Below are 57,671 nucleotides of genomic sequence, written 5' to 3' on the forward strand. Positions count from 1 at the left end.
GAAATCTTGATTATCAAAGCATTATATGTTATAATAAATACCAAATGAATTAAAATAGCGTGATGAAAATTTTTCAAAAAAATATGAAAAATTTTTGTTCACTTACTTGACAAAAGAATACTATCGGGTGCGAGAAAATCCAGTATTCTCGCAGGTTCTAAGGAATTTTGTTCAGAAAAAATGCAGTGAAAAAATCAGGAAAAAGTAGTAGGTCCTATTATTCACTGTTCTCCTGACTTGACAAAATCATATAAAGAGTGTCGGAAAATATAGAATAAAGGAGAGCGTTTGTTATGTCAGTAAAAATAATAATAATCATTTTACTAGTTGTTGTTGCAGTATTGATTGTAGGATTAGTTGCAAATAAATTTAAACAAAAGATAAATATATCTGATGATGTTAAAATTGATACATCAATGTTTGAAGCAAAAAGTATTGATGAAATATGGGAAATAGAAGAAAAAGAAAATTTTGTTGTGGAGATGGATAAATACATAGCTGAAAAATGCGAGTACGGAGATAATATGGAAACTTTAAATGGTGAGCAAAAGGTTTTCTATATTACACAATCTCTAGAAATGGAAGTTAACAATGGTGGTTTCGCGCAGTTTTTCTTTAATTCTAGTGGTATGTTTGGAAATGAACTTGTTTCTTCTTTTGAAAAAATAGGAGCGATGAAAACGGCAGAGATTTGCAAAAAAGCTATTAGTATATACGGAGATAAAGTTCCGGCCGACAGAGATGAAAGAGAAGAAATTTTAACTACAGATGATGAAACAGAGGAAGAAAGAATCGAGGCAATACTCAATGAGTGTGATGATGCGTTCTTCGAATATGAAGATGATTTAGTTGAATTGAATTATCAGTTCATTATTAACCATAAAGAATCATTTTTAAAGTAAGATAGTTTTTTGTTCCTAACTTAATATGAGCTACCATTCAAAAACATGGCATCCAGATTATACAGTCTTTATAGTAAGAGTGTCGAAAATTGGCGAAAAAAGTTAGGATCAAAAAATCGAAAAAGAGAGTATTGGCAGATGGGAATATTAATAGAGTTATTTTTAATATTTGCTAAAATAGGTTTGTTTACTTTTGGCGGCGGATATGCAATGATTTCGCTGATTGAAAATAATTGTGTAGAAAAAAAGAAGTGGATCACTCACGATGAGATGATGAATATCACAGTAATTGCAGAATCTACTCCCGGACCGATTGCAATAAACTGTGCTGCATATGTAGGTTATAAAAAAGCCGGGATAATCGGTGCAATTATCTCAACATTGGGAATTGTACTTCCGTCATTTGCAGTGATTTATTTAATTTCTATGTTTTTGGATAATTTTTTGGAAATTACGCTTATAGCCAACGCTTTTAAAGGTGTTAAAATAGCAGTAGGTTTTCTTATTCTTGATGCTGCGATAACAATGATAAAAAAGATGCCAAAAAAAATATTGCCAAAAACTTTTATGGTATGCTCATTTGTAACAATGCTCATTATTAATATCTTTTCGCTTGATTTTTCTTCGATAGTCCTGATGCTTATTGCAGGGGTAATAAGCCTTGTAATATTTATGGTTAAAGGAACACCAAAAACAGATGGTGGTATGCAAAAATGATTTATCTTGATTTGTTTTTAGGCTTTTTAAAGGTAGGCTTATTTGCTTTCGGTGGAGCATACGGTGCTATTCCTTTAATCAGAGATGTGGTTTTGTCTTATGGTTGGTTAAGCGATGAAGCTCTTTCTTATATGATTGCGGTAAGTGAAAGCACACCCGGACCGATTATGGTAAATCTTGCAACTTATGTAGGAAGTACCGAGGCAGGGTTTCTCGGAGCGTTAGTCGCAACACTTGCCGTTGTTTTGCCATCGTTTATAATAATACTCCTGATAACTGCACTGTTAAAAAATGCGTTTAAAAATAAATATGTACAGGCAGTCTTAAGAGGTTTAAAACCCGGTGTAATCGGGATAGTTCTTGCTATGGGTGTATATATGCTAGTGAAGAATTGCCTGATGGAAGATACATTTAAAATGAATTTGAGGTCAATTGTTATTACTGCAGTTTTAGGGATTGTGGCGGTTTTATACAAATATTTTTCGAAGAAGAAAATGTCGCCTATAATAATGATTGTCATATCTTCACTGTTGGGTATGCTCGTATATGCTATATGAGATTTTTGGTTTTAACTAAATACGAACCTTGCCGAAGAACATTGGCATCTGGATTATACAGTCTTTATATAAAGATCGTCGAATTTTGCGAAAGGAGAAACATTTGAATATGTTAGGTATAATTATAGTTGCTTTGATTTTCTTTTGTGTATTACTCGTAAATACTTTTTTTGGCAGAGATAAACGTGGCTTCAACAGAAAAGGAATACATAAAAACGGGACAAGGTTCGATGATTTTGGATACGATATTACAGGATATGATAAAAATGGATATGATAGAAGCGGCTACGATAAGCAAGGGTATAATAAATTAGGGTTTAATACAGATGGATATAAAATCGATGGCAGAAATGCCAACGGAAAATATAATAGACTATATGATAAACAAAGTTATATTAAAGATATATATAACAGAGAAGGTTTTCTGAATCCGAAAATTTATCCTATTGCATTAACTAATCACGCAAGAGAAAGAATTTATGAAAGATATCCCAATGGTGGAAATGTAAATGCTGATAAATTGGTACGAGAAGCTTATGCCTATGGAAAGAGTTCTTTTCAAGTAATGAAAACTTCTTCAGTATTTCTAAAAGAAATAGAGAGTCGATATGAAAACGGAACAGCTTTGCTTTATAAGGGATATATATTTATATTTTCAGAAGAAAATGTTTTAATTACAATGTACAAAAATGAAAAAGTAATTGTATAATATTTGTCCTAACTAAATATGAACACTGGATGAAACCCATTGTCATCTAGATTATACAGTCTTTATAGTAAGATTATCGAAAAAATTTAAAACTTTTTACTTTGAGCAAATCCATAGATAAGAAAGAAATTGCAGGTGCGAATTTGAATAAAAAATTATCAGCAATATTTTTGCGGTATCATCTGCAGGTTTATATGCAATAAATATTCCGTTTGGCTTGATATAAATTTGTGTTAAAAAAGCGGTTGAAAAATCAAAACTATAAATCGATTCGAGGATATTAATATGAAAAGAAAAATCGGAATTTCAACATTTTCCTTGCAAAGCCTTTACGGGAACGAAAATGTGTTTGAAATTGCAAAGAAAGTCGGTGCTGATTGTGTGGATTTTAATTTGCACTCGGATGAGTTTGACTGCGAGAAACCGGGGTCAATATATAGTAAAACCGATGATGAAATAATTGAATATTTTTCGGGCCTTAAACGAAAAGCGGAGCAGTCGGGAATTGAAATTGCAATGACTCACGGCAGAATGACAACCTTTAAAAATATACCCGAGTGGGATAACAGGGTAATAAAAAATGCACGTATTGACTGTCTTGCGACAAGTGCTCTGGGGGCGCCTGTATGCGTTATGCACGGTGTTTCAAATTGTAATTTCCCCAAGGATACGGATCCGGAATTATTGCGTCAGCTTAATTTTGATTTGTTTGTGAATATCCTGCCTTTTGCCAGACAGTATGGGGTGAAAATTGCGACGGAAACCCTCGGAGATGCGCCAAATCACGGTTGCTGTTGCCTTTTTGGCTGTACGGATGAATTTATAAAAACATATAACAGGATTTGCGAGGAAGGCGGATTCGGGGACTGCTTTGTGACCTGTATGGATACAGGTCATACCAATAAGGCCATGCGTTTTGATGATAATCCTTCGCCGGGAGATGCAATACGTCGGATCGGAAAAAGCATAAGCGTTTTGCATTTACACGATAATAATGGCTTGACAGACCAGCATAAAATCCCCCTTACCGGTTCTATCGACTGGAAAGATGTGTTTGACGCGCTTGATGAAATCGGCTATAACGGCGTATATAATATGGAAGTGTCTCTCAACTGCTTCGGAAAAGGCATCGAAACGGAAACAGCGGAGTATGCCGTGAAGGTTATGAGGAACTTTTTAAATTCAAGATATAAATAATAACTTAGGCTTTACGGCATGACGGTCGAAGGCTGACAGGATAAAATGGAGGAAAACATGAAAGCATTGAAAAGAACGTTAAAGATAATACCCGGCTTAGCAGTATCTCTGTTAATCGCTTTGGCGGCGAAAACAATAGAAAGCATTCTGCCGATACATATTGTAGGTGCATCGGTTATTGCATTATTTATGGGAATGATAATTAATCATTTTTGGAGACCGGAATGTTTGAAGCCGGGAACAAAGTTTGCTTCAAAGAAAGTGTTGAAATTCGCCATTATCCTTCTTGGCGCTTCTCTGAGCGTCGGGGTTATTCTTTCTGTGGGAAAATTATCATTGATGGTGATGGTTTTCACCCTGTTGACCTGCTTTGGCGGAGGTTACTTTATAGGCAGGGCTTTGAAGCTGAACTGGAAGCTTTCAAATCTTATTTCGGCGGGAACGGGTATCTGCGGCGGTTCTGCCATTGCAGCCATTGCGCCCGTCATAGATGCGGAGGATTCGGATATTGCCTATGCAATGTCGGCAACCTTTTTGTTTGATATGGCAATGATTGTACTGTTCCCGATTATGGGACAAATGCTCGGGCTGAGTGATATGGCATACGGCTTGTGGGCGGGTACGGCAGTAAATGATACATCAAGCGTAGTTGCCGCGGGATATGCTTTCAGCGAAGGCGCGGGCGATTTTGCCACTATGGTTAAGCTGACAAGGACATTAGCCATAATTCCGACGGTTTTGGTGTTTTCTGTTGTAAGTCTGAAGTTAAAGAGAAAAGAAATGGCTGACGCTTCATACAAGAAAGTCAATATTTTAAGCCTCTTCCCTTGGTTTATTTTGGGATTTTTGGCTTTGGCGGCGGTAAACAGTATGGGGCTGATACCTGCAAATGTTTCATCGGCTGCCAAGGACATAAGTAAGTTTTTGATGGTTACTGCACTTGCGGCGATAGGCTTGAACACAAGCTTTAAGGATATGAAAAAAGCCGGAATAAATCCAATGATTCACGGATTTATAATATCTGTACTTGTGGTTATTGTTGCTATTTTGGTTGAGTGGTGTATGGGATTGGTTTAATTATCTGCGTGAAAACAGGTAAGGTATTGAAAAAAGGAGAATATAAATGTTAAAAAATATCAAAGGCGCAATATTTGACATGGATGGTACATTGGTCGATTCTTTGATGCTGTGGGATATTTTATGGGAGAAATTCGGAATACGGTTTTTGAACCGTAAAGGCTTTCGTCCTTTGGAAGCGGACGATAAATTTGTCAGAACAAAGACCTTGAAGGACGGTATGGAGCACATTCATTCTGTTTACAATATAGGAAACAGCGGTGAAGAATTGTTTGAAATCGCCAATCAAATGATGATTGACTTTTATTCAAATGAGGTTGAGTTAAAAAACGGCGCGTCGGAGCTTCTGGAATATTTTTACGACAAAGGGGTAAAAATGTGCATAGCGTCGGCAACAGATATATCACTTATAAATATGGCGGTTGAACATTTGAAAATCGGAAAGTATTTTAATGATATCCTTTCCTGCACACAAATCGGAAAGGGCAAAGAGCATCCGGATATATACCTGAAGGCGCTGGAGCTGCTGGGTACTCCCATGGAAGAAACGTATGTGTTTGAGGATTCACACGTTGCAGTTGATACGGCGGATAAAATCGGAATGAAAACAGTAGGCATTTTCGATAAATATAATTACGGCCAGGAAGAAATCAGGAAAATTTCAACTGTATATATTGCGCAGGGCGAGACAATGAAAAAGCTCATTGACAATATTTAATATTGAAGCAATGGGAAATATCACTGCGCACGGTTCAAAAAGGAGAATTTGAAATGAATAAATGCGAAAAAGCGGTGGAAAACCATAAAAAGGGATATAATTGCGCCCAGGCAGTGGCGTGTGTGTTTGCGGACGAATTGGGATGCGGCGAAGATGAGCTGTTCAGACTTACGGAAGCCTTTGGCGGCGGCATGGGCGGTACCCAGGGGATATGCGGTGCCGTGAGTGCCATGGTGCTTGCGGCGGGAAAAATGAAAAGCTTCGGAACGGAAAAACTGCCCGAAACCAACAAAAAAGCGAGCTACCAAGCCGCACGCGGGCTTATGGAAAGCTTTGCTCAAAAAGTAGGCTCGGCTTTGTGCAGTGAAATAAAGGGGAATCGGCTTTGCACATGCGACGGATGCATAGAGCAGGCAGTTAAGATATTGGAAGAGTTTATTGAAAAAACAAAGGCGGATGTGAAACCTTAGGGATTTGGTATTATTCCAAAAGCTGGCGGCGGTATTAAAATATGTCAGTCCGAAAAAATGATACCAAAGAAGTAATCATGCAAAAGGTGCACAGCTTGTTATGGGAACATAAATTACATTTGATACATAAAGGAGATGCAGATTATGAGAAAGGTTGAGTTCCTGGGTAAAATGCCCGACCCGTTCAAAAAAGCGGACGGCACAAGAATGACGCCTGCAGAGTGGCAGGAAAAAAGAGATGAGATCCGCAATATGGTGGTGGATTTTGAATATGGCGGTATGCCGCCAAGACCCGAATATGTGGATTTTGAGCGCATAAACAAGGGAACACCCTGCGCCACGGCTACATATTACAGAGTAAAAGCCGGAAAAAATGAAAAAGAATACGTCACATTTTATCTCGGCATAATGAGAAATAAGTCGGAGGAAGTGAAATATCCTGTTCTTCTGACGGGCGACGGATGTTATGATAATCTGGAAAGCGACACCATAAAGGAAGCTATTGGCAGAGGATATGTCGTGGCTAGATTTAACCGTCTCGAGCTTGCCAACGACACCAACGAAAGAAAGGGTCCGCTGTTTGACCTGTACAGCGAGTACCCCGAATTTACTGCTATTTCCGCCTGGGCGTGGGGATATACCGTTTGCATGGATGTGTTTGAAAAGCTTCCCTACACCGATGAGACCGAGGTTGGCATCACCGGACATTCCAGGGGCGGAAAGACGGTTATGCTTGCCGCTACGGTGGATGAGCGTATAAAATACGTGTGCCCCAACAACAGCGGATGCCACGGCGCGGTTTCCCACAGATGCTATGTGACCGACCAGGGCGAAATTAAAAGACCGTCCGAAAGAATTTCAGATATGATAAAAAATCTGCCCACCTGGATGGGACCCAAGCTGTGGGACTATGCGGATAATGAGGACAAGCTGCCTTACGATATGCACTACTTCGGCGCTCTCATTGCTCCCAGATACTACTTGCAGTGCGAGGGTATGCAGGACTACTGGATAAATCCCATCGGTGCATGGCAGAATTTCAGCGCGGTGAAGGAGTGCTATAAATATCTGGGCTGTGAGGGCAATGCGGGCGCATGGTTCCGACCCGGTCAGCATCGTCATAAGCTGCCCGATTTTACGGAATTTATGAATTTCATGGACAGAGCCAGAAAGGGTCTGCCTCTTGCGGAGCATCTCAGCATAAATCCCTATCCTGATATCGAAAAGAATTTTGAATGGTAAATGAGGCGCTGAGGCAAAAGGTCAAGGGCAATTACAATAAAAAAATGCGTTGCGGTATTCCGCAGCGCATTTTTTATGGGTATAAGGTTTATTTTTTTCGTATTACCGCAATGGAGTAAATGACGGTAAGCAAAATGTACGGAATTAATAAAATAAGTGCAATGACCGAAAAAATCGGTGGAAAAAAGATGGTTATGAGGAACAAAATGCCCATTATTACCATTGAAAATCCCATAAACCGATTGATTTTGCGCGCCTTTTGGGTATCGATATTGTAATTCTTTACGTAGTCCAGCTTAGGCATATAGTTGCCCAGTACAATAAATATGACACTGACTATGGTAACGGCGCATTTTCTTATGTCAATATCATGTCCCAGCCCGTAGCCCAGCGTGATAGTCTGCAAAAATACGAACATTACGGGAATTATCCATTTTGCTGCCGCTTCAAATTTTTTCCGACTGCCGTGTTTTTGGGCGTTAAGGTCGGTAACAATACAGCAAAAGGTCTGCATAAGCGCCATTAAAACGGGCAGTCCGAACACCACAAAGCCCTTTGAAGCAAAATTGTCGGGATTGTTGTTGATGTCAAAGTGTATTGCCATGGTGTCGGGAAGATTTTCCCACAGCGAAAGCCCCAAAAAAACGGGCAAAAGGCAGATAACGGCAGTTATAATAAGAATTTTCCATTTTACAAATTTCATTTTTCTTTACCTCCCAGCGCATAAATCCAGGTGAGCACTTCTTCAAAAACGGAAGTGTTCAGCTCATAGTATATGAAGTTTTTGTATTTTCTTTCCGTAATAAGGTCAGCTTTTTTCAGCTTTGCCAGATGATATGACACCGTGGCGGCGGTGAGATTAAAGCTTTCCGCAATTTCACCGGCGGATTTTTTACCGCTTTTCAGCATTTGCAGTATATCACGCCTTGCGGGGTCGGAAATTGCCTTGAGTGTTTCGTTTATTCCCATCGTAAAAAGCTCCTTTCCAGGTATTTAGATATTTTTCTAAATAGATTATAACATACGTAAAACAAAAAGTCAATAACTATTTAGAATTTTTTCTAAATAGTTATTGACAAAACTGAGAATTTATACAAATTACTTCTCCGACAGTTCGTTGTACAGTGTAAAGCCCAGTATCAGCGCACCGCCGACGGCCTGGGGGAGGGTGAGCGGTTCTCCCAGAAGGGTGACCGATATAATAACGGCGACAAGAGGGTCGATATAGCTTAAGATAGCGGCTTTCTGACCCGTCAGACCGCCCAGCGCCGAAAAATACATACAGTAAGTAATGCCCGTGTGGACAATGCCCACAGTCACAAGACTTGCCCAGCCGATAAATCCGTTTTGCGGCAGGTTGAATCCGCTTGTCAGGGCTACATAAGGAGCAAGAACAACTGCGGCGGCAACAAACTGCATAAAGGTTCGGTGTATTCCCGTAATGCCGGAAATGAACTTATTGATAAGAACGACCGCCGCATATAAGACCGCTGCGCCCAATCCGAAAAGTATGCCCAAAAGATGGTTGGGAGCAGGGGAATTGCCGCCGAGACCCGTTATGAGAACTATACCCAGTGTGGACATGATGAAGCATATCGCCTGGCGAAAAGTCAATTTTTCGCGGAACAGGAACGGGCTTACCACCGTGACAATAACAGGAGCGAAATAGTAGCTGAGAGTTGCAACAGAAACGGTGGTGTATTTGTATGCCTCAAAAAGCAGTATCCAGTTAAAGCCCATGGCAACACCCGAAAGCACCAGCAGAGGGATGCGCCTTGCGATATTTTGTATGGGCAGACCCTTTCCCGTGACGGCAAGGAAAGCACCGATGAGCATTATGGCGGTAACCGCACGGTACAGCGCAATTTCACCCGATGAAAGCCCCACATTACGCACAAAAGGTGCCAGTGTGCCGAAGATTGCCATGGAAAGCGTTATGAGAACACGCGGACTTTTAAAAATTTTCATACAAGCCTCTGATAAATTTAATGGATATATTATACAACTAATTCCCCGTAAAAGCAAGAGAAACGGAACAAATGTATTCGCAAACGTATAAAAAACCCCCATAATTACAATTGTATATAGCTTTTTTCAAAATAAATACCGTAAATTGACCATTTTTTTGATTTTCTATTGCAAAAACAAAAAAAGTGTGATATACTGTACACAATGGTTGGTGTTGCACCACCGATACCGACCTGTGGCAGATTATGCTTGGCGGAGCGTGATACACTTCGCCGGACAGAGGGCGTGATACACCCTTTGTCAGACTTAAACCATTTGCTTCTGATATTCTGATACGAACAAAAAGCTTCGGTGCGCCGGAGCTTTTTGTGTTTTCGGCGCGGGCGCCGAGCCAATCCGCGAAAACACCTCGCGTGACAATCATAGTTTTAAAACCTGTTGTTTGTACGCGCATTGGCGCAGGGCTTACCCTGCGGCGTAGGCGCCGAGCCGATTCGCGATTGTTCTTCGCGAGAAAAATAATGCTGAATCACTCGCGTTGTTGGTTCGTGGATTGGGCGCAGGGCTTACCCTGCGGCGTAGGCGCCGAGCCGATTCGCGATTGTTCTTCGCGAGAAAAAATAATGCTGAATCACTCGCGTTGTTGGTTCGCGGATTGGGTGCAGGGCTTACCCTGCGGCGTGGGCGCCGAGCCAATCCGCGAAAACACCTCGCGTGACAATCATAGCTTAAACACCCGCGTTGTTTGTACGCGCATTGGCACAGGGCTTACCCTGCGGAAATAATTTGTACATAATTATAGTGTATAATGTAAGACATAAATATCTGAAAGGATTTTTTGATATGAAACGTATAATTTCATGTATATTGGCGCTTGTCATGGTATTGTCGGCGGTGCTTCTTGCAGGCTGTTCATCAGGCGAAAAATATCAGCCCCTTATAACCTACGGTACACGCTCTGTCAGCACCAATATGTTCGGCTATATTCTTTCCCAGGCAAAGACCATGGCGCTCTATTCGCTGGGTCAGACGGCGGATGCTCCCGAGGTGTGGGAGACGGACGGCGGAAAAATACTTGCCGATTACATAACCGAGGATGCGGTGTCTACCGCGATGTCGCTGGTTTATTATGCTTCGGCGGCAGACGCGGCAGGCGAAAAGCTTACCGAGGAGGATGTTAAAAAGACCGAGGAAAACCTGGAGGCTCTCATGACGGGCTATAATGTAAATAAAAGCGGTCTTAACTCCATAATGGCAAACTACGGCGTGAATTATGATATTCTCAAGGAATACTATTCCCTGCAGCAGCTTGCCGCAAAGGGCAAAAGCTACGTTTTGGGTGAGGGCGGCAGCTACCCCATTACCGACCGGGACTACCTCGATTACTATAACAAGAATTACGTCACCCTGCGTCACCTGAACCTTAATAATATAAATAAGGTGGGTGCCAACGGCAAAGAGGTGCTTCTTACCGATGAGGAAAAGGCACAGGTCGAGGCTCAGGCGGCTTCCATTGAGGCAGGACTTGCGGCGGGTCAGCAGCTTTCGGAGTTTGCAGCCCTTTCTACCGACGCACTTCTGGAGGCATACCCCGACGGGCTTACACTTCCTACCGAGAACAATATTCTGTACGCCATGGCATATGCGGCGGAGCAGGAAAAAAGTGCGTTCAATGTTTTCGGTCTGTACTATTACCTGCTTAACAATGTAGAGGGCTTTGCCGAGACCGCGTTGGCGGGAGAGATGGGTAAGGTCACAAGAATGGATACCGATAAGGGCATATTCTTTGTGGAAAAAATGCCGTTAAATCAGGATATGTTCCCTCTTTATAAAGAAATAATGAAAGAGGACGGCTCACTGGAGCCCATAAAAACAAAAGAGCTTATGAAGGCCAAGGAAAGCGAGTTTGTTATCGATACGGCAACTCTCGACACCTTTACCGTCAAGGGCACTGCGGTTATAGCTGTGCAGTAAAATTTAATTCGGAGAGCTTATGAAAAGAATAATTTCACTTTTTGCGGTACTTGCAATGCTGTTTTCCTGCTTTGCGCTGTACTCCTGTGCAGACAAACCGCAAAACGACAAAACCAACCCTACCGACCTGTCAAGTGTAAATATCCCCGGTGTTACCAATCGCGAGGATTCCGTTACCAAGCCTGCAAAAACCCCCGAGGGACTTTTGGTTTACAAGGAAAATGCCATTCCCGGCGGTGTGTTTCTGTTTCTTTTGTCCCAGACCAAATCCACATATCTTTACTCCGTGACGGGCGACACCAAGGATGACAAGACACTTTGGAGCACCGAGTCGGACGACGGAAGAACCATATCTCAGGTGCTGTTTGACGAAACTCTCAACAGCGCACTTTCCATACTTTATTACGCACAGATTGCCAAGGACAGCGGTATAACTCTTTCTCAGAGCGAGGATGATGAAATAATTACCGCGCTGGATACCCTTGTGGCGGCTTACGGCACAAGAACGGCGTTCAATAACGAAATGCTCCGCTTTGGCGTAGGGTACAACACTCTCCGCGATTTTTACCGCCTTGAGGCACTGGCGCAAAAGGGCGCGGACAGCGTTCTGGGCGAGGGCGGAAGCGAGGAAATAACACGCGACGAGCTGATGGATTACTATAAAAAGAATTTTATCACTCTGCGCCATATTTATTTTAATACCGCATATGCCGACCCCGAAACGGGGGAGGAATTGACCGAGGACGACAAAAAAGAAAAATCCCGCCGTGCCGACGGAATACTTGAAATCGTCAATACCACCTCCGCAACCCTCAAAAACTTCAAGGACGAAAGCGAGGATGGTATTATAAACGAAAGCCCCGACGGTATTACCATACCGCTGGGCGACCTTTTGAATGTGTATGCTTCTTCGGGAAGCGCCAACAATGTATTTTATAACTACTACTTCCTGTTCAGCAATGTCCGCGGCTTTGCCGAGGCGGCACTGATGCACGATTCGGGAGTTGTCACCCGTGTGGATAATGAGGGTGTGGGAATTTTCCTGGTGGAAAGAACGCCTCTCATACTCAATATGTTTGACAAATATAAGGATGCCATCGCCGAGTTTGTCATCCGTCCTCAGCGTATGAACGACAAGGTTGAAAAGCTTAAAGGCGAAAATGCCTTCAAAATCAACCAAACCGCGCTTGACACATATAATATCGAATCTGCGCCCGTGTTGCAACAGAATATTGCATAATGCGCAATGAGCAATTAAAGAAAAAACCTGAAACGTAAAATACGTTTCAGGTTTTGTTTGTTTTATGGATTAAAAAACGATGTCCGGCTGAAGTGACATAAATTTCTAGAAGCTGAAGGTATTGTTGCCCGGTGTGACGGAAAAATCGGTGCTTCTGTTGCCGTCGGGTGAAATAACCCTGAGGGTCAGTGGCTTTTCTGCCGAAATGCTTACGGCTGTTGCACCCTTGGCGCTGTCGGCATGAGTACACTCTACACTGAGCTTTGCACCGTTGAATTCCATGTTGTCCAGCCCGCATTTTTTGCCGTTCAGGCGGAAGGTGACGGTGTTCTTAGGTGCATCAAAGGTGAGACCGATAATATTTTCGATAAACAGTGTTATGGGTGCAAGACCGCTCCAGCCTACAAAATCCTTACGGCACAGCGTTCCCTCCTCGCGCAATGCGGGGCGGTGCTCGGTGGGGGAATAAACCTCCCAGATGCTGGTGTAGTCGGGGTCATTTTCCACCTTTGCTACGGCATCAAGATATTTTATTGCCGATTCACGTGCCAAATCGTGTCTGCCTGCATCGCAGAGACCGCGTATTGCCGCAAAATTCGTAGGCGCCCATACACCGCCCAGCCAGTATCCGCCGTCGGGCATGTAATTCAGGTCGTCCGCCGAAAGTGAAGCAAAGGGAACGTTTGTGTAAAATTCGTCGGGGTTGGTCATGTGGCGTATCACGCTGTCGGCACGCTCGCCCGTTGCCGCGCCGCAGGTCAGCGCCCAGAAAGCGGCGGCGGTTTTTGTGTTAATCAGTTTGACCTTTGCATCTGCCGAGCCGCGGGCGAAAAAGTCATAATAAAAGCCTGTTTTTTCGCTGTAATGATACTTGTTTATAAGCCCGCATATACGCGCGTGCTCTCCGTCGTAAAAGTCAGCCTTTTGGTTGTCTTTAAGATGCCTGCATATCAATGCCAGATGACGGGCGGTGAGTGCCTGCTGGCAGGCAAGGTCTATAAAGCACACATCGCTTCCCAGAAGCTGTACGGCAGGGTATCCGCCCCTGGGAGCGTTATCCATGCCGGAAGAGCCGGGGTCCTCGAAGTAATAAAGTCCGCAGGAACGGGTACGACGGGTGTTGATGAAGCTGTATAAGCCCTCAAGCGCCGGAAGTACCTTTTCAAAACGGGAATCGTCACCCGAAATCATAAAATAGCTCCATTCCGCCCATGCCATAAGCGGGGGATTGATGCGCTCGCCGAAGGCTTCTTTTTCTGTACTTATGCGGTAAGCCATGGACATATAGCCGTCGGAGGTACGGCGCAACCTGTAAAGGTTGTCAAGATTATTCAGGGCGCTGATGGTACCGTTGGAGTAGTTGGTGATGAACACCATAATACAGGAGTCCCACTGCCATACCGTGTTTACACCCGGCATGCAGGTGAGCTGAGGGTTCCAGCCCTCCTTGTCGATATACTCTACGTTTTTGAACGCCAGCTCCCATGCTTTGTAATAAAGCTGTGTCAGATCCTCTCTGCCCTCGAGAAAGGGACGGGGCAGTTTGTCACGGTTAAAAATATATTTTATCATATTATTGTTCGTCCTTAAGTCGGATTTCCTTGCGCTTGATTTTGCCTCCGATAGTTTTGGGAAGCTCGTCCACGTATTCTACAATTCGGGGATATTTGTAGGGTGCGGTAACCTTTTTAACGTGGTTCTGAAGCTCCTTGGTCAGCTCGTCCGAGGGGGTGAAGCTGCGGGTGAGAACTATGGTCGCCTTTACTACCTGACCGCGGATGGGGTCGGGTGCGGCGGTTATGGCACATTCCAGTACCGCAGGATGCGTAAGCAGCGCACTTTCCACCTCAAAGGGACCGATGCGGTAGCCTGAGCATTTTATAACGTCATCATTTCTGCCCTCGAAATGGAAATATCCGCCCGCATCGCGCCATGCTACATCTCCCGTGTTATAAACACCGTTTACCCACACTCTGTTCATGGTTTCGGGGTCATTTACATACTCGCGGAAAAGACCTGCGGGATGCATGGAGGAAGCGTTTTTGATGACAATTGAGCCTACAACGCCGTCCTCGCAGGATACGCCGTTCTCGTCCACGATATCGATATCGTAAAGGGGAGAGGGTTTTCCCGTAGAGCCGGGACAGATGTCAAACCACTGGAAATTGGCGATGAGAACACTGCCCTCGGTCTGACCGAAGCCCTCGGTTATTTTCAGGCCTGTTGCTTCGTAAAACTTGTTGAATACCTCTGCGTTTAATGGCTCGCCCGCGGTGGTGCAGTGCTTGATGGAGGAAAAATCGCCCTTTGACAAATCTTCCTTTATGAGGAAGCGGAAAATGGTGGGGGGAGCGCAGAAGGTGGTGAGCTTAAGGTTGGAGATGGCTTTCATAAGGTTTGCGGGCACGAATTTTTTGTCGTCATACGCGACTATCGCCGTACCGCAGATCCATTGGCCGTATATCTTGCCCCAACCGAATTTAGCCCAGCCGGAGTCCGCCATGGTAAGGTGAACGCCGTTGTCCTGAATTCTCTGCCAGTATTTCGCCGTCACGATGTGACCCAGAGGGTAGGTGAAATCGTGCAGAATCATTTTGGGCATACCTGTTGTGCCCGACGAAAAATACATAAGCATTGGGTCGTTTATGTGGTTGGGCACACGGGCAAAGCTTTCATCGGAGTTTTCAAACTCATAGCGCAGGTCCATCATGCCCTCGGGGATATTTTCACCCACAACACATACTTTTTCAAGCGTTTTGCAGTCCTTGAGGGAGTCGGTTATATTCTTGAGTATATCGGGCTGGTCAACGGTGCATATCATTTTTATGCCTGCGCTTTCACAGCGGTATACAATGTCCTTGGGGGTAAGCTGGAAGGTGGCGGGGATACATACCGCGCCTATTTTGTGAAGTGCCAGGAAGGATACCCATACCTCAACGCGCTGACGCAGAATGAGCATGACCTTGTCACCCTTAGCTATGCCCATGCGGGTAAAGGCATTTGCCGCTTTGTTGCTCATACGGCTCATATCGCTGAAGGTGTAGTCGATGCTTTCCTCGGTTTCGTCGTCGTAGTGGATGAGGGCGCGCTTTTCGGGAAAGCTTTTTGCCCATTCGTCCACAACGTCATAAGCGAAGTTGAAGCCTTCGGGAATGTTCAGCTTGTAGTTCTGCTTGAAGTCCTCGTAGGAGGTAAAATCAACTCTCGGCAGAAATTTATTTAACATGAAATTGTAGCTGTTCATGCAGTGCTCCTTAATCGTGTATTACGGTGAGAAATTCGCTGTCCACACCGCCTGCGCGCTGACCGTGAGGAATGGTGGGGTCGAAATAAATGCTGTCGCCCACATTAAGCACAAATTCGCGCTTGCCCAGTGTGACTATAACCACGCCCTTGGTGACGTAGTTGAATTCCTGACCCTTGTGGGAAACCAGCTCGCTGGGCTCCTTGTCCGCGCCCAGAGATACTATCATGGGGTCCATTACTCTGCCCTTGAAGTTTATGGCGAGGGAGGAAAAAGCGTAGCCGGGATAGCGCTCGATTTCGTGTCCCTGACCTGCTCTTACCACGGTGTATTCAGCCATTCTTGCGTCGCTTCCCGTGAGTATTACGGTGGAATCTACGCCAAGAGCTCCCGAAATGCCGTATATTATGCTGATGGGTATGTCGTCCAGACCGTCCTCGTAGGAATGGTACTGCGCAAGTGAAATACCCAGCTTTTCGGCAAGCTCGGCGGGCTCCATGTCCATTATTTCACGCAGCTCCTTTATTCTGGATGCTATTTGCTTTACCTGTTCGTTGATGGTGTTCATGTGTTTCTCCTTTTATGTGAGTGATATCCGTATAAGGTCGCCGTCAAGCGTTAATTTTGTGCCGTAGGGGGCGCTGAGACGGTCGAGACGGTTGAAAATGTCCTTGGCTGTATCGCCCTTTGCGGGGTGGGGCAGACCGTTGTCCGCAATGGGACGGTCAAAGCCCAGCTCTACGGGCTTTAATACTATTTCGGTTACCTCGTCATCCTGCATTTTAATGTAGGGGATGACGGTGAGAAAGTTATCAATCTTTGAATGAAGCCCTCTTTTGCCGTTGTCCGAACGCAGTGCCAGTGCTTCGGCGGTGGTGACGTCCTTGGGGAAGCCCAGCTTGTCGGTGAAGTCGTAGGGCAGAAGCCGTACGGCGTTGGTCTGGAACACAAAGTTACCCAGGGAGTAGAAAATGGGCTTGCCGTTGTATATTTCAACAGGTCTGAGCTGATGGCAGCCTCCGCCGATAATGGCGCAGGCGCCGGCATCGATGGCATCGTGTGCAAATTCCTTGTAGAACATGGCGGGGTCGGTGTGGCTTGTACCCATTTCATGTGAATGTACCATCACCACCACGTAGTCAAGATAGCGTCTTGAATCTGTTATAAGGTCGAGAAGACGTTTTTTGTCCTTTTTGTTGCAGGTGGTGATACAGCCTGTATTTTCGCCCACTCGGTATTTTTGCTTGCCAAGCACAAATGTGCCCTCTTCAAGCGGTGGCAGAAAACCGTCGCGGCGTTCAATATCCGCTTCTATGTTTATGTTTGTGGCGGCGGCGATTTCCTTAAGACTTTCAAGCTGGGCGGCAGTGACAATGTATTCGGTGTTGAACCTCAGATAGTTAAGACCGGGTCTGCCCTTGAGAGCAGGGCCCTGTTCGCCTGCTTTCCAGTTCTGGTCAAAGGATGAGCATACCGATATAACGCCCACACGCGCGGTTGAAAAGTCCAGTACGGCGGGACGGCTCGCTTCGTAAAGGTTACAGCCCGTGCCCGAGTAGGCTATACCGCGCTCTTTGAGAGCACGGCAGGTGGACTCCAGTCCGCCGTAGGAAAAGTCCATGGCATGATTGTTGGCAACCCCGAAAAAATTGAAGCCCATGGCGGTGATGTCATCTGCAACCTTTGGGTCGGCATTCATCCAGGTGCCGCCGCTGGTGGCATTCGGGAAGCTGTCATATTCCGACAGGACGGTTTCCAGATTTATGATTTTTGCTTCGGCTTTGTTTATAAAATCACATATTTCGTCATAGCCTTCATAGGGTGCGGTTCTCTTCAAAAAAATTGCATCGCCTGCGGCGGTAAAAGTCATGCTTTTCATATAGACACCTCGTTTTTTAAATCAGCCTTGCGAATTTTTTATTCGTATGCTATTGCAAAAAGCTCTTTATTTCGCTCGTGATTGCCCAGAAGATAGTTATAGCCGAACACTGCCTCCAGTCCCGTTGCCTTGCGGTATTCGTACACCGACACGTTTCGCGGGTTGGAGTGGCTTTTGGCATTTTTGCCGCGGCGGTAGATGTCGCTTTCCTTTTCGGTAAGGTGCTCCATTATTCTGTCGCAGGCGGCACACTGATTTTTGGCGGTGACGTAGTTAAGTGCAAGCTTGTTGATTTCGCCCGGCTTTGTAATGCCCTCCATCGCAAGCTTTTGTCTTACCAGCACCTCCAGCGCCGAGTCGCCGACATACGCAAGTATCAAAGGGGTTATGTTATCGGGATTTTCAATGCTCAAAGTCCTGTTCCTCCGCTGTGATATTTTCGTTCGTGAACAGTGTTCCGCGGAAAGTGCCCTCCACGATGTGGTAAAGTATTTTCGGGTTTACGCCGTTGGCGATTATCATGGGCACACCCGCTTCGGCGGCAATCCCCGCCGCTTTCAGCTTTGCAATCATACCGCCCGTTCCGCGCTCTGTTCCCGCACTCTGGGCAAAGGACGAAATCTCCTCGCTTATGTGGGTGACCAGCGGAATAAGCTTGGCATCGGGGTCCTTTCGGGGGTCACTGTCGAAAAATCCGTCCACGTCCGAAAGGTTTATAACAAGGTCGGCGTGAGTTATGGAGGCAACGTATGCCGATAGAGTGTCGTTACCGCCGAACTCCAGCTCAACCGACGAGATGGTGTCGTTTTCGTTGATGATGGGTATGCAGTTCATTTTCAGAAGCACCTCAAAGGTGTTTACGCAGTTTTCGCGTCTTACGGGATTGTCCACCACGTCCTTTGTCAGAAGCACCTGAGCCACCTTGTGACCGTACTGCGAGAAAAGACTGTCGTACATATTCATAAGCTCACACTGACCGACAGCCGCCGCTGCCTGCTTCTCGGCAGTCAGCTTGGGACGGTCGGTAAAGCCTATCTTGGCAAAGCCTGCGCTTACCGCGCCCGAGCTTACCAGTATTATTTTCTTGCCGCTGTTCTGCAGGTCGCTTAAAACCTTGACCAGCAGCTCTATTTTTCTCAGATTGACCATGCCCGTTTCGTGAGTAAGGGTGGAGGTACCAACTTTCACGACGATTGTTTTGTATTTTGAAAAGTCCGTATTGAATTTAAAAACCTTCATGGCGTTCCTTTCGGCTTAAATTTATAAAATAATTTTCAAAAAACTCTTCCAAAAATTAATAAAATATATTATAATACATAAGTAAGGATTTTTCAATACAAAAAATATTAAAAGATTGAATTTTTTTAATTATTATGCAAAAAAACACACATAAACCCGAAATACTTGCTCCCGCGGGCAGTATAGATGCCTTTTATGCCGCACTGGCAGGGGGCGCTGACGCGGTGTATATGGGCGGTACGGCATTTAATGCCAGGGCCTCGGCAAAGAATTTTACCGATGACCTTATTCACCGCGCTCTGTATATTGCTCACGAAAAGGGCAAAAAAGTGTATATAACGCTGAACACCCTGGTGGGCGACCTTGAAATATCAAAGGCGGCGGAATTTGCGTACAGGCTTCACAATATGGGCGCGGACGCCTTTATTGTGCAGGATGTGGGGCTGGGTATGTACCTTAAGGAAACCGTACCCGATATAACACTTCACGCCTCTACACAAATGGCGGTGCAAAATGCCGGGGGCGTGAATTTTCTGGCGGAAAAGGGCTTTGACAGAGTGGTTATTTGCCGTGAGGCTTCAAGAGAGGATTTAAAAATACTTACGGCACAGACCAAAACCGAAATTGAAATGTTCGTTCACGGTGCGATATGCGTGTGCCGTTCGGGACAGTGTCTTATGTCCTCCTTTATCGGCAGAAGAAGCGGAAACCGCGGAGAATGTGCCCAGCCCTGCCGACTTGACTATAACGGCAAAGCCTCGCTCAGTATACCCGACATGTGCCTTGCGGGGCATATTCCCGAAATATGCGGTATGGGTATAGCCTCGCTCAAAATTGAAGGAAGAATGAAGAGCCCCGAATATGTTTTCGGGGTCAGCCGTATTTACAGACGTCTTGCGGACGAGTGCAGAAGTGCAACACCCGACGAGGTAAGGCAGTTAAAGGAGCTTTTCTCCCGTGGCTTTACCGACGGCTACTACGACGGCAAGCGGGTGATTACGGGTGCGGTGCGCAGTGAAAAAGACAAGGAATTGACCCGACGCGCCGAAAATGCACTCAGCGGTGTGCTTTCCCGAAGCGCACGTGAAATAAAAAACACCGCTGTACCCGAAATGCCCGATATACCTGAATTTACCCCGTCAAGACCGCCTAAAAATGCCCGAAGCATGAAAAAAATCAAAAAAGCGGGCACGTTGGGACTTCGCATGGTATTCTGCGAGGGCTCGGCATATTCTCAAAAACTGCTTGATGCAATAGAAAAGCTTGATTTCGGCGAAAAGTATCTTGAGGGTATATATTTCCCTTTGAATTCAAAGCTCCCGTGTGCTAAGGACATTTATGGTGTTATAACACCCCACGCAGTGCAGGACACTCAGCGGACAGATTTCGTCAGAATGTTACAGAATGGTACAACTCTCGGCTACAAAAAGTGCCTTGTTCGCAACGTTTCCCACATTTCCGATGTGGAAAATGCGGATTACTCGCTTATGGGCGCATCGGAGCTTAATGTTTACAACTCGGAAAGTGTAAAGGCATTTCGCGAAATGGGCTTTCAATCTGTAACGCTGTCGGCGGAAGCTACTCTTCCCCAGATACGCGACACGGACAAATACAAAATTCCCTGTGCCGTAACGGTTTACGGCAGACTTCCCCTGATGGTGACAAGCGTTTGCCAGATGAACCCGTCGGGATGTGAGCACTGCGGTAAAGCGTGTGGCAGAAAAACCGTGCTGACCGACCGTACGGGTACAAAATTTCCCGTTTGTGCCGACGGCATGGGGCATAATATCATATATAATTCACTGCCGTTGTGCGGTGCGGACAAATTGAAGGCGCTGTACGACTGCGGTGTGAGTGTTGCGACACTGATGTTTACCGACGAGAGCGAAAATCAGATAATAAACATCATAAAAAGCTTCATAAAAGGCGAAAATCCCACAACGGAGTTTACAAGGGGATATTTGAAGTAGAGTCTGCAATATTTAATTCAGGCTAAAAGCATGAGGTGTAAGATGGAAATAAAGATAAAAAAATTAAACGAAAGCTGTATTTTGCCCCAATATATGACCGAGGGTGCGGCGGCGATGGATGTGTATGCCTGCATTGAAAGTGAAATTGTGATACAGCCCCGTCAAAGAGTGCTTGTCCCCACCGGCTTTGCGGTAGGAGTGCCGTCGGGCTATGCGGCAATTTTGTGCGCACGCAGCGGACTTGCTTACAAAAACGGCATAGGACTTGCCAACGGCATAGGCGTTATCGACAGTGATTACAGAGGCGAGGTCAAGGCGGCGCTTGTCAATAATTCCGATGTGCCCTTCACGGTTGAAAAGGGCATGAGAATAGCCCAGATGATGATAATTCCGGTGGCGGTGTGCACACTTACGCAGGTTGACGAGCTTGAAGAAACCGACCGCGGTGCAGGCGGCTTCGGCTCTACGGGAACAACAAAAAATTAATTTGCAATTCGCAATTTGCAATGCGCAATTAAGGAAATTTTTCGCTAAAGCGAAAAATAATTTTAAATAAAAATGCTTTTTACTTGAAATAACAGACAAAACATCTATAAAACTTATTATTTATATTCAGTTTATTTTGGAGATTTTGCGTAGCAAAATCAACATCAATTGCGCATTGCGCATTGCGAATTGCGAATTGCAGAGCGAAGCGCATTGCGAATTTGAAAACGAAAGGATAACTGTAAATAATGGCAGACATATTTGACCTCTTCAAGAAAATAGAAACACCAAAGACACCGCCCATGCCTGTGGAATATATTATTGCGGGGCTGGGCAATGTGGGTGCAAAATACACCCGCACGCGCCATAATATCGGCTTTATGACGCTGGATTATATCGCTCAGAAAAAGGGCTTTAAAATAAATAATTTCAAATTCAAGGCGATGACGGCGGATGTGAATTTCGGCTCAAAGAGAGTTTTGTTCATGAAGCCCGAGACCTTTATGAACAATTCGGGTGAGGCTGTGCGCGAGGCGGCGGATTTCTACAAAATCCCCCCCGAGAATATTGTTATAATATTTGATGACATAAGCCTGGAGCCGGGCAAGCTGCGTATAAGAAGAAAAGGCTCGGACGGCGGTCACAACGGTATAAAATCAATAATATACCACCTTTCAAGCGACGCCTTCCCCCGCATAAAAATGGGAGTGGGCGCCAAGCCCCATCCCGACTACGATTTGGCGGACTGGGTGCTTTCGGAATTTTCCAAAGAGGATGCCGAGGCGATATATCCCCGCTTTCAGGACGCGTGTGACGCGCTTGAAATGATGCTGTCGGGAGAAATCGATAAGGCTATGGGTAAATTTAATTCATGAAATTCATACTGGATGCAATGCACGGAGAAAAGGAGTATAACTCCCTTGTCTCCACACTTAAAAACGAAAAAAATCCGCTTCTTGTCACGGGGCTTGCACAGGGCGCAAAAAGTGCGTTCTGCGGTGCGCTGTACCGTGACATGGGTAAAAAGACGGTAATATTCGTGCCGGACGAAAAGGATGCGCGTACACTGTACGGTGAGCTGGAGGCAATATGCCCGCGCATACTGCTTTTTCCCGCGCGCGATTTTGCGCTGGCGTCCTACGAGGTGTCTTCTCACGACTTCGAGTATCAGCGTCTTTCTGCACTTTACGCGGCGGCTACGGGAGATTACGATATACTCATCACCACCATCGAGGCGGCATGTCAGCGTACTGTCCCCAAAGACGTGCTTTTGGGCATGAGCTGTAAAATAGAGCGCGACTGCGACTATTCCATGACCGATTTGTGCGAAAAAGCGGTGAAAATGGGTTACAGCCGTACCGAGCTTGTAGAGGGCGAGGGCCAGTTTTCCGCGCGCGGCGGTATTATGGATATTTTCGTTCCGGGTCAGCAAAGTCCCGTGAGAATAGAATTTTTCGGGGATACGGTGGACCGTATCTGCCGTTTTGACGTGCTTACCCAGCGCGGATTTGAAGACCTTACCGAGGTAATACTTCTGCCTGCGGGCGAGGTGGTTATATCCGGGGAGGCGAGAATACGCATTGCTGAGGCGCTTAAAAAGGCACGCAGTAAAAAGAATTCCGATGCGGACGCCATAACACATGAAATCGGAAAAGTAGAGGGCGGACTCAGCTTTGCCCACGACTTCTATATAGACCTTATCTACCCCCAAAAAGCGGCAATGCTGGACTATCTTGACAGCCCGCTGTGTATACTTCTGTCGGGTGATGTGCAAAAGGAAAGGCTTATTGCCGCGGATAAATTCATACGTGAAACTCTTAATGAAATGATTTGCGAGGGCAAGGGATCGGCTATACCCGATAAACTGGAGCTTATTTACCCCTACGAGCTGTTTTGCGACTACATAAAGGGCGAAAAGACGGTTATTGCGGACAATTTCATGCATACCGTAGACGAATTCCCCTTAAGCGGTGTGTTTTCCTTTACCACCCGTCCCGTGTCTCCCTTCGGGGATAATCTCGGTATTATGCTGGAGGATATCGAGGCATATATCGAAAGCGGTTTTAAAATTGCGGTAAGCTGTGAAAACACCGCCGAGGCGGAAAATACATTTTCCATTCTGGAGGAGCGGGGCATACACTGCCACATGGTTACTCCCGAGGATGACCTGACTCCCGGTGTGCCTGCCATTATGGTGGCGCAAAACGAGGGAAAAAGAGTGGTAAGCATCAAAAACGGGTTTGAGCTTAATACTTCAAAGTTCGTGCTTCTCACCAATAATGCCGAGGCATGGGCAGGCTCCCGCGATAAGCGCAGACCATCCTCCAAAAAGAGTGCCAAGGAAAGAATCCTGTCCTATTCCGACCTTAATGTGGGGGACTACGTGGTGCACATCAACCACGGTATCGGTATTTACGACGGCATACAGACCATGGAATTTGACGGTGCCGTAAAGGACTTTATAAAGCTTCGCTATGCAGGCACCGACGTTTTGTATGTGCCCTGCAGTAACCTTGATACCATTTCCAAATACATCGGCTCAAAGAGCGACGACGAGGGCGGTGTCAAGCTGACAAAGCTCAGCGGTAACGAATGGCACAAGACCAAGGCAAAGGTAAAAAGCGGTGCGCAGGATATTGCAAAACAGCTTATCGAGCTGTATGCACAGCGCAGAAAAATGAAGGGCTATGCCTTTTCGCCCGACACCCCCTGGCAAAAGGAATTTGAGGACGCCTTTGAGTACCGCGAGACGGACGCACAGCTTCGCAGTGTTGAGGAAATCAAAAAGGACATGGAAAGCGAAATACCCATGGACAGACTTTTGTGCGGAGATGTTGGCTTTGGTAAGACCGAGGTTGCCATGCGCGGAATTTTCAAGTGCGTAATGGACGGTAAGCAGGCGGCAATTCTTGTGCCCACCACCATTCTTGCATGGCAGCACTACAAAACCCTGCTGACCCGCTTCAGAGGCTTCCCCGTGAAAATAGATATGCTGTCCCGTTTCCGCACCAAAAAACAGCAGGACAAGACCGTTTCCGACATGAAAAAGGGTCTTGTTGATATTGTCGTGGGAACGCACAGGCTTATACAAAAGGACGTGCAGTTTTCAGATTTAGGCTTTCTTGTGGTGGATGAGGAACAGCGCTTCGGTGTCACCCATAAGGAAAGGCTTAAGGAAATTTCAAAAAATGTGGACGTGCTTACCCTGTCTGCAACTCCTATTCCCCGAACGCTTAATATGGCGCTCAGCGGAATAAGGGATATGTCGCTTCTGGAGGAAGCGCCCGGCGACCGTTTTCCGGTGCAGACCTACGTTATGGAGCATGATATTGCCATACTTGCCGAGGCTATCCGCCGCGAGGTAAGAAGAAGCGGTCAGGTGTTTTATCTTCTCAATGACATCGACCTTCTGGAACGGCGCGCCTACGACATCAAAAAACGTCTGCCCGACGTTAATATCGCCACCGCCCACGGTAAAATGAACCGTGAGGAGCTGAGTGAGATATGGCGTCAGATGATAGAGGGCGAAATAGATATTCTTGTGTGTACAACCATTATCGAAACGGGAGTTGACGTGCCCAACGCCAACACGCTGATAATAGAAAATGCCGATAAAATGGGGCTCAGCCAGCTTCACCAGATACGCGGACGAATAGGACGAAGCAACCGCAAGGCATATGCATATCTGACCTACCGCAAGGGCAAGGAGCTGAGCGAAATCGCAACCAAAAGGCTCACTGCCATACGCGCCTATACCGAATTCGGCTCGGGCTTCAAAATCGCCATGCGCGACCTTGAGATACGCGGCGCGGGCAACCTTCTGGGTGCACAGCAGCACGGACATATGGACATTGTGGGCTATGAAATGTACATAAAGCTTCTGGACGAAGCGGTACGTGAACTCAAGGGCGAGGCACCCGAAAAGAAGAAAGAGGACACCACGGTGGACCTTTCGCTGGATGCCTTTATCCCCAAGGACTACATCACCTCTCCCGAAATACGCATAGATATATACAAAAAAATCTCCGTTCTCGAAACGGAGGAGGAGTCCATGGACCTTATCGACGAGCTTATCGACCGCTTCGGAGATATACCCCGCGAGGTGGGAAATCTTATTGCGGTGTCGCTTATACGAAAGACGGCATCCGACTGCGGTATTAAAAAGATCGTGCAGTCGGGTCAGCTTATACATATGTATCTGGACGAGTTCGAGCTTCAGCCCATTTCGGACCTGGTGGACAGATACCCGCCCGGACGGCTTTCGATATCGCTTAAGGGCGATCCGTTTTTGCTTTACAAGCTTCCCCCCGCACCGCTTACACCCGCACGTGCTAAGCCCGTAAAGGAGGACAAGCGCAAAAAGCTGGCGGAGTTTGAACAGCTTTTAAAGGACTATTACGAGATAATTCGGGAGTTCAACGGCAAAAATGCTCCGTCCCGGGACGGGGAAGGAGAATAAAATGGCACAAAAAGAGAACATCTACAAAGAGGCGAGAAGAAGGATAGTGGAAAAGAATTCTGCATCCGCATCTCCCGCCGAAAGAGCAGGCGCTCACGAATTGTCCAGTCTGGAAAGGGCACAGGATGTACTTATGATAGAGCGTTCGCGGCTTTCCCAGATAGAAAATTCCCACGTAGCGCCGTATCCCGACGAGGTGGTGGCTATGGCAAAGGCATACCGCGCACCCGAATTGTGCAATCACTACTGCGCCCATCAGTGCCCCATAGGCGAATATACCCCCACACCCGAGCTGTTGTACGGCGACCTTAACGAAATATCCGTAAGGCTCATGTCGTCACTGCATTTTTTGCAGGAATCCGCACCTCTGATATATAAAGTGCTGGAGGACGGTAAGGTCAACCCCGACGAGCGGGAAGCCTTTTCAAAAATCACGGACACCCTCAGAAAGCTTTCATACAGTGCGGCTTCCCTTGAATTGTGGGCACGTAAAAACGGCCTTGGAGACGGGGAATAGGGCTGTAAAAAGAAAGGACGTAAAATGAGTAAAATATACACCGCGTTTATTTCCTCGGCGTATGAAAGTCTTAAGGACGAGCGTGCCAAGGTTATAAATACACTTCTTGATTTTCGCATACTGCCAATCGGAATGGAGCACTTCACCGTGCCCAGCAACGGAAATTTTGATGCAATAAAACCGCTTATCGACGAATCGGACGTTTTCATTCTGCTTTTCGGCGGACAGTACGGCTCGTGCGATTCGCAGGGTGTGTCTTACACCGAGCTGGAATATGACTATGCCCTGAAAAAAAACAAGCACATTGTCGCCATTGCCTGCGACGAAATGGTGATGCTTCTGGAAAAGAATGAAGAGGAGCTTACCGATGACGAAAACAAGCAACGCAAATTCTATGCCAAAAGCGGCATGGCGCGCAAGGTTTCTCCCGATCTTTCAATAAGAACAATCATCACCCAGTTTCTCACCACTAATAATATACTTTCAAAATGCATCGGCTGGACACGCACCGAGGATGAAGGCATCGACCCTGCGGCATTGGAAAAATGGCGCGAAAAGCACAAGGCGTACAATTTTTCGGGCAAGTGGTATCATGTTCATCTGAGTAACGTGGACGAGGATTACATACGTGTGGGCACCATTACCGTTGAGCAGGATTTTACCCCCGTAAATTACCTTAAGCTGAAGCTGACGGGCAAAAATTACAATGTGCTGTTTTACGACAGTGATAAAAAAATACTGTATGAGGACGATGATAAATATTCCCGCTTTACAGGTGAATATAATTTAGATACCGAGGGCAAAATTTCGGGGCGGTACAATTCACGCAGGTTTTTCACGGGCAAATTCGGCTCCCAGCCCGTCAATGACGAGCCCTGCAACGGCAGACATGAGTTTTTCTTCACGCCCGACGAGGACGAGGAGACAGTACGTCTGGACGGCGAATACCGCGACGAAGCACCCTCCTTCAAATACGGCAAATTGTTTATTTTCCGCGATATAAATAAAAGAAACGAATTCCTTTTGTCCCGACGGGGTGACAGAATAGAAAAGAAAAAGGGTGAATGATATGAATTATCAGGCTATTATCGATATGGTTATAAAGGCGTCGGAGTTCGCTCTGGACGGCAGTCTTTCGGGCAGTGTTGATATGAAGGGCAGTGCGGATTTTGTCACTGCGGCAGATTTGAAGATAAGCGCATATGTAAAAGAACAGCTTAAAACTCTTTCCCCCGGCTCGGGCTTTATGAGCGAAGAGGAGCAGTCCGATCCCGGCAGTGAATACTGGATTCTCGACCCTGTGGACGGAACCACCAATCTGGTGTACGGCTATGGCATGAGTTCGGTATCGCTGGCGCACTTTGACGGCGAAAAAGTGGATTTCGGTGTCATATACAATCCCTTCAATAAGGAGCTTTTTACCGCAAAATCGGGTGAGGGAGTTTATCTCAACGGCAAAAAAGTACCCCCTGCACCCGACAGACAGCTTTCCGACTGCATTATCGAGTTCGGCGCCGGTTCCACATGCAAGCAATACACCGAGCAGAGCTTTGCCGTGGCAAAAGAGGTCTTTACAAACTGTCTTGACCTGCGCCGTATCTGCTCCACTGCACTTGCCATCGCCTATGTTGCCTGCGGAAGAATCAACGGCTACTTCGAGCGTGTTATAAAGCCCTGGGATTATGCCGCCGCTTCCCTTATGCTCAAGGAGTGCGGATGCGTGTGCTCCGACTGGAATTCAAAGCCTGTTCCTTACCACCGCTGTTCCTCCAGCTATGTGTGCGGAACGCCCAAGGCATACGATTTTCTTGTAAAGACCATTCAGAAGTACGATAACAAATGAAAAATGCGGACAATGTCCGCATTGCGCATTACAAAAACCCGCAGACAATGGCGTGATACTCTTAACGGAGTATCACGCCAACTCTATTCGCCTCTGGCGAGTGATATTGCTTCGCAGTGATATTCGGCTTACGCCGAGTGGTATTCGCTGCGCGAGTTTGAAAGGCGAATAGAATATCACTGTGAACAATATCACTTCCCGCAAGGGAAATACCACTCTTTGCGAAGCAAAGAATTTCACTCACATATAAAGCAGAAAAGAGAGAGTCTTACGGAAGTGTTTCCGTATTTCTCTCTCTTCTGTTTTTATTGCCAGTTTCGCATTTGTTTTACAAATGCACAGGTCTTTGCCCATACCCTTATTTTATTTCTCCGATAAGGACATCACCCTATGTCTGCGGGTTCAGACTGTCGAGAAAGCCGTGATACCGCGACGGAAATAAATTATATTTCAAAAAAACGCAAATAAAGCAAAAAACAAATTAACAGCAGGTGATACATCGAATATCACCTGCTGTTTGTCGCTTTTTGCCGCTTCAAGCCTTACCGTACCTTTGTACGCCGACAGGCTTAAATCAGCAAAATATCCCTGACTTTTCGAAAGTCTCACAGTGTGTCGACAGGTTTATCGACACACAAAAACCCGCAGACATTGTCTGCGGGTTTTTCCATGTTTTTATCATTTAACTTATTCGATTGTGTAAACCAGTCCGACGGTGTCCAGAAAATCGGTGAGAGTGCGTTCGCCGTTTCTGATAAATGTCGCCCGCGCCTGTATCGCCTTGTCAATTTCATCAAAGGCAACGAAAACGGAATAATCTCCGTCATATGTGAGTATCAGAGCAAATTCGCCCTCAAAATCCGCCCTCTTTTCAAATTCCGCCACAGAGGTCAGCGCGGTGGTTGCCGCAAGAGTGTTTTTGCCGTAGGAAGCATTGTGGCTTGCCGCAAAGGAGGTAAGCGGAAATTCGCCTGATTTGTAAAGAGCGGTAAATTCGTCTTCCTTCAAGCCCTCGATGGTTTTCTGCTTGTCGGGGGTGAGAAGCTTTATATCAACGGGGGAAGAATAATCATTCTGAGCTATGGCTGTAAAAATATCGCGTATTTCTCCGCTCCGGGCAATGGCTTCGACCAAGTCCTTATCGGCTGCTGCCGCTGCGGAGTTCTGCGCAAGTGCAACGGCGATGTCGGAATAGCTCATATTTTTATCGTCGATTTGGGTGCTCACCAAAACAGAGGTCGGGCCGTCTGCTCCGCCTATTACTCCGATTGTGGAATTATTACATGAACAGAGCGCCGCAAGGGTAAATATCAATGCAAGCGCTGCGATTGTTTTTTTCATTGAAGTACCTCCGTTGAGTTTGGTGTTTAGACGCCGTTTATACGTAAAAAGTTCCGAAATTTACATTACCACTCATTTTATCACAAAATCCGCGTTTTGTCAAGTGTTGTGCTCTGCCGATGGGTAATTTGGGTTAAAAAGGATTGACGAAGTGAATTTTGCCGCAAAATGCAGTTTTTTTGTTTATTTGCATATAAAATTTACATCAAAAGTATAAAATAACGTTCAAAATATATTGACTTTGCTGTAAATTTATGATACAATGATTGTAAGTATAATGTAAAATTTGAGCCGAAAGTACCGATAATTTTGTGACTGCGGTATAATGACGTGATTGCAATTTCCACATGCGGTACAAATGAGTTTTGACAGTTCTATATATTGTGTTTATACTTGCTGTGGAGTGCTTCCGCAGTGCCCTTTTTACGCGGTTCAGCCGCTTTACATAAATTGTTTTTCAAAATTATATCCTAAAAGGAGAAAAATCATGAAAAAGTTATTTGCACTTCTTCTTACCGTGCTGATGCTCATGAGCCTTACGGCTGTTGCTGTTGTTGCAACAGGGGAAAGTCAGGCAAAGGCACCCATTGTCTTCAGATTCAATAATGAAGATATGCTGGAGAACTGGTACAACGCATACGGCGGCGGCTTCAAGGCCGATTATAAAATAGTCGACGGTGTTGCATCGGTTGACGGCTGTTCCACCGACGGACACGGCGTTGTTGCGTTTTCCTACCGCTTCAATAACGGCGATGTGAGCTTTAAGCTGACCGATTATCCCGTTGTAAAGGCAAAATACAAAATAGACACAAGCTATACAGGCGGTGCCTGCCAGTTCTATATATGGACGCCCGACAAGCTGGCAGTTTCGGAAAAAAAGTATTTTCTGAGCGCCCCCTCTGCCACCAAAAATCAGTGGGTTACATACACCCGCGATTTCAGTCAGGATGCTGATTTTGCCGGCTTTGACGGCGTACTCGACAGCACCAGAAGCTTTGAGTTGTGGTACAGATATCACGAGGAGGAAATCCCCGTTACCACTCAGGTAGAATACATAGCATTCTTCCCCGATAAGGCAAGCGCGGATGCTTTTGACGCGGTAAACCCCGCCGTTCAGGGCTCCTCCGACGCATATATGCCTTACTATACCGATGTAAACGGAATATTTACCGCAGTTCAGACCGCTGTTGATGCGGCAGAGGGAGTCGCCGACATAGACGCGGCTAAGACTCTGGTGCAGAATGCATACAATACCGCACTTGCGGCAAATACCCCAGAGGGTATGGTGCTGGATACCAAGTTCACCGCATACAGAAATCTGGAAAATACCAAGTTCATCGTTAAGGCTTCCGTTACCGAGACCTCTTCACCCATTGAAGCCCGCCTTATTACCGAAAAGAGCTTTGAGGTGGCAAAGAAAGACGCGGCAGAGGGAAGCGATGATTCTGTTATTTTCCGTTTCAATAACGAAGATATGCTTAAGGACTGGTACAACGCATACGGCGGCGGCTTCAAGGACGATTACAAAATAGTGGACGGCGTTGCATCGGTTGACGGCTGTTCCACCGACGGATACGGTGTCGTTCCCTTCTCCTATTCTTTTGCAAAAAGCGGCAAGAGATTTAATCTGGCTGATTATCCCCATGTAAAGGTAAAATACAAGATTGCCACCGAATATACGGGCGGTTCTTCTCAGCTTTATCTGTGGAAGGCAGATCCCGACGGCTCATATTTCCTCGGCTCGCCCTCCGCGGCAAAGAACAAGTGGAATACTTATTACTATGCTGTTACGGGTGCCGGACAGGCGTTGAGAGAAAACAGAAGCTTTGAGTGGTGGTACAGAGGTCATGATAAGGAAATCCCCGTTACCACTTCACTGGAGTATATCGCATTCTTCCCCGACAAGGCAAGCGCAGATGCTTTTGACGCGGCTAACCCCACCGTTCAGGGCTCTTCCGACGCATATTTGCCTTACAAGGCTGTTGGTGAGGAGTTTATTGCGAAAATCAGGGAAGAGGCGGCAAAGGCTACTGCCGCTGTAAAGAGCGCCGATGAGGCAAAGGCGGCTGTTAAAGCGGCTGCTGACAAGGTTATTGCCGACAGTCAGATAGACCCTGCACAGATAAGCTATACCGTAGGCGAAGCCAAAGAAGTAACCGGCGGCTACGCGGTAGAGGTTGAGATTGCTGTGGGACCCAAGGAGACCCGCAGCTATGTAACAGGTGAAATTGCTGTAAGCGATAATATCCCCGCACCTGTTATCTGGCGCTTCAATAATCAGGAAATGGTTGATTTGTGGAGCCTTTACCACGGAAAGGGTGAAAACACTCTTGCTGACGGTGTTATGAGAACCAACTTTACTTCCAATGACACCGCAAACGTAACCGACCTGTACTACCGCGGCGACTCTATTCCCGAGGAATACCGTGTTGACCTTGACAATTATCCTTATATCAAGGCAAAATTCAAATATGACGGAGAACTGGCAAGCAGTGCCGTTCATATGTACATGTACAATACCGCCAGCACAGGCACACCTTACTTTACACCTACTTACGGTGATTCCGGTGTATGGCACACTGCAAAGATAGATGCAACATCTACCGCAATCAAAAAATCCGGTTCCACCGGTGAGGTTACTTACGGCGGAGACCTTAAAAAGTTCGGCTTCTGGTTCTGGCACAAAGGAAGCGGTTCCTCCGACATCGAATACATCGCCTTCTTCCACAAGGACGACAAGGCGGCATGGGAAGCGTTTGACACCGCAGAAGGCGTTGCAAGTACCACTGCGGGCACCTCCGACAAATTCCTGCCTTACTATAATGAAATAAATGCCATTGCAGATGCAGGTGCGGCGGCTGTTGCGGCTGATGACACCAAATATCCTACTTATGACAAGGCGGCAAGTGCTATTGAGGCTATGTTTAAAGCCGAGGCGGCAAAGCTCGGAAATATTGATGTAAACGATGTTACCGTAACCGCCGAAGCGATTACCAAGGCAGAAACCGAGGCGACCTACAAGGTTAGCGTATATACAGGCTCCGTTGAGGCACGTGTAATTGCTACCGAGACCGTAAAGGCGAACATAAGAAGCTCTGTTGTATGGCACTTCGGCAACCCCGACTTTATCAAGAAGCTTTCTCCCGGCGCGGCGGAATTTTCCGTAGGTGTTGAAAACGGCAATGTTTTCATGCACGGCGTGAGAACCAATACTGCAGATAACTTCAACTTCACATACAGCGGCATAAATAACGACCACGATATCGAGCTTTCCGATTATCCCATCGTTGCTGTACGTTGCCGTTCCGACAAAGGCGGTACACTTCAGTTCTATTTTGCTACCACCACCTCGGGTAACACAGGCGCGACCTCTTCCTTCCGCCGTGAAAGCAGTCATAACGGCACGGGCGAGTGGCAGACTGTTTATATCGATACCGCGAAGGTTGACCAGTACGGCGCATGGTCGGGTAAGCTGACTTACCTCAGAACCGACATGATGAGATTCGGCGGAAACTTCGTTGCCGGTCAGTACACCGATGTTGACTATATCGGCTTCTTCGCTACAATGGAGGACGCTCAGGCTTATACCAAGAAGGTGGAGGGCGATACCGCCAAGGTTGATGCGGCTATCGACCTTGTTGAGGATGCACTCAACACCGATTACACCGACGTAAGCACCAAGGAAGATGCCGAAACAAGAATTTCCGAAATTCTTTCCGCAATTCCCGAGGATGTTCATACAAAGGTTGAGCTTGTGGGCTATGAAACCACCGACCCCACCATCAAGGACGATACAGTAGGATATTATAAGTTCAGAGTATTCTTTATCAACGGTCCCACAACAAGTGCGGCTGTAAAATATGTGGACTGTCTGTTCAGACTTATGCCACAGGTTGAATTCACCGTTCTGGGTGCACAGATAAGAGAATATGTTTCCGAAGCTGTTCCTCAGGGCTTGAGATTCGGCGTTAAGCTGAACAAGGCTCTCTGGAAGGACGTTGACGTTACTAACGTTTCCTACGGTATGGTCGTTGCTCCCGTAAGGTTTGCGGCACACGGTCTTACTCTGGAGACTCCCAATGCGGTAAACGTTCCCGCCAAGAACATTTTTGCCGAAACACCCGACGAAATCACCTACACCGCTGTTGTTACGAATATTCCCGAATCCGAAAACAGCACACAGGTAGCGGCAAGAGCATATGTTAAATATACTTTTGCAGGAGAGGATTATACCGTGTACGCAGATTCCACCAAGATACGCAGTGTAAACGACGTTAAAAATCTTTCCGGAGAGGGCTACGAGGAATATCCTCAGCTTCTCGGAAATGTAACCTACGACCGCGAGACCTGGATGACTCCTTTCTGGGAAGGTAACACTGTTTACCACGAGCTGTTCTGGCCCGTAATGCCCGACGGCGCAGACGAGAACGATGACCTTGTTATCGACCTTCTGTACACCATAAGCGACGTTATCGTTGTTAAAAACGGTACTCACACCAAGGACTATTACGAGGGCAAGGACTATTATGTAAACGAAAACGGTCAGCTGGTTATCCCCGCAGGCTCCGATATAAAGAGAATGCCCTTTGAGGAATATGTTTCCGACACTCCCAAGGTTGTTGTGGGTGCAATGAACGGCACAAGATATGAGTATAAGAAGATAAGCACCGATCTGCCCGAATATGCGGATTATGTAGGCAAATATCTGTACTTCACCGAGGGCGCGGAAATTCAGGCTGCTCACCAGTATTCAATTTCCTACCGCCACACCGCAGAGTGGGACGAAAACGCAACTTTGCCCGCATATGAAGAAGATGCACTGCCCCGCACACGTCAGATGCTTGCCAACAAGGAAGCAATAAATATCGGCTACTTCGGCGACAGTATCACCGCAGGCGGTAACCAGACCGGCTCCTTCGGCGTTTCCCCCAATACCCCGCACTGGAGAAATGTTATTGCCACAACCCTTGAATCCATGTACGGCTACACCGAGGGCGGCAATCGTATTTACGTCCGCAGTGAAGCCCACGGCGGTATGACCTCTCAGTGGGGACGTAACGGCGGCGGTACAAATGTAATTGCAAATGACCCCACCATTCCCGACGGCTATGCGGCTCACAGATTTGCCGCAAATACCTCTTATGCCAACAAGAACGGTATTCCCGACCTGTTCATTCTCGCATTCGGTATGAATGACGAGGGACGTTCTCCCGCTGACTTCAAGGCTAATAACAAAAATATTGTTGAGCAGATTCTTACTCTCAATCCCAACTGTGAATTCGTGCTTGTTTCCACCTCGATGCCCAATCCGCTTTGGTCAACCACCAAGTGCCGTACCCAGTACGAGGCGGCGCTTGAAGAGCTGGTTACCGAAATGAGAGCCGAGGGTGTTAATATCGACGTTGCAAACCTCCAGGGTATGCACAAGTACTTCCTCACCAAAAAGGAATACCGCGATATGACAGGTAATAACATGAACCACCAGAACGACATGCTCAGCCGTCTGTATGCACAGACCATCGTTACCACCATTGCAGGTGAATGCAAATAAAATAATGCACAATTAATAAAAATCCCCGTTTTACGGGGATTTTTATTTTTTGTTATACCTTGCGTATGAAAGATTACCCTTGCAATTTATTTATCGTAAAATATTTAATATAAAATCCGTCAAAAGTTGAAAATAACGTTTAAAATGTATTGACTTTGCTGTAAAATTATGATACAATAATTGTAAGTATAATGTAAAATTTGCTCCAAAAGTACCGGTGCTTTTGTAATCACAGCATGTAGCTGTGATTATGAATACTTTATGCGGTGCTTTGTTGTTGCGACAGTTCTATATATTGTATTTTATACTTGCTGTGGAGTACTTCCGCAGTGTCCTTTTTACGCGGTTCAGCCGCGTTTACATAAATCATTTTTCAAAATTATATCCTAAAAGGAGAAAAATCATGAAAAAGTTATTTGCACTTCTTCTTACCGTGCTGATGCTCATGAGCCTTACGGCTGTTGCTGTTGTTGCAACAGAGGGCACAGAGGGCGAAGAAGAAACCCCCGCGCCTATCATTTTCAGATTTAACAATGAAGATATGTTGGCAGATTGGGATAGTAGCGGTTGGTCGGCTTCACCCGACGATTTTGAAATCAGAGACGGTGTAGGTTATATCGAAGGCTTTTCTCAAGACGCACCAGCCATAGCGGCTTACACCTATAACGCAGGTGAAAATGTCCTCAATCTGGACGATTATCCTTTTGTTAAGGTAAAGTACAAGTGGGAAACTGCCCATACCGGCGGTCAGATACAGTACTATATGTACAATGCCAACGGCGATAATAACTTAAAGAGTTTGAGCGCAACAAAGAACACTTGGGTGGTGCAGTCTATCGATTACAGCACTTCTGCCACTTATGGCGGTTATGCAAGTGCCAAAAAAAGTATCGACTTTTGGTTCAGAGGAAACAAACAGGGAATAACAGGCTCATCACAGATTGAATACATAGCACTTTTCGCCACCAAGGCGGAAATGGATGCTTTTGACTCGGTAAATCCCACCGTTCAGGGCTCCTCCGATGCATATTTGCCTTACTACACCCAGGTAAATAATATCCTCACCGCAGTTCAGACCGCTGTTGACGGTGCACAGAATATCGAAACCGTTGATGCGGCTAAGACTTTGGTGCAGAATGCATACAATACCGCACTTGCGGCAAATACCGCAGAGGGTATGGTGCTGGATACCAAGTTCACCGCATACAGAAATATTGAAAACACCAAGTTTACCGTTAAGGTCTCCGTTACCGAGACCTCTTCCCCCGTTGAAGCACGCCTTGTTCTGAACAGAACCTTTGAAATTGCAAAGGCGGGTGCGGCAGAGGAGGGCGTAAAGCCTGTTATTTACCGCTTTAATAATGCGGAAATGCTGGGGGACTGGTATAAGAACCAGAACAAGGCTAACCCCGCTGTTATCAAGGACGGAGTGGCATTTACCGATAAGTTTCCATCGGAGAATGCCAGTGTCCATGATAACGGTATTGATGACCACAGACTGGATTTTGCCGAGGGCGAGTTGGATCTGAGAAAATATCCTTACTTTAAGCTTAAATATAAATGGTCCTCCGACGGCGAGACCGGTGCGCCTACTATCCAGGTATATTTCAATATGTACCCTTCCGGCAATCCTCACAAACAGACCAATCTTACCGGTGCAAACGACGGATTGTGGGGTACTGTCACATATGACATCAGCGGTGATGCTTATCAGGCTGCTCTGAAGCGTATTGACGTATGGTTCAGATACGGAAAAACCAATTCCAATACCGAGATTGAGTATGTAGCATTCTTCCCCGACAAGGCAAGCGCAGATGCTTTTGACGCTGCAAACCCCACCGTTCAGGGCTCATCCGACGCATATTTGCCTTACAAGACAGTTGCCGATGAGCTTCTTGCGGCAGTTAAAGCAGAGGTGGCAAAGAATACTGCCGTTGTAAAGAGTGCCGATGAGGCAAAAGCGGCTTTTAAGGCGGTCGTTGACAAGGTTATTGCCGACACTCAGATAGACCCTGCACAGATAAGCTACACCGTAGGCGAAGCCAAAGAAGTAACCGGCGGCTACGCGGCACAGATTGAGCTTGGCGCAGGTCCCAAGGAGACCCGCAGCTTTGTAAGCAGTGAAATTGCTGTAAGCGATAATATCCCCGCACCTGTTATCTGGCGCTTCAACAATCAGGAAATGATAGCGCTGTGGAGCAATAAGACATATAACAGAAATTCCTCCGAGTTGATTGATGGTGTTATGCACACCGTTTACGATACAGGAAAAGTTGTTGACGATCATTTCTACCGTACAAATGGTCAGAGCGGAGAGATGCCCGAGGAATACCAGTTCAGTCTTACCGATTTCCCTTATATAAAGGTAAAGTATAAGCACAGTGGTTCTGCAAGTGCTATTAGATTGCATTTATGGAACAGTACTTCCTCAGGAGATCCTTATGTAGGTTTTACGCCCGGAGCTACCGATACGTGGCAAACGAAATCATTTAACCTTGCCACCACAACAATCACCGGCGGAACAGCTACAGGAACTTTGAAACGTTTTTCTATGTGGTTCTGGAATGGTCAGAAGGAAGGTTCCTCCGACATCGAATACATCGCCTTCTTCCACAAGGACGACAAGGCGGCATGGGAAGCGTTTGACACCGTAGAAGGTGTTGCAAGCACCACTGCGGGCACCTCCGACAAATTCCTGCCTTACTATAATGAAATAAATGCCATTGCGGATGCAGGTGCGGCGGCTGTTGCGGCTGATGACAACAAATATCCTACCTATGACAAGGCTGCAAGGGCTATTGAGGCTATGTTTAAAGCCGAGGCGGCTAAGCTCGGAAATATTAATGCAAACGATGTTACCGTAACCGCCGAAGTACTCACCAAGGCAGAAACAGAGGCAACCTACAAGGTTACCGTATATACAGGCCCCGTTGAGGCACGTGTAATTGCTACCGAGACCGTAAAGGCAAACATAAAGAGCTCTTTTGTATGGCACCTCGGTAACCCCGACTTTATCAAGAAGCTTTCTCGCACCGCGGACGTGGCGCTTTCTATTGACGGCGAAAACGGAAGTACCTTTATGCATGCTCAGGCTAAAACTGAGAGGGACGGCGTGGCGATTGATAAAGGTGGTCTTGGCTATGACAACTTCAACTTATCATACAGCGATATAGATAAAGACCACGGCATCGAGCTTTCGGATTACCCCGTTGTTGCTATACGCTACCGTGCAAGCAAATCCGGTTCACATCAGCTCTACTACGGCACCGATGTTACCGGCAATACAGGCGCTTCCGGCAGTTTCTATCGCTCGGCTTCTCACAGCGGCGGCGCGGAATGGAAAACTCTGTATCTTGACAGCAACACGCAGGTTGCGGGCGCGTGGGCAGGTAAATTGAAATTCATACGTCTCGACTTTTTGAGATACAGCTATACCGAGGATGATTACGTTGATTTCGACTACATCGGTTTCTTCGCTACCATGGAGGACGCTCAGGCTTACACCAAGAAGGTAGAGGGCGATATCGCCAAGACCGCAAGTGCCGCGGCACTTGTTAAGGACGACCTTAACGGCTCGTACACCGACGTAAGCGACAAAACTGACGCGGAAAACAAGATTAATGACATTCTTTCCGTTATTCCCGAGGATGTACAGACTAAGGTTGAGCTTATCGGCTATGAAACCACCGACCCCACCGTTAAGGATGACTATTTGGGAAGCTACAAGTTCAGAGTGTTCTTCGTCAACGGACCCGTATACAGCGCGGCTGTAAGCTATGTTGACGGAAACTTCAAGCTTATGCCGGATGTACAGCTTACCGCTTTGGGCGCTCAGATAAGAGCGGGCGTTGAAAACGGCGCTCCCCAGGGTCTGAGATTCGGTACAACAATCAATAAGTCCATGTGGAAGGACGTTGACGTTACCGACATTTCTTACGGTACTGTTGTTATCCCCGCGAGAATGCTGGACGGCGAGCTTACTCTTGAAACCGAGGGTGCAAAGGACGTTCCCGCAGTTAATAAATTCAAGGAAACCGACACTGAGGTTACCTTTACTGCGGTTGTTACAAACATTCCCGACAAAGAGTACAACACTCAGATTGCCGCAAGAGCATACGCTAAGTACACCTTTGCGGGCGATGATTATGTTGTATACGCAGATTCCACCAAGATACGCAGTGTAAATGACGTTATTGACCTTTCCGGCGACGGCTACGAGGAATATCCTCAGCTCCTCGGAAATGTAACCTACGACCGCGCAACCTGGATGACTCCTTTCTGGGAGGGCAACACTGTTTACCATGAGCTGTTCTGGCCCGTAATGCCCGAGGGCGCAGACGAGGGCGATGACCTTGTTGTTGACCTTCTGTACCCCGTAAGCGACGTTATCGTTGTTAAAAACGGTACTCACACTCAGGACTATTACGAGGGCAAGGACTACTATGTAAATGCCGATGGTCAGCTGGTTATCCCAGCAGGCTCCGATATTTACAGAACACCCTTTGATGAATACATTTCCGATACCCAGAAGACCGTTGTGGGTGCAATAAGCGGAAACAGATGGGATTACAAGGCAATCAGCAGTACTTTGCCCGAGCACAGTCAGTATGCAGGCAAGTACATATACTACTCTGAGGGTGCGGAAATTCAGGCGACTTACCAGTACTCCATTTCCTACCGCCATACCGCAGAGTGGGACGAAAACGCACCTCTGCCCGCATATGAAGAAAATGCACTGCCCCGCACACGTGCAAAGCTTGCCAACAAGCAAGCAATAAACATCGGCTACTACGGCGACAGTATCACCGATTGCGGTAACCAGACAGGCTCCTTTGGTGTTTCCCCCAACACCATTCACTGGAGAGAGGCTGTTGCCAAGACTCTTGAAAATATGTACGGCTACACCGAGGGCGGCAACCGCATCAATGTACGCAGTAAGGCTGTTGGCGGCACAGGCTCCGGTTGGGGACGTAACGGCGGCGGAAGCTATGATTCCATTCCCAATGGATTCGCGGCATACAGATTTGCCGCTGATGCATCACAGCCCTACAACAACGGTATTCCCGACCTGTTCGTTCTTGCTTTCGGTATGAACGATGAGGGACTTACCCCCGAGACCTTCAAGGACAATATCAGCAACATCGTTGACCAGATTCTTACTCTCAACTCTCAGTGCGAATTTGTGCTTGTTTCCACCTCAATGTCTAACTCTCTGCTGGGCAAACGGACTAACCGTGAACAGTTTGAGTCGGTGCTCGAAGAGCTTGTTACCGAAAAGAGAGCCAAGGGTGTTAATATCGACGTTGCCAATGTTTCGAGTATGCACAAGTACTTCCTTACCATAAAGCCCTACCGCGATATGACGGGTAACAATGTAAACCACCAGAACGACATGCTCAGCCGTCTGTATGCGCAGACCATCGTTACCACCATCGCAGGAGAATGCAAATAAAATAATGAGCAATAAAGAAACCGCGGACATTTTGTCCGCGGTTTTCTTGTTCATCAATTAAAACCTGCTTGAAAAGGTATTGTGTTCTAAAGGACAGTTAAATGAGAAAAAACCTCTGAAAACGGCATGAAAAGCCGAATTCAGAGGTTTTATTTATCCGGTGATATGTTGTCTTGCGACAACGCGATATATTTGCTTACGCAAATGCGATATATTCGGTTTAAAAAACCGAATGCGGTATAATATAAATTCTCGTCACGAAGTGACATATCGCGCCGCTTACGGCATATCGAGTGCGAAGCACATATATCAAATTCCGCAGGAATTTATATCGCTGCGCAGTGTCCCCCCGGACACTGCGCTAATTCGGGAAGCTTTTTTGTGAGATTTTGGTACTACTGCTTTGCCCGTTATAGATAAAAAAACAGCTTCTCTGTCGCAGTTGTCATTTTACACAAAGTTTACAGTATTGAAAAGGCAGGTTGCACAAAGTTTTACGCAGGATGTTAATTTATGCGGTTGTATATTGACATTATGTATGATTTTTGATATAATTTCTGTATTGCCAAAAGCAAAAATATATATTATATTAAGGAGAAAACCTATGAAAAAACTGACATCCGTTTTGTTGGTTGTCCTCATGGTGGTTATCCTTGCCCTGAGTGTTTCGGCGGCAGAGGAATCCATCGTTTGGGATTTTTCAAATCCCGATGATGTTGCTAAGTGGACGCCCTCAAAAACCACCAATGTTGCGGTAAGCGACAGCGGTGCACTCATTTCCGGCGAAGGCAATGATATTAATCTTACCTACACCGCTGATATGGAGATTATGCTTCAGGACTACATGTATTTTGTAGTTGAATACGCCGGCGCTACCAGAAGCGGCGGATTCCAGTTCTACCACTGGACCGAGGGCGTATCGGGTAACCCCCGTCTTGACGGCTCCACCAAAATCGGCGATGCCGAAACCGTAATGTCCCATAAGTTCGACCTTACCACCCCTCCTGCCACAGCAAGCTGGAGCGGCAAGGTTACCAAGCTCCGTGTTGACCCCGTCCGCGGAAGCGATCCTCGTGAGATAATCGTTAAGTCCGTTGGTCTTTACAAGGACAAGGCTACATACGAAAAGAGCATAAAAGCGGCTGCAGAAGCGGCTATTCTTCCCGGTCAGCCTGTTCTTTTGTTTAACCCCGGTGCAGAAAATGTCTGCTTCCCCACCACCGGTTCAAGCTGTTTCATTACCTTTGAAAACAACTATGCTGTTATTAACTCTCTGGAAGGCCCCGAGGAGGGTAACGGCTTAAAGGGCGACCCCAACTTCTCTGTCGGTGTTGACTTTGACGGTGATACCTGGCACTGGATGAAGGTTCGTCTGAGAAACCTTTCCGATGCTACCCGCTTTGAGATGCACTTTGCTTCCGAGGGCAGCGGCGGTAAGATTGTGGGCGCTACCTGCACACAGTTCCCCATCACCTCCAAGGATGCGGATTTTGTTGAGTATGTTATCGACCTGAAAAAGGCAAATCTTGATTCCCAGAACGTTAACGCCGGTGTAAGCCTTACCGAATCCGTTTGGAAGGGTCTTATTTCCACCATTCGTTTCGACTGTATGTGGATGGCTGAGCCCTCGGGTCAGATGCCCACCGGAAGCCAGATGTACATAGACTATGTGGCATTCTTCCGCAGTGAAGAGGACGCAAAGAACTATGTTCCCGATCCTTCCACCGAAATCGAGCAGCCCAAGAAGAACACCGGTGCTGCTAACCCTGTGTGGATATTCGATAACGAAGCGATCGTTAAAAATCAGTCCACCTCCGGCTCGGACGTTATGTTCTCCGGCGGTATGATGAGACTTATCCCCACCAACTCCGACCCCATGATCACTCTTCAGCTTACCACACCCTTTGATTCTGCTGAATTCCCCATTTTTGCTTACCGTCACAGCACCACTTCCACGGTAGGCACTCTGGGTGTTTTCTACTCCACCGATACAGGCGTTGACCTCTCCGATTCGTACAGCCCTGTTACCATTACACGTAACGGAACCTGGAGCAACACCATTGTTGACCTTTCTGATACCAAGCTGTACCCCAAGGATACCTGGAGCGGCAACATTGTAAGCATGCGTATTGACCCCATCAACGGCAACGATACAAATGCTACAATCTATATTGACCGTATGGGCTTCTTCCGCACAAAGTCAGAGGCTTTGAAGTTCCTCTCTCAGGGCAGAAGCGGTCTTGATTACAATACCAAGGCGTCCTTCAAGGACACTCTCCAGACCTCTCTTGTTCCCGCAAACACCCTTTATGACGGCTATAACGAGGCAGAATTCCTGCTCTCCTCCACCACTCCCGTAGGCACCGGTACCAACCCCGTTGTTATGCGTACCAAGGCGGACGGCACTCAGGAAATAGTTGCTCTCGGCTACACCAACCCCGCAGGATATACCACCTTCGTGGCAAACAAGCCCGCTAACTACTCTCTCGGTTACAGCCATAAGGAGTACAGCGATATTGCAGGCCACTGGGGCGAAAGCTACATCAACTTCGTTTCCGACAGAACTCTGTTCGGCGGAACCTCTCCCACCGAGTTCAGCCCCGAGGATACCATGACCAGAGGTATGTTTGTTACCGTTCTGGGACGTATGCACGGCGTTGACACCTCTAAGTACGACGGCAACACAGGCTACGGCGATGTGCCTGCCACCATGTACTATGCACCCTACATTCAGTGGGCTAAGGAATACGGTCTTATGCCCGGTCTTTCTGATGTAACCTTCGGCGCAGAGGATCCCATCTACCGCGAAACCATGGCGGCAGTTATCGATAAGTACCTCAAGGTATTCGATTACTTTGTTACCGGCTACTCCGATGTTATTGATTTCAGTGACCTTGCAGGCGTTGATGCGGCTACTGTTGAGGCTATCAAGTCCGTTCAGAAGCTGGGCATTATCAACGGCAAGGGCGGCACAATCTTCGATCCCAAGGGTCTTTCCACCCGTGCAGAGGTTGCTACCGTTATGGAGCGTACCATCAAGACCGCACTGGGCGTAAATACCGCTCCCACTCAGTATGACGCCGCTTACTTCAACCGCGACCACATCAAGATTGGTGTATGGGGCTTTGTAAGTAACTTCGGCGACGAGTTCGGTATGACCAAGCTCCGCGACCTGGGCGTTAACCTTATCGTTACCGGTTCTGCTGTTTCCGGCTCTACCAAGAACACCGTATTCAACTACGCAGATAAGTACGGTATCGCAGTTCATGCCAATGACTTCGGCGCAAATAAGGCTACTCTCGAAGATCCCAACTGGAATCCTGCCATTATTGCAGCTGAATACAGCCACCATCCTTCCTTTACAGGACATCACTTCACCGACGAGCCCGGTACTGATTCTTACCCTGTTCTGGGCGCATTGTCCAAGAGATACCATGAGTTCTTCCCCGACAAGATGGCGTTTGTAAACCTGCTTCCTATGTATGCTAACTCTGCACAGCTCAAGAAGGGCGCAGGCGCTGCAGCTATCGAGTACTACGATCCCGATCCCAACCTGTACAGAAAATACTGCCAGCAGTGGTTCGAGTATTTTGATGCAGATTATATCTGTACCGACATCTATCCTCTCCACGGTTCCACCGGCAGACCCGAGACCTGGAGCACCTACAAGGACTACTGCGAATCCATCAACCAGATTGCTACCGTTGCCCGCGAAAATGATGCCGAGTTCTGGTGCTGTATCCAGACCTGGGGATGGAACAGCGGCAAGCGTAATCCTACCGAGGCAGAATACAGATGGCAGTGCTACGCAATGCTGTCCTACGGCTGTACCGGTATCCTGCTGTGGTCTCTCAACAGCTCCAACGAAGTTGAGTTCCCCTCCATCTTCAATAAGAGCACAGGCGACGTTACCCAGCCTCTGTACGACGATTGCGCTAAGGTAATGTGGGAAATGAGAAATCTGTCCGACGTTTACGTTCAGTACAAGAACCTGGGCGCATTCACCATTAACTGCACCTCTGCTACTCCCTGGCTGAAGATGAGCGGTGAATATGAAAACTTCGGCATTATCTCTGAAACCGTTTCCGACGAGCCTCTGCTTATCGGATGCTTCGAAAAGAAAGAGGGCACCGGCTACGCATTCACCGTTGTTAACATGACCGACATCGTTGAATTCAAGCCCGCAACCCTTAAGTTCAAGATTGCTCAGCCTCTCACCGTAACCCTTTACGATGAAGCTGTTCCCACCACTCTCACCGCTGATGCAAACGGATATTATACAATAAGTCTTGAAACCACCGACGGTGTATTCGTTACAGTGGGTTAAAATAACCGCAAATACTTTGTTGCCTGCGGGATGTCGCTCCCATTGGCACCGCGTCTTGCGGCATTTTAACCTCACTGTATTGTGAGATAACAACAATAAAAAAAATGAGTGTCCTTTCGGACACTCATTTTTTGTTTTCAAAGGGTAAGCAGGTCGATAACATTTTTTAAGAAATCGATTAATTTTTTTAATTCTTCTTTATCCATAACGGGCATGAGATGAAAGGTGCTTTTGTCTTTACAAACCGAAGTTATAAAAACTACGTTGCCGGCACACGGCTCGGTTGTGATGGCTTGGATGTCACAAAGCGGTATAATTGCTTTATTATGCTTTGCGTCGCAGGCGTAAATGTTTTTGTCGGTTATAACAAAGCCCTCCTTGGCACTGCCCAGCAATGTACCGTCCCTCAGAACAAGGGGTAATTCGTCCGACTTACATGCGGAATATGAATGTGAAGCCCCGCGATACTTTCTGGCAAAAGCCTTGTCACTGCGCAGATAGATGCTGTGCACGAAAGCGTGACATACCAATCCGTGGTGTATTGTGAGCTTTTCAATACATTTCTCCACACCCATTTCACGGTTTACAATATCGGTGACAGGTATGCCCCATGGGTCTTTTATTAAAACGAAGGGCGTGTCGGTTGAGTCTTCTTCTTTAACTGCTTGCTTTTCATTGAGCGTACGGTCGTTTTTTGCCTCTGAGGGTGGTTCAGGCGCCGTAATAACCTCTTCGTCGGCTTTGCGGGGGGGAGTATCCTCGTTCCCGATTGCATTCGGCGGAGTGTGACGGGAAAAATAGGCATCAACCATTACAAGAAGCTTTTCCAGATCGGCATAATTGTAGCTCTGCTTGTCACGCAGGGTACGGGGAAGCTGATGTAACTCTATGCCACCTATAAAGGTAAGTATCTGTGCATCAGGCTTGTAGCCGTTCAGAATGTCTGCGTTAAAGGAGCGCCATTCGTATTTGAGCCATTCAGATTCAATGTATTCCACCTTTGAGGCGACTACTATGAGAAGCTGAGCGCTGTCAAGAGCGTTGTCTATAACGTCCTGATAGTCGCTGTTACCCATGGCGGTAACACTCTCACGGCTGAAAAATACCTTGTAACCCCTTTGTATAAGGGCGTTGTAAAGCTGTGTGGCTTTGGCAGTGTCCGGAGTTTGTTTACCGTCATCTGTTTCCTTAAATGAAATGAAAATATCAAAATTCATGGTTACCTCTGAATTCTTATCCCAGGGTTACAAACACACCGTCGGTAGACTGAAGATTTACGGTATAATATCCGCTTGCGTCGGGTGTCAGGATGACGGGTTCATTTTTTGTATACAGTGTGACGGTCACGGAGGAAGCGGTTTTGAATTTAAGAGTTGCGGGAGTATTGTCCTTCAGGTCGGTCATGTTAACCACCGTAAAGGCGTGACCTGTGCCCTCTTTCTTTTCGAAGCAACCGATAAGCAGAGGCTGGTCGGAAACGGTTTCGGACAGAATGTCAAAATCCTTGTATTCACCGCTCATTTTCAGCCAAGGTGTTGCATCGGTGCAGTTGAGAGTGAAAGCACCCAGATTTTTGTACTGAATAAAGGTGTCGGACAGACGGCGCATTTCCCACATTACCGTCTTGCAGTCATTATATACGGGCTGAGTGATGTCTTTGGTATAGATGTTGAAGATAGAGGGGCGCTCGCGGTTCTGGGTTGTGAGCGACCACAGGAGTATACCGGTACAGCCGTAGGACAGCATGGTGTAGCACTGCCATCTGTACTCGCCCTCGGTAGGAGTGCGCTTGCCTTCTGCCCAGCCCCAGGTCTGGATACAGCACCAGAATTCCGCGTTGTTTTCACGCGCGACTGTGGCAATCTGGTTGATGGATTCGCAGTAGTCCTTGTATGTCCACCAGGTGGAGCGGTTTTCAATTCCGGTTGTTCCGTTGAGGGGGTAAATGTCGGTGCAGATATAATCAACATCAAAATTTTCAAACCACATCTGACAATGCTTACGGTAACGGTCGGGGTCGGGGTCGTAGTACTCAATAGCCGCGGCACCTGCTCCGAATTTGAGCTGTGCGGCGTTGGCATACATGGGAAGCAGATTTACAAAGGGTATTTTATCCGGCATTTGCTCGTTATACATTTTTGCAAGCTCACCCAGCCAGCCGAAATCATCCGAGCCGGGCTCGTCGGTTATATAATGACCGCTGAATGAGGGATGCTCACTGTAAGAAGCTACATGCTTGCCGAAATCGTATTCCGTCAGATTCTTGCGTGTGGGGAAATCGGTAACAAACAACTCAATTCCGTACTTATCGGCATAGTTGAAGGTAGGCTCCTTTGTGTTTGTGCCTGAGGTTGCACCGCCCGAAACGATAAGGTCAACACCCAGGTCGCGAAGCAGTGTCATACCCTTTTTGTTACCAAAAACAGAGGAGAAGCCCCATGCACCAATGCGTATTCTGTCTCTGCTGAAATATTCGGGTGCGTACTGTGTTGTTGCCGTGTTTACGCCCAGCACCGCTTTTACGGTTTTCTGAGCTACTGCAGCAGCCTCGGCACGGGTGAGGATTCCGCAGGGGTCAAATTCGGTGTCATTCACACCTGCGAAAATGCCCAGACTCTGGGTAAATCCCACAGCCGAAATATCTTTTTCATCCACAGATGAAATGTCGGTGAATTCCGTTATATCGTCGTAAGCGGTAATATTGTATCCGAAAGCGGATATATAATCGGTGATAATATGTGCGATTTCAAGGCGTGTAATTGCCTTTTCGGGTTGGAATTCAACAGTACCCAAGCAGTTCAGCAAGCCGTTTTCCTCAGCCCAACGGACGTAGGGCGCGTAGTAAATATCCGATGCAATATCAGTGTAAGATGAGCCGTCGGTGTACTCCGGGGTGTCAACACCGTGCATACGTCCCAGGGCCGTTACGAACATTGCCCGCGTTATGGGCATGTCGGGTGAAAATTCGTTTTGCGAAGTACCGTTGAGAATTTCGTGAGCCGAAACAAAGTTGATGTATTCCTGTGCCCAGTGATTGTCGGTGTCGGTAAAGGCTTTTGTGTTATAGCCCAGAGTGTAGGTCGCCGGATCGGTTGCGATGTATGTGGTGTAATTATATTTGCTTACATAAGACATGGGGACAGGTGAGGTATTGCCGTTTTTATCGGTTTTGAGCACCACCGGAATTGTGCCCTCGCCCTCGGGAACAGTGGAGACGGGAGCAAAATCAAACTCATCAAATCCCTTGAACAGATTTCCTTCGGGCACTGTAACCTTGTACATCTTATCAATAAACACAGCACCTTTTGTAAGATCGGGCTCGCTTCTTCCCTGCGAAAGGAATTGGTAAGCCTCACTTTGTGTGCGGAAAAAGCCCATTCTGTCGATGTATATGTCGGCATCAAGGTCGGTGCCGTTGATGGGGTCTATGCGGACATAGTCGCATATTCCGTGCCAGTTGTCCTTGGGGTAGAGGTTAGTGTCTCCTAAGTTAACGATGATGTTCTGCCATGTTCCGTCATTCTTGATTTTGAAGGGCGAATATGATTCGTCCGACAGGCTGGTCAGGGTAGATGTGGTATAAAACAAACCTGCGGTAGACACGGTTGATACTGTGCTGTGGCGGTAAGCGAAGTAGGGAAATTCCGCTGTGTCAAAGTACAATTCGGGTTCGATGGGAAGAACCATTATGGGGTCGCTGGTGGAGGGAGTAATGTGCATCATATTGCCCACCGACGAAAGAAAAATTCCGCTGATGTCGGTGCTGTAAATCTTCTCCTCGGTATCAAACACCCACACAGGAGCCTTTGCGCCGGTATTTATTTTGGGCTGTTCTACATCACTGCCCGCCGGGGGAGTGAAGGACTGAGCCTCCGAAAGGCTTTCGCAGAACGCTATATAATCTATATACATTGTCTGCGGAGCGTCTGTTTTAACATCGAAGGAGAACTGAAGCTTTGTTATATAGCCTACCCACATGCTGGAGGAAAGCTGTATGGTTTCGGTATCAACCGATGCCATGTTTGCGGCTCTTACGTCAATAATATATTCCTTGAAATCGGTGTCGCCGCTTGAAATTTCAAAAGCTGTGTTTGTGGGGAAGCTAAGCTGATGCTGTGAACCGTCGGAGGCAAACCTCATGGTCATCGTATCGGCATCCGTCGTGTTTTTGAGCCGTATTTTCATGTAGGGATACAGGTTGGCTTCAAATTCTGCAGGTGCGGTAAAAGAAACGGCTTTATCCTCTGTGGTTATAATTGCGCTGCTGTCATCATAATCCACAACACAGCCTTTGCCGCCTGTTCCGAAAGCGGTGTTGCCGATGGCTGTATTGAGTATATGTTGCTGTGCGTTGTTGCCCTTGAAGTTGTTGTAGGACATCATGTCGGGGAAAAGTGCAAGGTATTTTATATATCCGCTTCGTTGACCGTTCTGGCTTCGGCAGGGGTCGAGACGGAAGCGTGAAAGTGTTCCCGTCCAGGCGGATTCGTCGGGAGCATCGGTGAGCAGGTCAAAAAACAGCTCGCCCTCGTCCAGGGTGGGCATTGGGGAATGATAAAGATAAGGATTGCCTGTGTTTTTGTCCGACCAGTGGTAAAGCTGAAACCCACCGCTTTGTGTGTAGCCGCTGTATCCTACACTTACATAGGGGTAATTATCCAGCACAATGGGGTCGGAGGGATAGTGGTAGAAGAACAAATCATCCGTTTTTCCGCTGTAAAGCATACCGTTGGTTGTTGCGGTGGCGGAGGCAGAGCTGTGGGGCGTCCACATGTCAAGGTCGCTTTGCTTTGTAAAATCCCATATTATGGGCTTGAGCTCGTTGACGTACGGCGACACCTTGTAAGGCTTTTGTGCGTTTACGGGGTGGGCTTCCTTGTATGCCTCAAAGGTTGCCTCGTCCTTGAAAAGACCTGCATATGCAATAAGATATTCACGTGCATTTTTAATTCTCATGGGGTCAAATCGGAAACGTGTGACCTTACCCGACCAGCTTGCCTTGGGATTGTTGCCGTTCTTGGTGTCGAAGGTGATGTACTGCACACCCTCGCCCTCACACAGAGTTCCCGAAAGATAAGGGTTTCCGGTAACGTTCTCTGTCCAGTGGTAGAACTGGAAGTTGCCGTCCGATTCGTCGCCCTCAATGGAAACGTTGGCGAAGGCGATTGCAAAAAAGCCGTAATCCTCCAGCATTATTTCTTCTTTCGGGTAGTATGAAAAATTCATATTGTCCTCTGAGCCGGTGACATAAGTGCCCGAAGCGGTAAGAGTGGTGACGGCGGTAGAGGTGGGATGCCAGCTGTCATAAGTGTTTTTGTCGGAAAAATCCCACACAATAAAGTCGCTTGATGCGCTTACGCATAAAACGCACAAAAGTGTAACAACAAAAAATACAATAGGGAGCTTTTTCATAATTCCTCCGAAAAAAGTATTTAGAAAGCAAAACAATATATAAATTATATACTAAAAAATGTATAAAGTCAACAGCTATTTTTGTTTTATGACACGGACACTGTTGAAGTATTTTCTGTAATTGGCGGGGGAAAAGGTGTAAAAGCTTTTAAACTGCTTGGAAAAACCGCAAAGGTCGCTTTCACCGATACGCGCCATTATTTCACTGACGTTAAGGTCGGTTTCCTCAAGATACCGTTTGGCGGTTTCCATTTTTTTGAGCTTGATGTATTTTGCGGGAGTATGCCCCGTTTTTTGCTTGAAAAAGCGTATGAAATGGTTGGGGTGGAGATGAAATTCGGCGGAAAGTCTGCCCAACGTGAGCCGGTCGGAAAGGTTGTCGTTTATGTACCTGAGAATTTTATCTATTCGTGTATCGCTGTCGCTTTTGACCGATATATCACGTGCATCCGCCAGAGCTATATATTCCGAAATCAGCTCCAGCAGTAACGCTTTCACCCTTATGCGGTCAACGAGGTTTTTGCTGTTGCACAGCCCTGCAAAGCTTTCAAAAAGCTGCCACGCACGGCTTTGCGGCGGTATCTGCACGCGATACGGCAAGCCCGACATACTAAAAAGCTGAGAGCTTGGGTATAAGTCGAAATGTATATAGTAAAGTGAATATTTGCCCTCGTCAAGATTGCGGTATGAATGCAAAACATTGGCGGGCATAACAAACCAGTCCCCCCGCTCGCCTATGAAATGCTGAGAGCCGATGGTTATTTCGCATTTTCCGCCTGTGACGCAGTAAAACTTGTTCTGGTCGAAGGTTCTGTTGGGCAGTACCCACTCAGAGTCTTCAGGGAGAATGTAGTGCCCTCCCATATTGCATACCGCGTTGAAGTTTGAAAAATATATATCCTGAAGATGATTCATAACCTGCTCCTTATGCTAATTTTTAACAAGTTTTAAGTGTCGGTTGACATTTACAAAAGCTTGAAGTTTATATATAATATAGTTACTTACAATTAAGTTAAAGGAGAATACTATGGCTTCGATACATATGGCGACATCCTACCCCAAGGAGGTCATGAAAGCAAGAGAAGAGCATTGGCCTGTGCTTATTCCGGTGGGAAATATTGAATATCATTCAGACCATTGCCCCTACGGTACGGATGCACTGGTGGCACAGGGTATTGCCGAGGAAGTGGGCAAAAAAATGGACTGCATGATAATGCCTGCGATATGGTACGGTTGCTCCAGCTATGCGGTGGGCGGACCGGAAACCGGCACTCTCAATACCCATCCGGATGTTCTGGAGGATTACGTTTACGGCATATTGAAATCCCTGCTCCGTGCAGGCTTTAACCGAAATATATGCCTGATAATTGCACATCAGACCGAGGAATTTCTGCCTCAGACGCTCGCCTGCATGAAGGCGGCGAAAAAGCTGACCTTTGAATACCTTGAAGAAACCCGCGGACAGGGCTGGTGGGGTGATAATAAAAACGCAGGCTTTTACGACAATCTTGAATCTCCTCAGGACAACCCGTGGAACTGGATAAGAGTATTCAACGGTTGCCGTTTTCCCGATTCCTATCCTTCCGATCACGGCGGAAAATATGAGTGCGGTAAGCTTGAGGTGCTGTACCCCGGCTCCATAAAGCTGGACAGACTAACCGAGGACAGCGCATGGTTTTCACGCAATGCGCCCGAAATGGATCTGGAGCACTCCAAAAAAACAATTGAGCATGTTGTAAATTCCATTATTGAAGCTATCAAAACGGGTAAGAAGTGCTACTAAAAACATTATATAATAAAAACACGAAATATTCAAGAGCGCACCGATATTTTCGGGGCGACAATCGTGTTGATATTTTATCGACACGATTAAAGTCTTTCGAAAAGGCGATGATATTTTGCCGATTTAAGCCCGTCGGCGTACAAAGGTACGATAGGGCTTGAAGCGGCAAAAAGCGACAAACAGCAGGTGATATTCGATGTATCACCTGCTGTTAAATTGTATTTTTTACTTAATTTCTGCCTTTTTTAATAAATAATTCCCGTCGCGGTAGCGCGGCTTTCTCGACAGACAGAGCGCACCGATATTTTCGGTGCGCTCTGTTTTTATTCAAATTCCTTTATGAGTCCGTTGGACTTTCTGAATTTGGGAAGAATTACATTCAGCTCGTGGTCAAGCTGGCGGAGCTTCCACCTGAGCCCCTTTTCGTCGGTGGTGTACTCCATGCTGGGCTCCCAGCCCAGACGTGAATCAAACTGCACAAGAGGAATTGTTTCATTAACATTTTCTCTTTCTTCAAGTAAAAGCTTCTCCACCTCGTCAATAAGCTCGGCACCTTTTTGGTGAGTGCCCGCAATGCTTATCTGTTGCTTTAGCAGATAGTGCTTCTTCACGTTTATGGTGGTCAGTACGCAGTGATAGATAAACTTTGCAAGATTTAAAAGCTTTATGTGTGCAGGAGTGGGACTCTCGCAGGCTTCCAGTATGTCAATGCCTTCTTTCATGCAGTCGCGCATGATATATGCCTCGTTTATTTCGTCGTGAATACGCACACCCGGCAGAGAGTTGCGTCCCAGCACCTCGGGGGTGTAAACGGGGAAGTAAATGCCGTTTCCGAACATGGCTTGATTGCGGTTGGGCTGTCTTCCGCCCTCGGGCAGGCTTGCCGGCATACCGTTTACCTCCTCCAGCCACAACGGATACGCGGGACCGATGCGGTAAGCGCCGTACTGGTCCTCGTTGGTGGGAATGTAGTGGGTGATAGCCTCGTCAAAGCATTTGAGAGCTTCACTTACTTTGTCGGCATTGTGGGCATGGTCGCGCTTTATAAGCTTTTCAAGGTGCTCCGTAAGAGAGCCTGCACCCGTGAAGAAAGCATATTTTTCAAGCTCGGTGATAAAGGAAGGATGGAAAGCGTAGTGGATGGTTTCGCGCACTCCGCACAAATTCCATTCTCTGTATGCCTTTTGCATACCCTCGTAACGCTTTATCCACTGACCCGGCATGGGCTCGTAAGGGATAACCCCGAAGTCCCAGGTACGTCCTGCGGTCTGGGAGTTGGTGTGAAGCTTGACACCGCGGCGCTTGGCGGCAAGGGCCTCGCTTACAAACGGCTTGCCGGGGCCTGCAAAGCTTAAAGAGTAGTCAACAATATCCTCAACGCTGTTTCCGATTTTCCTCTGGTGGAACATATCCCAGGTGGAGCATATGGCGACACCCTCGGGAAGATTTTCTACAAGCTTTACCCTGTCCTTATCATCACCGAAGCCCCAGTTGTAGGTGGAGAAAATAAGCTGTGCCCCGGGATTGAATTTGTGGATGGCATTCTGAATCATTTCCACCCATCGCGGATAATCCTCGCAGGGAAACCATCCCGGTGAGGTTTTGCCGGTGGGGATGTTGTCCTCAAAATTTTTCATGTAGGGGCTTTTTCCCACTCTTGGGTCCCGGCTGGGAAAGTTTGTGGCTTCGCCCACAAGGGTTATGTATTTTATTCTGGGTGCGGCTTCAAAAAAATCACCGTACATTTTTTCGTAGTATTCCTTTGCTCCCTCGTCATCGGGATGGCGGTCGTGCAGGGCATAGTTACCCACCGATACGTCTAAGCCGTATTTTGCGGCACGTTGACTGAGAAGATTAAGATCGTAAAAATCTCCTCTTTTGGTAGTATGTGCATCCTTCATCCACATATCTATGGTGTCAAAGCCCATATGCGCTATAATTGACAGCGCCGCGTCGTGATATTCAAACATACCAAAGGGGCTTTGGCAGGTTCTGGGGCTGAACATAGCCTTGCGCGCCGTTGTTCCGTGGGTCAGGAAGGGTGCACGGCGGATATTCATCATGTCCTCCATATAGTAAAGCCCCTGCGCTACACCGCGTACGTCATACCCCTCCAGCGTTATGCCGTCAGCCGTTACGGTGATACGGTAGCCCATGTAGCCCGAGGCATCGCCCAGGTCGCTGTTCAGAGATATTTTCAAATCGGCATCCTTTGACCGTGTAACCCCCGCGCCAATACCCATGGAGGTGAAAAGATAGTCCTCAAAGTCGCGTACCGCCGTCATTATGACGCTGTCGCTGTCGCTTGCCAGAGCTTTTTCGCAAACGTGGATTTTAATGCCTTCAAAAAGCTCGAACTCGTTTTTGTCGGGCTTTAACGAAAGGTCGCGTCTGTCCCTTTGGTGTATTTGCAAAAGGTCGGTTTTGAACTGATAGTTCTTCTCCATAATTTACCCCCGGAATAGTTTTGTTGATATGATTATACATGACGTGCACTCAAAAGTAAATGCAAATTTTCAACGAAAAATTGTCAAAAACAAGCGTGATTATTTGAAATTCGCAATTCGCCATTGCGGTTATCTCTGAATAACAAGCCTACTGCTTATAATAATTAAAACCTGAAACGGATTTTTCCGTTTCAGGTTTTTTCCTTAATTGCGAATTGCTGATTTATTTCTTAAGTGCCTTTTTTATTTCAAGGTTGATTTTTTCGCGCAGATTGAGAATGTAGGAGGCTTCAAGAGGATATTCGGTGAAGGTAACGGGCTTTGCGGCATCCTCATCAATGAGATTGAGTACAAACTCACGGCTTGTAAGGCTTTCAAGCAGCTTCATTGCTCTTAAGTCCTGCAATGCCTCGGCAAACACAACAACACGGATGGAATCCAGTGCAGTGCCGTCGATGGCAGGATATACCTTGAAGGGGTCGCCGGCGGTAAATGCACCGTCGCAGTCGTTTACAAGGTAAGGGTTGATGGGGTACTGGGAAAGCTGTGAATAGTAGAAGTTGAAGCCCCACTGTAAAAATCCTGCAATGTCGAACTTGTAGAACTGGGTTGCGATTATTCTGTTACGTGCGGAGGGCATGGAGATAAACTGGTTGGAAACACGTCTTGTCTGGCTGCAGCAGTAGTAGGTCCACAGACCCGGAATTTTTGCTTCCAGGAAGGGTATCATGCGGTCGTTGCACACAACGGGGGTGGTAACAGCGCCTTTTTTGTAGAACTCGAAGTCGCTGAGAGCGTCCATGATAATATAGTCCTTGAGAATGGACTGAACTATGCGGCGGCAAGCCTTGTAGGTCTTGAGCGCGTCATCGCCCTTGGGCTCGTCGGAGATGTGGAAAATGCACTGCTTGTCAACGCCAAGCGCCTTGAGATGGTGAACCAGAGCCGTCATAAAGGAGCGCAGGAAGCGCTTGTATTCGGGACCGGTAGAGCAGGTGTCCCAGCCGAAAATCTGCTTGTACTCGCCGTCTACCGTTGCCATAACCTTGGGTGCGGCTTTGGCGCCCCACTGAGAGAACAGGTGGGCGATTTCAAAATATTTTATGCCGTGCTTAAGACACAAATTAACCCATCTGTCCAGCTTCTTGAAGCCGTAGCGGTATTTTCCGTCCTTAAGAGTAATGTCCACCAGCTGAACGGTGGGTCTTTCCTGACCGACAGCCGTGTCCAGCTCGGGGGTGATAACGGGGGTGAGAATCATGTTCATACCGTTCTTGACATAGCTCTTCACGAAGTTTTCGAGAATTTCCCAGTGATATTCGCTGAACACCTCGGTGTTGTAGTAGGTTGCGAGACAGTCAAAGTGGAACCAGTTGGTAACCATTATATCCTGCTCGGGGAGCTGTGCGTCAATAATTTCAAGCTCAAAATCCGCACTGCCCATGGCAACGTTTTTGTTGGCATTGAGCATGCGTGCCTTGATGTAGTGCTTGCCCGCGGGAGCATTTTCAACCGTCAGCCAGAAGGTTTCGGTGTTGCCGGTGGTAACGTAGAAGAACTTTTCGGTGTTGAAGGGCTCCAGCACGTCGGGGAACATTCCGGGCTTGTCTCTGAGGTAGTTTTCGTCGGCATCCATAACGGGGGTGCTTACGGGCACGTGACGGACACGGCGGACGGATATGTATTCCTTGATGTCGGATTCAATGTCAAAATAAGTAGTGCATCTTACGGCAGGCTGATTGGTGTAAATCGCTACCTGGCATGAGAAGCTTTCGCCTTTAAGTGCAGTGGCTTTGGTGGTTTCGGGAGTTGAAGATAAGCCTCCGTCCATAAAGGCTTTTTCGAGGGATGATAAAAACTTTACTAACATGTGTTTTTTCCTTTCTTTATTTGGTTTCGTTTATAAGATTTGCGCTTATATATTGGCTCCACGCTTTATTGCCGTTTTTGTCGATTATTTCAACTCTTACATGGGTGTCGTTTTTGTGAGGAGTGTACACGGCACCGTTCAGAGGCTTTTCGTCGGCAAAGTGCCAGCGCAGGCTCTTTTCGTAATCGGTGAAGAAGCAGTCGGAAATAAAATATATTTTTCCCGCGTCACTGCATTCAACGTGCAATTCGCCGTTTTCGGCATACAGCGATTTTATGCGGGGACCGCAGGTGGCATACATGCTTCCCGCCTTCAGAGCATTAAGCACGCAGTCGTTTTCAAGCTTTTCGCATACCGCTATTGTGGCTGTTCCGGCAAAATCCTCCTCGTAATAGTGGACATCGTCGTTGGCAACCATCAGCTTTGGAACACCGCGTGACATCAGCTTGTCCAGCTGTTGAGAGGAATCGCCCCTCTGATGGCGAACCTGGGAAACCCAGTTCATGACCTCTATTGCATCGTAATTTTCCAGCGGGTAGAGCTCCTCTGCCTGAATAAGGCTCCAGGCGGGATGCGCCGCGATTACAAAACCGCCTGCGGCTTTGAGCGCATCAATAAGCTGCTGAGGTGTTGCGGGACGTTGTGCGGCAACGTATTTTTCGGTATCCATGCCCACGCCCACTATGTGGTAAGCGGCACGGTTGAGGGGTTCCATTATGTTGCAGTCGGTCTCCACACCCGAAAGGATAAGAACACCGTCCCGAATTTCGGAATAAGTGAGCTTGTTGTGCTCGGTAAAAGCAAGGAAATTATATCCCTGCGCTTTGTACTTTTCAAACGACTCCTGCTGAGTGAGTCTGCCGTCTGAAGTTTTCGTGTGAATGTGAAGCTGACCCTTGAACTGCGAAAGAGCAGGGTCAATAAGGTATTTTTTCAAGATAAAGCCCCCAATCTGTGATTGTCTGTGTATTGCGCCTTGTCAAATTCCTGCACCGTAAGCTGTCCGTCGCGTGCTTCGCCCTGGAAAAGAAATCCGCCCTTTTCACCGCCGTAGAAAACTATACGGGTGCAGTAGAAGTT

The 57,671-nt window shown here is 46.9% G+C and carries 38 protein-coding genes and 1 pseudogene (1 of these 39 running past the window's edge); 22 read left to right on the forward strand and 17 right to left on the reverse strand.

Going from position 1 to position 57,671, the window contains the following annotated elements:
- Positions 1-293: 293 nt before the first annotated feature.
- The 9 genes and pseudogenes from E7588_06460 to E7588_06500 all read left to right on the forward strand — a co-directional run bounded on the left by E7588_06460 (position 294) and on the right by E7588_06500 (position 7,589).
- Positions 294-902: a DUF4375 domain-containing protein gene (locus tag E7588_06460; GenBank protein MBE6688904.1), complete on the forward strand. Its 609-nt coding sequence runs from the start codon at positions 294-296 to the stop codon at positions 900-902.
- A gap of 138 nt (positions 903-1,040) precedes the next feature.
- Positions 1,041-1,619 (forward strand): chromate transporter, encoded by a 579-nt coding sequence (locus E7588_06465; protein ID MBE6688905.1) that lies wholly within the window; start codon positions 1,041-1,043, stop codon positions 1,617-1,619.
- A complete protein-coding gene (locus tag E7588_06470; GenBank protein MBE6688906.1) occupies positions 1,616-2,176 on the forward strand; it encodes a chromate transporter in 561 nt (186 codons plus the stop codon). Before E7588_06465 ends, E7588_06470 begins: the two co-directional genes overlap by 4 nt.
- Positions 2,177-2,312: 136 nt before the next feature.
- Positions 2,313-2,561: pseudogene (locus tag E7588_06475) on the forward strand (hypothetical protein).
- A gap of 609 nt (positions 2,562-3,170) precedes the next feature.
- Positions 3,171-4,082 carry a sugar phosphate isomerase/epimerase gene (locus E7588_06480; protein MBE6688907.1) on the forward strand — a complete coding sequence of 304 codons (912 nt, stop codon included), beginning with the start codon at positions 3,171-3,173 and terminating at the stop codon, positions 4,080-4,082.
- A 57-nt stretch (positions 4,083-4,139) separates the two neighbouring features.
- A complete protein-coding gene (locus tag E7588_06485) occupies positions 4,140-5,159 on the forward strand; it encodes a YeiH family putative sulfate export transporter (protein ID MBE6688908.1) in 1,020 nt (339 codons plus the stop codon).
- 46 nt (positions 5,160-5,205) lie between these two features.
- Positions 5,206-5,877, forward strand: a complete 672-nt coding sequence (locus tag E7588_06490; protein MBE6688909.1) for an HAD family phosphatase — start codon at positions 5,206-5,208, stop codon at positions 5,875-5,877.
- A gap of 53 nt (positions 5,878-5,930) precedes the next feature.
- Positions 5,931-6,347: a C_GCAxxG_C_C family protein gene (locus E7588_06495; GenBank protein ID MBE6688910.1), complete on the forward strand. Its 417-nt coding sequence runs from the start codon at positions 5,931-5,933 to the stop codon at positions 6,345-6,347.
- Between the two features lie 135 nt (positions 6,348-6,482).
- Positions 6,483-7,589 (forward strand): hypothetical protein, encoded by a 1,107-nt coding sequence (locus E7588_06500; protein MBE6688911.1) that lies wholly within the window; start codon positions 6,483-6,485, stop codon positions 7,587-7,589.
- Positions 7,590-7,677: 88 nt separating this feature from the next.
- Here the strand turns inward: E7588_06500 and E7588_06505 are convergent, their stop codons facing one another.
- The 3 genes from E7588_06505 to E7588_06515 all read right to left on the reverse strand — a co-directional run bounded on the left by E7588_06505 (position 7,678) and on the right by E7588_06515 (position 9,557).
- Positions 7,678-8,292, reverse strand: a complete 615-nt coding sequence (locus E7588_06505) for a DUF1648 domain-containing protein (protein MBE6688912.1) — start codon at positions 8,290-8,292, stop codon at positions 7,678-7,680.
- A complete protein-coding gene (locus tag E7588_06510) occupies positions 8,289-8,558 on the reverse strand; it encodes a winged helix-turn-helix transcriptional regulator (GenBank protein ID MBE6688913.1) in 270 nt (89 codons plus the stop codon). The genes E7588_06505 and E7588_06510 overlap by 4 nt, the downstream gene beginning before the upstream one ends.
- A 129-nt stretch (positions 8,559-8,687) precedes the next feature.
- The gene (locus tag E7588_06515) at positions 8,688-9,557 is read right to left on the reverse strand and encodes an EamA/RhaT family transporter (protein MBE6688914.1); all 870 of its coding nucleotides are present in this window, start codon (positions 9,555-9,557) and stop codon (positions 8,688-8,690) included.
- 843 nt (positions 9,558-10,400) lie between these two features.
- Here E7588_06515 and E7588_06520 point away from each other — a divergent pair.
- Together E7588_06520 and E7588_06525 are read left to right on the forward strand one after the other, a co-directional pair.
- On the forward strand, positions 10,401-11,531 hold the full coding sequence (locus E7588_06520) for a hypothetical protein (protein ID MBE6688915.1): 1,131 nt from the start codon (positions 10,401-10,403) through the stop codon (positions 11,529-11,531).
- Between the two features lie 19 nt (positions 11,532-11,550).
- A complete protein-coding gene (locus E7588_06525) occupies positions 11,551-12,771 on the forward strand; it encodes a hypothetical protein (GenBank protein ID MBE6688916.1) in 1,221 nt (406 codons plus the stop codon).
- Positions 12,772-12,876: 105 nt separating this feature from the next.
- Here the strand turns inward: E7588_06525 and E7588_06530 are convergent, their stop codons facing one another.
- Genes E7588_06530 through proB form a run of 6 tightly spaced genes read right to left on the reverse strand, consistent with a single transcriptional unit; the run spans position 12,877 to position 19,133 of the window.
- Positions 12,877-14,343, reverse strand: a complete 1,467-nt coding sequence (locus E7588_06530) for a hypothetical protein (protein MBE6688917.1) — start codon at positions 14,341-14,343, stop codon at positions 12,877-12,879.
- Between the two features lies 1 nt (position 14,344).
- Entirely contained in the window at positions 14,345-15,997 is a 1,653-nt protein-coding gene (locus E7588_06535) for an acetyl-CoA synthetase (protein ID MBE6688918.1), read from the reverse strand.
- Positions 15,998-16,025: 28 nt separating this feature from the next.
- The gene (locus E7588_06540) at positions 16,026-16,574 is read right to left on the reverse strand and encodes a helix-turn-helix transcriptional regulator (GenBank protein MBE6688919.1); all 549 of its coding nucleotides are present in this window, start codon (positions 16,572-16,574) and stop codon (positions 16,026-16,028) included.
- Between the two features lie 21 nt (positions 16,575-16,595).
- A complete protein-coding gene (locus E7588_06545; GenBank protein ID MBE6688920.1) occupies positions 16,596-17,894 on the reverse strand; it encodes a CapA family protein in 1,299 nt (432 codons plus the stop codon).
- Positions 17,895-17,932: 38 nt separating this feature from the next.
- On the reverse strand, positions 17,933-18,307 hold the full coding sequence (locus E7588_06550) for a ribonuclease III (protein ID MBE6688921.1): 375 nt from the start codon (positions 18,305-18,307) through the stop codon (positions 17,933-17,935).
- A complete protein-coding gene (proB, locus tag E7588_06555; protein MBE6688922.1) occupies positions 18,297-19,133 on the reverse strand; it encodes a glutamate 5-kinase in 837 nt (278 codons plus the stop codon). Before proB ends, E7588_06550 begins: the two co-directional genes overlap by 11 nt.
- Positions 19,134-19,267: 134 nt before the next feature.
- Between proB and E7588_06560 the strand changes: the two genes are divergently transcribed.
- From E7588_06560 to E7588_06590, 7 genes are all read left to right on the forward strand, one after another.
- Positions 19,268-21,103 carry a hypothetical protein gene (locus E7588_06560; GenBank protein MBE6688923.1) on the forward strand — a complete coding sequence of 612 codons (1,836 nt, stop codon included), beginning with the start codon at positions 19,268-19,270 and terminating at the stop codon, positions 21,101-21,103.
- A gap of 42 nt (positions 21,104-21,145) precedes the next feature.
- On the forward strand, positions 21,146-21,589 hold the full coding sequence (locus E7588_06565) for a dUTP diphosphatase (protein ID MBE6688924.1): 444 nt from the start codon (positions 21,146-21,148) through the stop codon (positions 21,587-21,589).
- 248 nt (positions 21,590-21,837) lie between these two features.
- Positions 21,838-22,464, forward strand: a complete 627-nt coding sequence (locus E7588_06570; protein ID MBE6688925.1) for an aminoacyl-tRNA hydrolase — start codon at positions 21,838-21,840, stop codon at positions 22,462-22,464.
- A complete protein-coding gene (gene mfd / locus E7588_06575) occupies positions 22,461-26,048 on the forward strand; it encodes a transcription-repair coupling factor (protein ID MBE6688926.1) in 3,588 nt (1,195 codons plus the stop codon). The genes E7588_06570 and mfd overlap by 4 nt, the downstream gene beginning before the upstream one ends.
- A gap of 1 nt (position 26,049) precedes the next feature.
- On the forward strand, positions 26,050-26,565 hold the full coding sequence (locus tag E7588_06580; GenBank protein ID MBE6688927.1) for an XRE family transcriptional regulator: 516 nt from the start codon (positions 26,050-26,052) through the stop codon (positions 26,563-26,565).
- A 24-nt stretch (positions 26,566-26,589) separates the two neighbouring features.
- Complete coding sequence (locus tag E7588_06585) at positions 26,590-27,633, forward strand: DUF4062 domain-containing protein (GenBank protein MBE6688928.1); 1,044 nt, start codon at positions 26,590-26,592, stop codon at positions 27,631-27,633.
- Position 27,634: 1 nt separating this feature from the next.
- Positions 27,635-28,408: an inositol monophosphatase gene (locus E7588_06590; protein ID MBE6688929.1), complete on the forward strand. Its 774-nt coding sequence runs from the start codon at positions 27,635-27,637 to the stop codon at positions 28,406-28,408.
- A 687-nt stretch (positions 28,409-29,095) separates the two neighbouring features.
- Here the strand turns inward: E7588_06590 and E7588_06595 are convergent.
- Positions 29,096-29,749 (reverse strand): hypothetical protein, encoded by a 654-nt coding sequence (locus E7588_06595; protein MBE6688930.1) that lies wholly within the window; start codon positions 29,747-29,749, stop codon positions 29,096-29,098.
- Between the two features lie 358 nt (positions 29,750-30,107).
- On the opposite strand from E7588_06595, the gene E7588_06600 reads away from it, so the two are divergent.
- The 3 genes from E7588_06600 to E7588_06610 all read left to right on the forward strand — a co-directional run bounded on the left by E7588_06600 (position 30,108) and on the right by E7588_06610 (position 45,079).
- The gene (locus E7588_06600) at positions 30,108-35,300 is read left to right on the forward strand and encodes an SGNH/GDSL hydrolase family protein (protein MBE6688931.1); all 5,193 of its coding nucleotides are present in this window, start codon (positions 30,108-30,110) and stop codon (positions 35,298-35,300) included.
- 403 nt (positions 35,301-35,703) lie between these two features.
- Positions 35,704-40,752, forward strand: coding sequence for an SGNH/GDSL hydrolase family protein (locus E7588_06605; GenBank protein MBE6688932.1), 5,049 nt, complete (start codon positions 35,704-35,706; stop codon positions 40,750-40,752).
- Positions 40,753-41,290: 538 nt separating this feature from the next.
- On the forward strand, positions 41,291-45,079 hold the full coding sequence (locus tag E7588_06610; GenBank protein MBE6688933.1) for an S-layer homology domain-containing protein: 3,789 nt from the start codon (positions 41,291-41,293) through the stop codon (positions 45,077-45,079).
- A gap of 137 nt (positions 45,080-45,216) precedes the next feature.
- Here the strand turns inward: E7588_06610 and E7588_06615 are convergent, their stop codons facing one another.
- From E7588_06615 to E7588_06625, 3 genes are all read right to left on the reverse strand, one after another.
- Positions 45,217-46,296 (reverse strand): toll/interleukin-1 receptor domain-containing protein, encoded by a 1,080-nt coding sequence (locus E7588_06615; GenBank protein MBE6688934.1) that lies wholly within the window; start codon positions 46,294-46,296, stop codon positions 45,217-45,219.
- A gap of 16 nt (positions 46,297-46,312) precedes the next feature.
- Positions 46,313-50,491, reverse strand: coding sequence for an S-layer homology domain-containing protein (locus tag E7588_06620; protein MBE6688935.1), 4,179 nt, complete (start codon positions 50,489-50,491; stop codon positions 46,313-46,315).
- Between the two features lie 75 nt (positions 50,492-50,566).
- Positions 50,567-51,406 (reverse strand): AraC family transcriptional regulator, encoded by an 840-nt coding sequence (locus E7588_06625; protein ID MBE6688936.1) that lies wholly within the window; start codon positions 51,404-51,406, stop codon positions 50,567-50,569.
- Positions 51,407-51,518: 112 nt separating this feature from the next.
- On the opposite strand from E7588_06625, the gene E7588_06630 reads away from it, so the two are divergent.
- Positions 51,519-52,274, forward strand: a complete 756-nt coding sequence (locus tag E7588_06630; protein ID MBE6688937.1) for a creatininase family protein — start codon at positions 51,519-51,521, stop codon at positions 52,272-52,274.
- 323 nt (positions 52,275-52,597) lie between these two features.
- On the opposite strand, the gene E7588_06635 is transcribed toward E7588_06630, so the two are convergent.
- The 4 genes from E7588_06635 to E7588_06650 form a co-directional block, all read right to left on the reverse strand.
- Positions 52,598-54,721 (reverse strand): hypothetical protein, encoded by a 2,124-nt coding sequence (locus E7588_06635; protein MBE6688938.1) that lies wholly within the window; start codon positions 54,719-54,721, stop codon positions 52,598-52,600.
- A gap of 223 nt (positions 54,722-54,944) precedes the next feature.
- Complete coding sequence (locus E7588_06640) at positions 54,945-56,591, reverse strand: DUF4091 domain-containing protein (GenBank protein MBE6688939.1); 1,647 nt, start codon at positions 56,589-56,591, stop codon at positions 54,945-54,947.
- A gap of 16 nt (positions 56,592-56,607) precedes the next feature.
- On the reverse strand, positions 56,608-57,528 hold the full coding sequence (locus tag E7588_06645; protein ID MBE6688940.1) for a hypothetical protein: 921 nt from the start codon (positions 57,526-57,528) through the stop codon (positions 56,608-56,610).
- Positions 57,525-57,671, reverse strand: partial view of an ECF transporter S component gene (locus E7588_06650; GenBank protein MBE6688941.1) — the end only. 885 nt of this gene lie beyond the right edge of the window; 147 of the gene's 1,032 nt are visible here — the last part of the coding sequence; its start codon lies off the right edge, out of view; its stop codon occupies positions 57,525-57,527. Before E7588_06650 ends, E7588_06645 begins: the two co-directional genes overlap by 4 nt.

The organism is Oscillospiraceae bacterium (assembly GCA_015065085.1).
Lineage (GTDB): Bacteria > Bacillota > Clostridia > Oscillospirales > SIG627 > SIG627.

Bases quoted from the DNA above. Each gene is read 5' to 3' on its own strand.
- E7588_06460 (MBE6688904.1), top strand. From the start codon at position 294: ATGTCAGTAAAAATAATAATAATCATTTTACTAGTTGTTGTTGCAGTA.
- E7588_06465 (MBE6688905.1), top strand. From the start codon at position 1,041: ATGGGAATATTAATAGAGTTATTTTTAATATTTGCTAAAATAGGTTTG.
- E7588_06470 (MBE6688906.1), top strand. From the start codon at position 1,616: ATGATTTATCTTGATTTGTTTTTAGGCTTTTTAAAGGTAGGCTTATTT.
- E7588_06480 (MBE6688907.1), top strand. From the start codon at position 3,171: ATGAAAAGAAAAATCGGAATTTCAACATTTTCCTTGCAAAGCCTTTAC.
- E7588_06485 (MBE6688908.1), top strand. From the start codon at position 4,140: ATGAAAGCATTGAAAAGAACGTTAAAGATAATACCCGGCTTAGCAGTA.
- E7588_06490 (MBE6688909.1), top strand. From the start codon at position 5,206: ATGTTAAAAAATATCAAAGGCGCAATATTTGACATGGATGGTACATTG.
- E7588_06495 (MBE6688910.1), top strand. From the start codon at position 5,931: ATGAATAAATGCGAAAAAGCGGTGGAAAACCATAAAAAGGGATATAAT.
- E7588_06500 (MBE6688911.1), top strand. From the start codon at position 6,483: ATGCAGATTATGAGAAAGGTTGAGTTCCTGGGTAAAATGCCCGACCCG.
- E7588_06505 (MBE6688912.1), bottom strand. From the start codon at position 8,292: ATGAAATTTGTAAAATGGAAAATTCTTATTATAACTGCCGTTATCTGC.
- E7588_06510 (MBE6688913.1), bottom strand. From the start codon at position 8,558: ATGGGAATAAACGAAACACTCAAGGCAATTTCCGACCCCGCAAGGCGT.
- E7588_06515 (MBE6688914.1), bottom strand. From the start codon at position 9,557: ATGAAAATTTTTAAAAGTCCGCGTGTTCTCATAACGCTTTCCATGGCA.
- E7588_06520 (MBE6688915.1), top strand. From the start codon at position 10,401: ATGAAACGTATAATTTCATGTATATTGGCGCTTGTCATGGTATTGTCG.
- E7588_06525 (MBE6688916.1), top strand. From the start codon at position 11,551: ATGAAAAGAATAATTTCACTTTTTGCGGTACTTGCAATGCTGTTTTCC.
- E7588_06530 (MBE6688917.1), bottom strand. From the start codon at position 14,343: ATGATAAAATATATTTTTAACCGTGACAAACTGCCCCGTCCCTTTCTC.
- E7588_06535 (MBE6688918.1), bottom strand. From the start codon at position 15,997: ATGTTAAATAAATTTCTGCCGAGAGTTGATTTTACCTCCTACGAGGAC.
- E7588_06545 (MBE6688920.1), bottom strand. From the start codon at position 17,894: ATGAAAAGCATGACTTTTACCGCCGCAGGCGATGCAATTTTTTTGAAG.
- proB (MBE6688922.1), bottom strand. From the start codon at position 19,133: ATGAAGGTTTTTAAATTCAATACGGACTTTTCAAAATACAAAACAATC.
- E7588_06560 (MBE6688923.1), top strand. From the start codon at position 19,268: ATGCAAAAAAACACACATAAACCCGAAATACTTGCTCCCGCGGGCAGT.
- E7588_06565 (MBE6688924.1), top strand. From the start codon at position 21,146: ATGGAAATAAAGATAAAAAAATTAAACGAAAGCTGTATTTTGCCCCAA.
- E7588_06570 (MBE6688925.1), top strand. From the start codon at position 21,838: ATGGCAGACATATTTGACCTCTTCAAGAAAATAGAAACACCAAAGACA.
- mfd (MBE6688926.1), top strand. From the start codon at position 22,461: ATGAAATTCATACTGGATGCAATGCACGGAGAAAAGGAGTATAACTCC.
- E7588_06580 (MBE6688927.1), top strand. From the start codon at position 26,050: ATGGCACAAAAAGAGAACATCTACAAAGAGGCGAGAAGAAGGATAGTG.
- E7588_06585 (MBE6688928.1), top strand. From the start codon at position 26,590: ATGAGTAAAATATACACCGCGTTTATTTCCTCGGCGTATGAAAGTCTT.
- E7588_06590 (MBE6688929.1), top strand. From the start codon at position 27,635: ATGAATTATCAGGCTATTATCGATATGGTTATAAAGGCGTCGGAGTTC.
- E7588_06595 (MBE6688930.1), bottom strand. From the start codon at position 29,749: ATGAAAAAAACAATCGCAGCGCTTGCATTGATATTTACCCTTGCGGCG.
- E7588_06600 (MBE6688931.1), top strand. From the start codon at position 30,108: ATGAGTTTTGACAGTTCTATATATTGTGTTTATACTTGCTGTGGAGTG.
- E7588_06605 (MBE6688932.1), top strand. From the start codon at position 35,704: ATGAAAAAGTTATTTGCACTTCTTCTTACCGTGCTGATGCTCATGAGC.
- E7588_06610 (MBE6688933.1), top strand. From the start codon at position 41,291: ATGATTTTTGATATAATTTCTGTATTGCCAAAAGCAAAAATATATATT.
- E7588_06615 (MBE6688934.1), bottom strand. From the start codon at position 46,296: ATGAATTTTGATATTTTCATTTCATTTAAGGAAACAGATGACGGTAAA.
- E7588_06620 (MBE6688935.1), bottom strand. From the start codon at position 50,491: ATGAAAAAGCTCCCTATTGTATTTTTTGTTGTTACACTTTTGTGCGTT.
- E7588_06625 (MBE6688936.1), bottom strand. From the start codon at position 51,406: ATGAATCATCTTCAGGATATATATTTTTCAAACTTCAACGCGGTATGC.
- E7588_06630 (MBE6688937.1), top strand. From the start codon at position 51,519: ATGGCTTCGATACATATGGCGACATCCTACCCCAAGGAGGTCATGAAA.
- E7588_06635 (MBE6688938.1), bottom strand. From the start codon at position 54,721: ATGGAGAAGAACTATCAGTTCAAAACCGACCTTTTGCAAATACACCAA.
- E7588_06640 (MBE6688939.1), bottom strand. From the start codon at position 56,591: ATGTTAGTAAAGTTTTTATCATCCCTCGAAAAAGCCTTTATGGACGGA.